Genomic DNA, 57,407 nt, shown 5'->3' with positions numbered 1-57,407 from the left:
TTGACGGATAGGAGAATTAGCAGAGCAATCAGGACCAGGTGTGAACAGGATCTCCCGTGCGCATGTTCTCCACGTAACCGCGGAGCATTCCGGTGAGCGCAGTCGAGCGGTCCGCGCCAGAGCCCTCCGCCCGCGCAACATGCTCTCGTTGCCAGGCGGCACCGGTCTGCCGATTCATGCACCGCCCTTCGATGACGCCGAGGTACCGATCGCGGGCGGCGGCGGACAATCCGAAGTCCGTCAAGCCCTCGTGCGCCAACGGCAGCAACCTTCGCAATATCAACTCGTCGGCACCGACCCAACCGATCTCCGGCCAGTACAGGGTCGCATCCAGTCCGTACTTGGCGCCGATGTGCAGGTTCTCTTCCGCCGCGTGAAAAGACATGTGCGACCACAGTGGCCGCTCCGCGTTCACCAGTGCCCGAACGGTTCCGTAGTAGAAGGCTGCATTGGCCATGATGTCGACGACGGTCGGTCCGGCCGGCAGTACGCGATTCTCGATACGCAAGTGCGGCTTGCCATCCGAGCAGTCGTACACCGGTCGATTCCACCGGTAGACCGTGCCGTTGTGCATCTGAAGCTCGCTCAACTCCGGAACCCCGCCCGCCGCGAGCACTTCCAGTGGATCGGTGTCCGACACATCAGGCAGCAGGGCCGGGAAATACCGCGAGTTCTCCTCGAACAAGTCGAGCACCGAATGGATCCACCGTTCACCGAACCACACCCGCGGACGCACACCTTGATTCTTGAGCTCGAAAGTTCGGGTGTCCGTGGCCTGTTCGAAGATCGGAATGCGTGATTCGTGCCAGAGTGCCTTGCCCGCCAGGAAAGGAGAATTGGCGGCCAACGCCACTTGCACTCCGGCCAGACACTGCGCGGCATTCCAGTGCGCGGCAAATTCTTCCGGCGCCACCCGCAGATGCAACTGCATGGACGTACACGCCGCCTCCGGCACCACCGAATTGGTATCGGCCCGAAGAAGTTCCACGTCGCCGCCAGGTAGCGCGACACCTTCGACGTCGAGTTCGATGTCCTCTCCTCGCGCAGCAAAAATCTGCTCGTTGAGCAATTCGTAGCGCGGGTTGGCGGTGATCCACTCTCGATCGAGATGCTCGAGCTGCAGTGTCGGCAGCATCCCGATCATCACCATCTCGGCGTCGTGCGCATGGATTCGCGCGTCTGCGACGTCGAGGGACGCCCGCAGTTTCTTTTCCAATTCGAAAGTCGCGTCACCGGTGAGCGGGCCGGGTTCGACGTTCATCTCGACGTTGAACTGTCCGAGCTCGGTTTGGAAAACCGCAGCGTCGTCTATGGATTCGAGTACTTCACGATTCGACATCGCAGGAGCCATGTCTCCGTTCACCAGGTTGAATTCGATCTCCATACCCAGCAGCGGCGCCGGCTTGTCGACGGCGTCCCGAAAGTCACCACCGTCGAGCATCTGCTTCATGGCGTCGACGCATGAGCGCACCTTCTTACGAAAGAGCCTGCGGTCGGCTCTGGTGAATTCTCTTGCCGTGACCTCTGCACCCATCGCGCGTTCCCCCTTCGACGATCAACGTCACTGAAGGCTATCCGGCCGGGGTCACCGACAAACGAGAACTGCGGTGGCACCAGGAAGATTTTCCCGGCACCACCGCAGTTCTACAAGAAGCTTTCTTACGAGTTGTCTACCCAGGTGACAGCCACGCCGCGGGCCTGCAGCCACGCTGCGGGATCGACCTTTGCGCCGTTCTCGGCAACCTCGAAGTGGAGGTGCGGGCCGGTGGACTGGCCACGGTTACCCACGGTGGCAATCTGCTGGCCGGCGTTGACACGCTGACCGACGTTCACCTGGTAATCGTTGACGTGACCGTACGTGGTGACGGTGCCGTCGTCGTGCTGGACACGGACCCACAGGCCGAAACCTGACGCCGGTCCGGCGTCGATGACCTGGCCGTCGGCGGCAGCCAGGATCGGCGTACCGATCGGGGCTGCGATGTCGAGGCCGCCGTGGTGTGCTCCCCAGCGCGAACCGAAGGTGGAGGTCAGCGTGCCGGACACCGGCTGCACCGTGCGAGCGGACGTGCCGGGATTGATACCGGCGAGGAACTGCTGTGCCTGCGTGTTGAGGTCAGCTGCAAAATCGGGAAGCTCGGGAATGTCGAGAGCGGGAAGAGCTGCCAATTCAGCCGGAACGACAACGCCCTCGGGAAGCAGACCCTGCGGGAGTTCGAAGCCCGCGATGGTCTGTGTTGCGGGCGCCGCAGCAGCGGTTCCTGCACCCATCTGGCCTGCACCGACGAGGAGTGCACCGGTAGCCGCAGCTACGACGCCTGCCTTGACACCGGCACCAGGGCCAGACGACGCGGTGCGGTGGCGGCCGCTTGCTGCCTCGGGATCGATCTCGAAGACAACATCGTCATTGCCCGTGCGGTGGTGGTTTCCCACAGTGTGTACTCCGTCAGTCGTCGGCGTGCAGCGTCCTTCTGATGAAGCCCGCTCCTCTGTCTGCCGAAGAATGTAACAGTTTGATCAAGGCGGCCGCCACCGTTACCCGATCTTGACCAAAACTATTTTTCGCCGTTCTGTCGACTGGCGTCCAGTTCTGACTTGAATGCGTCGTATCGTGCCCGGTGAGCGGGTCGGCGGCGGATGATCGCCCACGCGATACCCAGAACGACGAACCAGATCGGCGTGACGACAAGTGCCTGCAGGGTGTCGTCCTTGGTTGTCAGCGCCCAGAGGATGAAGACGAAGAACGCGAGCACGACCCAGCACATCACGATGCCGCCGGGCATCTTGAACTTCGACGCCTCGTGCAGGTGCGGACGACGCTTCCGGTACACCATGTAGCTCGCCAGGATGATCGTCCACACGAACATGAACAGCAGCGCCGAGATGGTCGTGACGACGGTGAAGGCCTCGATCACGGAGTCGCCCGAGAACAGCAGGATCAGCGACGCCAGCAGGAAGATGCACGAGAACATCAGGGCGTTCGCGGGAACCTTGCGTGAGTTCAGCTTGCCGAGAGCCCTCGGTGCGTCGCCTTCTTGTGCAAGCCCGAACACCATGCGCGAGGTGGAGTAGATACCCGAGTTCGCCGAAGATGCGGCGGAGGTCAGCACGACGAAGTTGATGACCGATGCAGCGATGCCGAGGCCGGCGAGTGTGAACATGGCGACGAACGGACTCTTGTCTGCGCTGATTTCACGCCACGGAGTCACCGCGATGATCACGGTCAGTGCAACGACGTAGAACAGCAGGACACGAATGGGGATGGAGTTGATGGCCTTCGGCAGGTTCTTCTCCGGGTCCTTCGCCTCGGCTGCCGTCGTACCGACGAGCTCGATACCCACGAAGGCGAACACGGCGATCTGGAAGCCGGCGACGAAGCCCATGAATCCGGTCGGGAACATCCCGCCGTCGTTCCAGAGGTTGTCGATACCGGAGGTGGCACCGTTCGGCGCCGTGAACCCGGAGACGACCATGACGATGCCGACGACGATCAGGCTGACGATGGCGATGATCTTGATCAGCGCGAACCAGAACTCGGTTTCACCGAAGGCGCGAACGGTCGGGAGATTGAGGAGCAGCAGCGCCGCGATCGTCAGCAAAGCAGGAATCCACGCCGCGAGACCCGGCCACCAGTATTTGAAGTAGCCGGAAATCGCGATGACGTCCGCGATGCCGGTGACGATCCAACAGAACCAGTACGTCCAGCCGGTGAAGAATCCCGCCCAGGGGCCCAGCAGGTCAGCGGCGAAGTCCGAGAAAGACTTGTACGCCATGTTCGAGAGCAGCAACTCCCCCATCGCACGCATGACGAAGAAGAGCATGAAGCCGATGATCATGTACACGAAGATCACGGAAGGCCCGGCGAGAGAGATCGTCTTGCCCGATCCCATGAACAGTCCGGTGCCGATGGCCCCACCGATGGCGATCAGCTGGATATGCCGGTTGGACAGCTGACGTGAGAGGTGGGGGTCTTCGCCGGACGGCTTCGTCAAATCTGGTGTGTTCGCGTGGTCGGACACGGAGGATCCCCCTCGTCGTTCGGTTCATCCGGGGCGTCGAAATCACGCCCGTCGGGGGAACCTCGGAAAATGTGCCCTCTCAAAGTACGCGTGCACTGGCTCACATCACGCATCGGAAAGCGGACGCCGATAACCTGTCGAGGTGAACACTGACAGCACGGCCCATCAAGACGGACATATCGCCGCGACGCTGTTCGATTTCTCCGGAACGCTCTTCCGTTTGGAAGAGAGCGACGATTGGAACGAGCACCTCGTCGATCACCAAGGGGATCCGCTCGACGTGCATGCTCAAGCCGAGCTGATGCGCCGGATGACCGCGCCGGTGGGTAGAACCGTCGAGATGGACGAAGCCGGTATCTACGCGTGGGAGAACCGCGACCGGGATCCGAAGCTGCATCGCCAGGCTTACCTCGACGTGTTGAGCAAGTCCGGAGTTCCCGATCCGGTTCGTGCCGAGGCTTTCTACGCTCTGCTGGTCGATCCGGACCAGTGGTCGCCGTACCCGGACACCGGCGAAGTCCTGAAGTCATTGTCGGAGAAGGGCATACGAACCGCAGTCCTGAGCAACATCGCCTTCGACATCCGTCCGGCGTTCGTCGACCGAGGCTGGGACGTCTGGGTCGACGAGTTCGTCCTCTCGTTCGAGGTGGGTGCCGTCAAGCCGGAGCCCGCAATCTTCGAATACGCCCTGGCGCAACTCGATGTGGACGCGGCGCAGACTCTGATGATCGGAGACAGTGATGTCGCCGACGGCGCCGCCCGCGACGTCGGATGCCAGTTCGCACTCGTCGATCCGCTGCCGACGTCCGAACGTCCGCACGCGCTACTCGACGCAGTCCGAAAGTTCGGCCTGCTCTGAGCGATCAGCAGTCGCCGGGCTTGCCGGCAGTCTCGTATTCGCCGATCGCAGCAACCTTCTCGGCCGAGGCACTCCGAGTGTCGAAGTGGTAGCCCAGCCACTCCTTCGCCAGTCGTCTGGCGAGTTCGAGTCCGACCACTCGCTGCCCGAAACACAAAACCTGCGCGTCGTTGCTGAGAACCGATCGCTCCACCGAGAAACTGTCGTGGGCAGTCACCGCGCGGACCCCCGGCACCTTGTTGGCGCTGATGGCGACGCCCAAGCCTGTTCCACACACGAGGAGCGCCCGGTCGGCTTTGCCGTCGGCCACCAACCTGGCGGCGGTGACAGCAACGTGTGGATACGCCGTGTGCTCATCGTTCCCGACGCCGACATCGGTCACCACCTCCACGCGGTCGTCGGCTTCGAGGTCGGCCTTGAGTGCCTGCTTGTACTCCAAGCCGGCGTCGTCGCAACCGACGACGATACGAAGTCGCTCAGCCATGATCGTGCTCCTTGCGTTCAGAGTTCGTGTTCAAGAAATCGGCGACGGTACGGACACACATCGCCATCGACATCGCACCGGCATCCGGGGTGCCGACGCTCCGTTCTGCCAGCGGTCGTGCCCGACCCACCAGCGGGCGTAATTGTGCCGTGGCGTCGGCTGCGGTCTGGGCAACGACGGCGGCTTCGTCCCACGCCTGTGCCGTGAGCACCCCGTTTCCGACTGCGGCACTTAAGGTTTCCACGAAAGGCCACAGGGCGTCGAGCATCGTCTTGTCGCCTGGTTTTGCTCCACCGAGCGCCACTATCGCGTCGTAGCCCGCCCGCACACCGTCAGCGAGGTCATGGGCGCCTGGTTGTCCCTTGTCGCCCAGCCTGGTTCCCATCGCCGTAAGCGCGGCACCCCACAGCACGCCGGAGGTTCCGCCTGCCTTTGCCGCCCAGGCTTCACCCGCTGCAGTCAGAACTCCTTGCGGCCCTGCACCCTGCGCGGCTGCGGCTTGCGCTGCCAGCGTCGCGTACTCGGTTCCCCGAACCATCCCGCGCCCGTGGTCTCCGTCGCCTGCCACCGCATCGATACGGCCCAGATCTTCCTCGTTGTCCGCCATCACCCGAGCGAGAGCCTCGATGACCGTAGCCACAGTTTCTCCGCATCGTCGCCCGTGCTCGTCGCCCGCAGCGCTCACACCAGACGTCTCGTGCACGGAAGCGGCCCTGCGACGCTCCCCCGATCGTGTTGCCACACCGAATGTTCCGCGCCGAAATGCCGGAGTGTCCGCGGCTGCGGTCCAGAACGATTCGAGTTCCTCGTCCAACCACATGAGCGTCAGTGAACAACCGGCCATGTCCAGACTGGTCACCAACTCTCCGACCTCCGGCGAGACGATCGTGTATCCGGCCTCCCGCAACAGCTTCGACGCGGTTCCCCAGACCACGAACAATTCCTCGTACTTGGTACGCCCGAGCCCGTTGAGGATGGCACCGACGCGTGTCCCGGTACCGTCCGGTCGTTCGGCAAGCACGCCGTCGACCAATAGCCGCGCCAGTTCTGCGGCACTTGGCATCTCGTGCGTGGATACACCCGGTTCTCCGTGAATACCGAGCCCCAGATCCATCATTCCGGTTTCCACTGTGAAAAGTGGGTGATCCGCGCCCGGCATGGTGCATCCGTCGAAAGCAACACCGAGTGTTCGTGTGTTGTCGTTCGCCGCGCCGCCCACTCGCTGTACCTCGTCGAGGTTGTACCCCGCTTCCGCAGCAGCCGACGCGATCTTGAACACCGTGAAATCACCGGCGATTCCCCGCCGCTTCGTGATGTCCTCCGCCGATGCACTCGCAATATCGTCGGTGACCGGCAAGTATCGAGCATCAATTCCCTCGTGCGCCAGAGCTTTCACTGCGAGCGAGAAATTCATCACGTCACCCGCATAATTTCCGGTGGTCAGAAGAACCCCGGCACCGCTGTCGACGGCGCGGGCGACGGAGGTCGCCTCCGCGGCGGAGGGAGACGTGAAGATGTTTCCCACCACTGCGCCGTCGGCGAACCCCGGCCCGACAACACCACAGAACGCGGGATAGTGACCGGAGCCGCCACCCACGACAACCGCAACCTTGCCCGGTCGTGTCTCCTGGGCCCGTACTACACCGCCTGGTACACCGACAACATAGTCGGAGTTGGCGTCGAGGAACCCCTCGAGCATGTCTTCCGTAAATGTCGCCGGATCGTTGAATAGCCGAGTCATGACAAAATACCTCTAACGCAGTCGATTTCCGGTTTCGGGGTCGAACAGATAGACACGTTCGGGAAGAGCAGTCGCAGCGCACTCGTCGCCTGCCGCAAACCTCTCGTGGGCCGGCGTCTGAACCATCAGCGTTGATCCCGAGCCAGTCGACTCGGTTCCCGCTGCGTTCACCTGTACCAAACCGAACTCCATCAGGTGCTCGAAATGCTTCACGTGCACGGTGATCTGCCGATTCCCGGCAGGCCCCGGCACCATAGTCATGTCCTGGGGGCGAACCCCGACCCGAACCGACTGACCCTCAACGACATTGCGTGCCGAGACCGGCAAGGTACCAGCCGAGCCTATGGCAACAACCGCAGATCCGTTCTCGAGGCGGACAATTCCGTCGAACATGTTGATCTGAGGTTCGCCCACGAACTCCGCCACGAAGATGTTGGCCGGATCGTCGAACACCTCGTCAGGAGTGCCGTACTGCTGGATGATGCCACCGTCCATCACCGCAAGCCGGTCGGCCAAACTCAGCGCTTCGACCTGGTCGTGGGTGACCACGATTGTGGTGTAGCCGAATTCGCGTTGCAGCATCTTCAGTTCACGCCGAACCCGTTGCCGCGCCGACGCGTCGAGGTGCGAGAGCGGTTCGTCGAGGAGCAGCACCGGCGGATTGCGCACAAGCGCCCGAGCGAGTGCAACCCGCTGCTTCTGCCCGCTCGACAATCCTGCCGGACGCAAGTCGAGTAGGTCCTCCATCTCGAGACGACGGGCGATGGTGGACACCAGTTCGTCTGCGCCCGCGACTTTTCGGGCTTTCAATCCGTACGAGAGGTTGTCGCGCACCGAGAGCGGCGGATACAAAGCGTAGCTCTCGAATCCAACCCCGACGCCTCGTTTCCCGGGCGCCAACTGACTGATCTTCCGGTCACCGATCAAGATCTCCCCACTCGAGACGGTCTCCAGTCCGGCGATCATCCGCAGGGTTGTCGTCTTGCCGCATCCCGAAGGACCTAGCAGGGCGACCAGCTCACCGGGTTCGATGTGCAGGTCGATTCCTTTGACCGCGTGGAATGTTGCCCGCCCGCGTGAAGAGTAGGTCTTCTCCAGGTTGTCCAGGGTGAGTGATTGCGCGACCTTCGTGGCGCGACGGCTATCGGCGGTAGTGGTCATCGCCTGTCCTCCTGTGCTGCATGGGTCGTTACACTGTCGCCGGACCTACCGGCGCCGGCGATCGCGCTGCCGAGTCGTCGACTGTCTGTTCCCTCTGGCGCTCCCTCGAACAGGTGAATGTTCTGGCGCGCCACTTCCACAACGATCTCGGCGCCTTCGACCGCGAGCGAACCACCCGAAGACAGACCGATCATCGTGACCCCGCCGCCGAGATCTATCGAGAGTTCGACATTGCGGCCGAGACGCTCCACCAGTTGGATGCGGCCGCGTACGGCCACCGAACCGGAGTTCCGCGAGAAATCTGCCCGGATCTCGATGTCACACGGTCGGATACCGATTCGAGCGCCAGCCGACGCAGATATCGTGATGTCCGACGGAATCTCGACCTCCAGATCGGTTCCGAGCACCCGGAGCGCTGCGTCGTCGACTACTGCGTCGAACACGTTGACCTCGGGTTGGCCGAGCGAGCGCGCCACGAAGGTGTCAGCGGGCGCATGCCAGATGTTCGCCGGTGTGTCGATCTGGACCAACCGGCCCTCCCGCAGGATCGCAATACGATCACCCAACGCCAGCGCTTCTTGATAATCGTGTGTCACGTATACCGTTGTGGTGTTGGACATCTGACCGAGCTGACGCAATTCGGCACGCATCGCCGCCCGTAGTTTGGCATCGAGATGTGAGAGCGGTTCGTCGAGAAGGTACACGTCGGCCGGCCGTACCAACACTCGCCCGAGAGCAACTCGCTGCCGCTGCCCGTTCGACAATTCCCGTGGAAAGCGCTCGAGAAGGTGGTTGATTCCCAAGGTCTTGGTGACGGTGTCGATCCGGCGCTTCTGCTCGTCCTCCGAGTATTTTCCAGTTCGACCGGACTTCAGTGGTGACGCCAGATTCTCGGACACCGTTTTTTGTGGGTACAACGCGTAACTCTCGAAGGCCATGGCGACGTTGCGGTGGTACGGCTCGACGAGCGTCATGTCCACTCCCCCGATGTCGACCGTGCCGTCGTCGACTTCGACGAGTCCGGCTATCGACTTGAGCGTCGTCGTCTTGCCTGCGCCCGAAGGTCCCAGAATGACGAGGAATTCACCGTCTGCCACGTCGAGGTCGATGCCGTCGATGCCCACGGTCTTTCCGTAGTGTTTGGTCAATGTTTTGACAGTAAGTGCGACCATCAGGATTTCACCGCCCCGAACGACAGTCCGCGCACAAGGTATCGCTGGATCGTCAACGCCAGAATCAGCGGTGGTAGTGCAGCGATCACCGCAGCCGCAGCTGTCAGGTTGTAGTAGGCCTGTCCGCCACCACCGAGGAACTTGGTCACCGCGACGGTGACTGTTCCGGCGTTGCTGTCGGCGAGGATGAGTGGGAATACGTAGTTGTTCCACGCGAATATGAACGAAAGCAGCGCTGCTGCAGCAATTCCCGGACGAACGAGTGGTAGCGCCACCATGACGAAAGCTCGCTTGCGCGTGTACCCGTCGAGGAGGGCCGCCTGTTCGAGGTCTTCAGGCAGATCTTCGAAATACGAGCGCAAGATCCAGACCACCAGGGGCATCGTCACCAGTTGAAGAACCCACACCATCCCGAGTTTGGTGTCGAACAACCCGATCTGGTTGTAGATGACGAACAGAGGCACGATCACCATCAGCTCCGGCGCAAAGCGGAAGGACAGCATGTTGAACATCAAATCGTTGGATCCCTTGTACTTCCAGCGTCCGGCAGCATACGCAGCCGGAATGCCGATAGCCAACGAAACCAGAACAGCACCGCCACAATTGATCAAGCTTGTCAGCAGAGCCGACTTGAAGTCGACACTCGTCAGGTCCGTGCCCTTCTGACTCAGCACGGTTCCGAAGTTCTCGAACGTGGGACTGAACTTGAAGTATGTGGTGGTCTGCTCGGCCGGAGTCTTCAGCGCCAGCAGAAACATCCACAGGATGGGAAAGAGCGAGAAGACGAACCACACGACCAACACGATGTCCGCGGCTACGGCACCCACCGTGAATCTTTTCTGGCCTGGCATCAATTCACTGGCCATGACTTTACGACTCCGCTCCGGCAGCACGACGCTGCGCCTTGCCCAACACGCTCACCAGATAGCGCGCGGTGACGAACACGATGATCCACAGCAAGAACATGTAGGTGCTGCCGCGGGAATAGTCGAGATTGATGATCGAGTCCTCGAACGCGCCGATCTGGAGCGTTCGGGTGGACAGTCCTGGTCCACCCGCAGTCAGGACGTACACCGCGTCGAACACTTTGAGGTTGTCCATGAATCGGAAGATCACGGCGACCAGAATGTATGGCCACAACATGGGCAGCATCAGCCTGCGGAACATGTAGAACCAGCTGGCACCGTCCACCTCGGACGCTTCGAACGGCTCCTTCGGTAGCGAACGCATGCCGGCGAGAACAAGAATTGCCACGAAGGGAGTGAAAATCCACAGGTCCACCAGAATGACGGACCACAGCGCGTTCTGACTGCTCAACCAGTCGAATGTGTTGCCCAGTCCCAGAACGTGATTCAGAATTCCGAACTGCGGGTTGAACATCAGCTTCCAGATCACGCCGGCGATGACCGGTGCGATCATCAACGGAAGGATCAGCACTTTCTCGAAGATCTTCCCGATCAAGCTCGAACGGTTGAGCAGTAGCGCGATGCCGACGCCGATCACCGTCTCGACTGCCGTGGCGACAATCGCGAAGACTCCGGTCACACGCACGCTGGTCCAGAAGCTCGAGTCGCCCAGGACACTCGCGAAGTTCTTGAACCACACGAACTGCGGATCCGGGTTCACTGCCGCGTAATTCAAGAACGAGTAGTACGCGCCGATCACGAACGGATAGAGAATTCCGACAACGATCACCACAGCCGGAATCGAGAGGATGTAGGGGCGCAGCTTGCGTCGCCACATCGGTACTTCGGGAGGTTCGACGTTGCGGGGCGGTGCGCCTGCCGGTTTCGCGGAGTGCGCCTCCGACGGCGGACGGGTGGATTGGGTAGTCACTTTTCCTTACTCCCTTGCTCCGGTGATCCGCCGCGGATCAGAGGTTTACCTTGGATGTGTTGGTCTTGGCGAGCGAGGACAGCGTCGATTTCGCGTCCTTGCCGCCGTAGATGTCCTGCAGCGCGACAGCCCAGTCCTCGGTGGTGTCGAAGAACTTCTTCTGAGGCGTGAACTGGATCTTGGAACTGCCGATCACCGTCTCGAACGTTTCGAGATAGCCCGGCATACCGTCGCCGACTTCCTGTTTGAAAGTTTCGTTGAACACGGACTCGCGCACGGGGTTCGCGAAGATGCCTGATTTGACCGCGTCGTTGAGAGTTCCCTTACTGGTGGCCCACTGCAGGAAAAGCCATGCCGCATGCTTTTTCTCGGAACGCGCATTCATGGCCAACGACCACGTCCACAGGTTGGTCGCGTAACTCCCGTCCGGACCCGCCGGACCCGGGTACCACGCGAGGTTACCCGCTTCGCGACTGGCTCCGGGCTTGTTCTTCGGGTACGTCGCACTGTCCGCGTCGTAGACCATCATTGCCTTGCCGTCACCGAGATCGCCTGTCGCCTGCGGATAGTCGTACGTTGTCCACGAGGTCGGTCCGGCAGCGTGCATCATGTCGATCCACTTCTCGGTGAAGGCGACAGCCTTGTCCGAATCCATGGTCGCCACCAACTCGCCACCCCGGAATTCGTAGTCCTTCGCGCCCTCGCGGGTGAACTGCGTCATGAACCCCGGGTGAATCGTCGCCCAGGACTTCGAGCCTCGCGTGGCGATTCCGTAGACGTTCTCACTTCGATCCGTGAGATCCGTTGCAAGTTGGATCAATCCGTCGAATGTGTCGGGCAGCTTGATGCCCTTGTCGTCGAAGACCCTCTTGTTGTAGGTGACGACGTTGTTCTCGAATCCGAGCGGTAGTGCCCACTGCCCACCGGTTCCGAGTGGAGACCCCAACTCGAAATCCCAGCGGGTGGAGGTACGCAACCCCTCGTAGATGTCCTCGAAGTCGTACTCGTCGCTGGTGGCCGATGTGTTCTCGAGCCAGGGCTGCAGATCCTCGAGCCAGGCCGGCGGCCCGTACTGCCAGATGAAGTACGCGCCGAGCATGAATACGTCGTGCTTGCCGGTACCACCGGCAAGTTCCGTGTTGAGCTTGGTGAAATAGTCGGCCTCCGGCACCAGATCGGCTTTGACTGTAATACCGGTCAATTCGGTGAAATCAGCGAGCAGCGGCTGCAACGCCTGCTGATACGGGTGCGGGGTTTGCAGGATGTTGATGCTCGTACCTTCGAGCGCCCGCCAATTGAATCCGCCCGTCACCTCCGACGCTCCGTTGGTCGGCTTCTCACCGCCACCGACACCACAGGCGGAAAGTATGGGCACGCTCGCGGCAGCCATCCCCGCGATACCGAACGCCCGCAGCATCTCTCGACGCGAGAGCTGTGGACCACCGCTGAATGGGACGCGGGGTGTGAAACGACTCATGTTGATTCTCCGCTGAACTGGATGGGTGGGGATCTCGAACGACCTGCGGCACAGGTCGGGGGTGCGAACCGTCAGGGAATGAGTGAGACCTTCACGGACTCGGTGCCACTGGCCACCAGATCGAGTCCCTGCTGGAAGTCTTCCAACGGAAGCTGATGCGTGCAGATCTTGTCCATCGGCAGCAGGCCTGACTCGATCATCCGGATTGCGGCCGGCCAACAGTCGGGCCCCAGGTGCGCCCCGAGTACGTCAAGTTCCTTGTCGTCGCTGATGATGCTCCAGTCGACGCTGACGTCGTCTTTGAACACCCCGTATTCGACGTAGGTGCCGAGCTTACGCAAGATGTTGAGGCCCTGGGGAACTGCAGACGGATGGCCTGTTCCCTCTAGATAGACATCGGCTCCGTAACCGTCGGTGAGATCCTTGACGATCTGCACGGCATCTTCGTCGGCGATGTTGACGACGATGTCGGCTCCGCACAGTTTGGCGAGCTCGAGCTTTTCCGGTGCCATGTCGAGAGCGATCACGTGCGCCGGGCTTTTTGCCCGCGCACCGGCAACCATCCCCAGCCCGATCGGCCCGCAGCCCGCAACAACGACAACGTCGTCAAAGGTGATTCCAGCCCGCTCCACGGCGTGCAGTGAGCACGACAGCGGCTCTGCAAACGCAGCATGTGCTGCCGGCAGATCCTTGGATACCTTGTGCACCAAAGCTTCCACTGGATAGACCATGAATTCGGCCATCGCGCCGGGAGTGACTCGCTTGAATCCGTACAGGTTGTGCGGCTGGCACATGTGATACTGCCCGCGCTTGCAGTAACGGCATTCCCAGCACGGAACGATCTGTTCGGAGACCACACGATCGCCCACCGCGATCCCCCAGCGCTTCGACCCTTCCGCATCGATCGAGACAACCTCACCGACAAATTCGTGCCCCGGAATGACCTCGGTCTCGGCCCAAGCCGGACGGTTCTCGTCGCCCCAGAATTTTGCTGCACCGTGATAGCACTTCAGGTCGCTCGCACAGATTCCGACTGCTTCGACCCGAACCAGCGCTTCACCGGGGCCCGGAACAGGCTTCGGCACTTCTTCGAGTCGATAGTCGCGCGGACCGTGGCAGATGACCGCCTTCATCGTCTCGGACATCGTTGTCTCCTCTTGGGATCAGGTCTGGATGGGGCGCAAAGCGCTGGTCCAGTGGCTGCACATGAACACAATTTCATGTGTCGGCGGTCACAGTATCGGATCGAATTACATATGTCCAGCACAATTGTTCATCTGAACTAGGTGCGTGAGCATCTGTTCATGCGGTACCTTTCTGTCATGCCGATCAGCAGCTCAGACGCGATGCCACTACCCGCATCCACGCCTGCCGGTTCGGCACCGACCAGCACGAACAGCACCTTCACACGCGCGTTGCTCTACACCGCGGCCAAGCTTTACTACGACGAAGACGCCACTCAAGCCGAAGTGGCAAAAGCCCTCGGCACCAGCCGCGCCACCGTCAGTCGCATGCTCTCCGAGGCGCGAAGGCAGGGCATAGTCCGCATCCAAGTTGTGCCGCCTCAGGAAGAAGCACATGGAAGCCTGGCCGAGCGGTTGCGCGTCAAGCTCGGGCTGCATCGCGTGTACCTCTCAGGTCCCCTACCCACTCCGGCGCAGCAGAAAGGCACGGTCGACGTCATGGGTTCGGTACTCGCCCCGGCGACGGCCGAGGCACTCGCCGGCGCAGGCCTCGTGCCAGGGGACGTACTGCTCGTGTCCTCCGGGCGGACGGTCTACGAAGTCGCGCAATACGATCTGACGCCCATTCCAGGAGTCTTGGTCGCTCCCACTGTCGGTGGCAACGACCAACCGGAAGAGTGGTACCAGACCAACGAGATCACCCGCTTGATCTCGAACAAGATCGGCGGACGTCCGAATTATCTTTTTGCGCCGGCGCTTCCAGGTCCCGATCTGTATCCGACCCTCACCAAGGATCCGGCCATACAGCGAGTTCTCGGCCTGTGGCCACGAGCTCGGGCTATTCTCATGGGCATCGGCGCTCCACCTCTACTGCGCGCCGACATTCCGCAGTTCGTTCCGATAACATCGTCGTCGCTTCGAGAAGCCGTGGGTGACATCTGCTCTCGCTTCTACGATCGCGACGGCAACACCGTCGACTTCCCCGGTAGCGAACGCCTTATTGCGCTCGAACTGTCTGCACTGCAAGATATCCCGGTGGGTATCGCCGTGGCCGTCGGCGCCGATAAAGTCGCTCCCATCATTGCCGGTGCGCGCAGCCGGTACTTCAATCAACTCGTCACCGACCCCACCACCGCACAACAGATACTTGCGGTCGAGTAACTTCGAAAGGCTTTGCCATGCCTACTGCGTCAGCCCGCCTGCTCGACGGAAAACGCGCTCTTGTCACTGGAGCCTCGAAAGGCATCGGCACGCAAATCGCACACGCGTTTGCCCAAGCCGGTGCGGACGTAATCGTCTCCGGTCGTATCCGTTCCGAACTGACGACGCTGGCCGACAGACTCCGCGACAGTTGTGGCGTGCGCGCCGAGATTCTCGTTGCAGACCTCGCATCCCCCGACGCACCGACCCAGGTCGCACAAGAGTCTCTCGCGGTATTCGGCGGACTGGATGTGCTGGTCAACAACGCTGGAATCTCGTATCCCGAATTTGTCACCGACATAACCGAACCCAACTTCGACGCGGTTCTGAACGTCAACCTCCGTGCCCCGGCCTTGCTCGCCGCGAAGATCGGCTCGGCCATGGCCGATGCGGGCGGCGGAGCCATCGTGACGGTTGCTTCAGCAGCAGCCTTGCGCGCGTTGCCCGAGCACTATTCGTACTGCATCGCAAAGGCCGGTTTGGTGATGGCCACCAAAGTGCTTGCCTTGGAGTTGGGTAACCGCGGCGTCCGGGCGAACTCGGTCTGCCCGACGGTTGTACTCACCGAGATGGGCCAGACGGTATGGGGTGAGCACGAGAAGGCCGCACCTATGTTGAATCGTATCCCGAGTGGCCGCTTTGCCGTACCGGACGAGGTGTCCGAGGCCGTCGTCTGGCTGGCGTCGGACGCCGCCGCCATGGTGAACGGAACCGATCTTCCCATCGACGGCGGTTACCTCGTGAGCTGAACGGCCGCAGCCATCAGGCCGTTCAGCCGAATTCGGCGAGGGCGTGGATTTGTTCCTTCGTCGACGGATACAGCGTCAACCACGTTTGATACAAATCCTCGTACATCGCGCTGTTGGCTGCATTCGGCACTACCTCGTGCGACAGCGTCGTCCAATCAGTATCCGGCGCAACAAGTCCGGTTCCGATCGCAGCCAACAACGCGTCGCCGTAGCTGGCGCCGATGGTCTGAGCGGGAACCAACTGTGTGTGTCCCGTGATGTCGCTGATCGCCTGCGTCCAGACCCGACTCTTGACCCCACCTCCCACCGCGATCGTGCGTCGGACGGGTTCATCTGTGTCACCGAACATCTCGAGTATCTGACGGATTCCGAAGGCTATGCCCTCATAGGCTGCTCGAAACAGATGACCGCGGCCATGGCGCAACGAGAGTCCTGCGACCACGCCTCTGGATTTGGGGTCGAACACTGGGGTACGTTCGCCGGCAAAGTACGGCAGGATCAACAACCCTTCGGCGCCTGCCGGTACTGCCTCAGCTTCGGCGAGCAACTGTTCGAATGGTGCATCACCGGTGAGCTTTTGAAGCCAGCCGGTCAAGCTTCCGGCGGTGGATGTGCCGGCCGCAAGTGCCAGAGTATTCTTCTGAACGCCTGCGGTTGTCCACAATGCCGGGTTGCTGTGAAACTTGTCGAGCACCTGCACAAGGAACATCGTCGACCCGTACATGAGCATGAGATCCCCGGGATGACGGGCACCCACACTGAACCCCTCGGAAAAGGCGTCGACGGTACCCGCGACAACAGGAGTTCCGACCGGTAGTCCGGTCTGCTCGGCCGCATCACCGTGCACAAGTCCGACAACATCACTCGGCCACACCAAACGTGGGCATTCCAGATGTCCCAGAATGCGATCGAGCCACTCGGATTTCCAGCTGAAGTCTCGAACCGAATAGAGCGGATCACACTGACTGGCCGTGTGATGATCTTGAATGTACTCGCCGGTCAGCTTTGCGGCGATGTACGAATTCGAGCCGTACCACCGCGTCGCCGCGGCAAAAACATCCGGTTCGTGGATGCGCACCCATTCGATCTTCGGTCCGACGGCCTGACTCGACAGGAGTTTGCCACCACAATCGAGTATTGCCTCCTCGCTGAACAATTCGGTCAGCGAGGCCACCTCCGCTGACGCTCGACTGTCGATTCCGTAAAGGATAGCCGGACGAACAGGACGAAGTTCACTGTCGCACAACACCAATGCCGGGCCGACACCACTGACACATACGCCGGCCACCTTGGCATTCGTGGGAACTTGCGCCACAAGACGTTTCGAGATCGCACACACCTCGGACCACCACATCTTCTCGGCGTCCACCTCGGCCCACCCTGGCCGGGGCATCGAGATCTGGTGATCGATCTGCTCGGTTGCCAGGACCACACCGTCAGGGGTCACCAGAACCCCTTTGCTGCTGCCCGTCCCCATGTCTATCCCTACCAACAAGTCCACGGAGTCACCCTAACCGAGCGAACGGTGTCAGGCTCTGTGGTTACACGCCTTCGGTGAGTTCGCGCAGCGACGCGTAACGCTCACGCACGTGGGGAGCTGGTTCGGCGTCGAATCGCCGCTCTTCCGGTTTCGGCCACACCGGCGGCTGCACGTCTTTGGACAGAGCCCATGCTGCTTGCCGGCAGGCTCCCTCGGCGACGTACTCACCCGGAGCAGGGATCACGACCGGCACCCCGAGAATTGCCGGCGCTATCTCACAGAGTGCACGAGACTTCGCTCCGCCTCCCACAAGGAGAACTCGCTTCACCTCGACACCCTGACGAACCAGATCGTCGACGCCATCGGCCAAGCCGCACAGGAGACCTTCGACGGCGGCTCGTGCAAAGTGCGCAGGCGTCGAGTTCTGCATACGGAAACCGTGCATGGCTCCCGTGGCGTCGGGCCGATTGGGCGTCCGCTCACCCTCAAAGTACGGGATCATGACCAACCCGTCGTTTCCGAGGGGCGCGGTCAGCGCCAACCTGGACAGTTCGGCGTGATCGACGCCGAGAATGGATGCCGTCGCATCAAGAATGCGAGCGCCGTTGAGAGTGCATACCAGCGGCAGGTGCAGTCCGGTCGCGTCCGCGAATCCTGCCACGTTTCCACTGGGATCGTGTGTGGGCGTGACTGATACAGCCGATACTACGCCGGAAGTTCCGATCGAGATGATCACGTCACCGGGGACTGCACCCAAACCAAGTGCGGCTGCGGCATTGTCACCCGTGCCCGGTCCGATGATTCCCCCGGAGTGAGTGCTTCCGATCTTCTCGTTCGGCGCTGCAACTCGGGGAACCTGTGGGGTTCGATCGCGAAATGCCAACGCCAACAGATCGGTACGGTATTCGCGCGTCGAGGCAGCGTAATAGCCGGTTCCACTGGCGTCGCCCGCGTCGGTGGCAAGTTCCTTCAACGACCCTGACCCGCCCAATTTCCAGGACAGCCAGTCGTGCGGAAGACACACCGCGGCAGTGCGATCGGCGTTGGCCGGCTCGTGATCTGCCAGCCATCGAAGCTTGCTTGCCGTGACTGCAGCGACCGGGACGACTCCGACGGCGTCGGCCCATTCGTTCGATCCGCCGAGTTCTTCTACCAGATCGGACGCAGCCTTGGCCGAACGAGTGTCGTTCCACAGCAGCGCCGGCCTGACGACCTCGCCGCCGTTGTCCAGACACACCATGCCGTGCTGTTGAGCTCCGACGGAAACTGCCGCAACGTCGTCCAGCCCACCCGCCGCGGCAATTGCACTGTCCATAGCCTCGAGCCAGCAGGCCGGATCTATCTCTGTACCGACTGGATGAGCCGCTCGTCCTTCTCGTACCAGTTCGCCTGAATCGGCGTCACGGACAATGACTTTGCACGACTGAGTAGACGAATCGATACCGGCAACGAGCGTCACGCTGGAGTCCTTTCCGAAGGGACCTTCAGCTCGCGTTGGCGACCGCGGGCATCCGGTTGCTGCGCTTACGCAGCGATCGCACATATTCTGCGCGCTCGGTCTCCGTCATTCCACCCCAGATGCCGTACGGCTCGTGGACGGACAGTGCATGTTCGCGGCACTGCTGGAGTACAGGGCACGTCCCGCAGACCTTCTTGGCGTTGCGTTCACGGTTCTCGCGAGCATGTCCACGCTCGCCGTCCGGGTGGAAGTACACGGCGGAGTCGTGCCCACGGCATGCTCCCTGCAACTGCCAATCCCACACTTCGGCGGTCGGGTACGGCATCGGAAGGTGCTTGTGCATGATGGCGACCTCAATTCCTTACTCGGGTGAAACGGATTCGGGTGACTCGGAGCTACGCTGCGGACTTACCGGCGCCCGGCCGATTCGTCGATCGGCCGAGTCGATGCGCACAGACCGAAGCGAGTTCGCCGGCGACGGGCGGAGTCAGCGCTGCGACGCCGTCGTCGAGAATCGCCTGCAGCCTGCGGAAATACTCGTCCGGGGCGAGGCCGAAAGTTACGAAGATCTCTTCGTCGGGTCCACCGTCGAACTGCTGCCACTTACGTGCGAACTCGACGATCTCTTGTGTATCGGTGCGGCTCATCAGGTTCTCCCCTGTTTGTGCGCCCTGCTTCACAGAAACTGCGACTCGTCTCCCCGGACGCCCGTGGCAGTGAGTCAAGACACACACTATGCCTACTTCTGCTTTCGCACAAGACCTACTTAAGTCTTTTTGTGAACAAAGTAGGGCAACTTTCGCACGCTGAAGTTGCCGACAAGGAATGCTTGAATAGGACAATGACCCGACCGTCCACAACTCCGGCTACCGCAGGAGAGGTATTCACGCTGATACGCAGCGGTTCAGCGACCACTCGCAGCGAGATCGGGAAGCTCACCGGCCTGTCCAGGACAGCAGTATCGGCCAGGGTTGCGGCACTTCAATCGCTTGGATTGATCGCCGATGACGACGAGGGACCGTCGACGGGCGGACGGCCGCCGTCCACTCTCACGTTCGCAAAGGCGTCCGGCGTGGTTCTCGTCGTGGCGATCGGTCGATCGCGGGCACAACTTGCCGTCACCGACCTGGCGGGCACGATCCTCGCAGCGGAAGACATCGACAAGTCGGTCGGAGTCGGCCCGGACGAACTGATGCCCGAAATTGCCGAGCATCTCTCGTCACTCCTGGCCCGGGTCCAGCGCAAGTCCACCGAAGTCATCGGAGTAGGACTGAGCATTCCCGGAACCGTCGACGTCGCTGCAGGAGCCAGCCTCGATTCCCCGATGATGGCGGGATGGGACGGAGTTGCTCTTGCCCCCTACCTGGCATCGGTGACGACGGCACCGCTGTTCGCCGACAACGATGCCAACGTGATGGCTCTGGCCGAATTGAGCGAACGACGCGAGAGCGCGCCCAACCTCCTGATGATCAAGGCATCGACCGGCCTGGGCGCGGGAATCGTCCTGGGTGGAGTCCTCCAACGCGGTTCACTCGGAGCATCCGGCGAGATCGGGCACACGAAAACCGCTGCGGCGCGGGGCATGAAATGTCGGTGCGGCGACGTCGGCTGCGTCGAAACCGTCGCCAGCGGTTGGGCTCTCGTGCACGCCCTTCGAGATCAAGGTCGGAGCGTCGGGCATGTGCGTGACGTTGTCCGCCTCGCCCTGGACGGTGACAGCGAAGCCCGCCGGCTCATCAGAAGCAGCGGTCGACTGATCGGCGACGTCATTTCGGGCGCGGTCAACCTCCTCAATCCCGAGGTCCTGATCATCGGCGGCGACATGGCCGAGGCCGACGAACTCTTCCTCGCCGGGCTTCGAGAGTCCGTGTACGGCAATGCAACGGCGCTTGCCACCCGAAAGCTGCAGATCGCATCGGTCAGCCACGGCGCACAGTCCGGCATTCTCGGCTGCGCGGTTCTTGTCCTCGACCACCTACTCAGCGCTCGGGAAATCGACCTGCGCATTGCCGCGTCGCCCCAAAACTGAGCGCCCGATTTCTCGCACACTCCGCACCGGATAGTCAGACCTTTCCGACATCTCTTGTGCTGACGCTCACACTTCTGCATAATTCATTACCTACCGATCATTCGGTTGCCGATATCGACAATGGGATCGCGCAGGAACGCTCCGAATCAGCCAAAAGCATGCATCGAGCACACCGGCAACGTCGCAGATCGAACAGTATTTCTCCCCTGTTCCGACTTCGCAGTTCACCTCCTCGGTGGAACACGTGAATGGCAGAAAGTAGCTCGATGACCACAACCAGAACTGGCACCAAACCCGCCGCGAAGGAGTACGACCGCGCCGCGATGGCGTCGATGGTCGGCACCACCGTCGAGTGGTACGACTTCTTCATCTACGCCCAAGCCGCAGCGCTGATCTTTGCCGACCTGTTCTTCAAGCCGATGGGCTCGGCAGGCCAGATCGTCTCCTACGTCACGGTCGGCATCAGCTTCGTCTTCCGTCCACTCGGCGCCATCGTCGCCGGCTATCTCGGTGATCGACTCGGCCGAAAGCGCGTGCTGGTGGCAACTCTGGCAATGATGGGCGCCGCGACGGTCCTGATCGGCGTGCTGCCGACGTATGCCTCCATCGGAATCTGGGCGCCGATCCTGCTGATACTTCTCCGAATCGTGCAGGGATTCTCGACGGGCGGCGAATGGGGCGGGGCCGCTCTACTTGCCGTCGAACACGCACCCACCAAACGCCGAGGATTCTTCGGAGCATTCGTCCAGATGGGTGTACCGCTCGGAATGTTGCTCGCCACCGGTGTTTTGGCACTGTGCACGTTCACCCTCACGGAAGAACAGTTCACCACCTGGGGATGGCGAGTGCCGTTCCTGCTCAGCGTCGTGTTGATCGGCGTCGGCTTCTACATCCGAAGCCGGGTCAGCGAGTCACCCGTATTCGCCGAACTCAAGGAACGCCGCTCCGAGAGCAATACGCCTATCCGCACGCTGTTCAAGAAGCACCCGAAGCAGGTCGTACTCGCAGCCCTGTCCTTCATCGGCACAAACGGCAACGGCTACATGGTGATCGGTGGATTCATCGTCGCGTACGCAACCAAGACGTACGGTCTGGGTAAGACGGAACTACTGATTGCCACGCTCGCCAGTGCCGTCACATGGGGTGTGTTCACCATGATCGGCGCCTACTGGTCGGACCGACGCGGCCGCACCACGGTAATGAACGTGGGCAACCTCGCGATGGTCCTGTTCGCGGTGCCGTTCTTCCTCCTCATCGACACCGGAAATCTCGGCTGGATCTATGTGGCGATGATTCTCTTCTCGGTTGGACTCGGGCTTTCGTACGGACCCCAACCGGCGTTGTTCGCCGAGCTGTTCCCGGCCTCGATCCGCTACAGCGGCGCGTCGATCTCCTACGCCGTCGGAACCATCTTCGGCGGCGCCTTCGCACCCACCGTCGCGCAGTGGCTCCTCGGCAAGACCGGTGGCACTCTGGCCATCTCGATCTACCTCGCTTTGCTGGCAGCGGTGTCATTCGTCGCCACGACGCTCATCAAAGACCGATCGGGACGAGATTTGATGCTGTGATCGACCTCGACGTGGACGCCGCACGGCGCCGCGATGCCGGAGTTCGTCAGCCGAACTTTCGAATGGCGAACTCCGGCAACTTCTTCACACCGTTCGCGGTGCGCACGATCTTGTGATTTTTACCCCTCATCAAAGCCAGTTGGATCCGTGATTCGATCCAAAATGCCCAGCGAGGCGATCGGTTCCAGGTCCTGTGCAACAACGTCTTCGTTGCTGCGACGGCGTCCGGCGAGCGAGTCATGATCTGCGACAGCAGTTCCTGCGCCGGCTTGATCGGGTTGTCGCTGACTCCGCTCACGAAACCCCACTCGAGAGCTTGATTTCCATCGAACAGTTCCGCCGTCATGGCGAGGCGTTTCACGACATCCATTGCCGCGAGTTCGCGCGTCGTGACCGTCCCGGTCATGTCTGGAATCAATCCCCACTTCGCCTCCATTACCGAGAACGTGCAATCAGGGGTGGCGAATCGAAAGTCTGCGGCGAGCGCCAATTGCAGTCCCCCGCCGAAACAGTGGCCGTGAACGATCGCGATGACCGGCACGGGCAATTCGCGCCATACCCAGCACGCGCGTTGAAACAAGTTGGTCTTCTGACCTGGAAACTTCGCAAAGGCCCTTGCCATCCGCCTCGGTTGCTTGCCGGCAGAAGCAAAATCCAATCCGGCAGAGAATGCGTCACCCGCGCCTTGCAGAACTACGCCCCGAATCGAACGATCGCTCTCGATCGTTCGAGCGGCATTCACCAGCGCGTCGAGCATGTCCAGATCGAGACCGTTGAGTTTCTCCGGTCGGTTCAACGTCACGTACGCCACCGACTGCACTATCTCGACACGAACACGATTACTCACGGCAACTCCTCCGATTCGACATATCCCCGACGAACTTACCTGAGAGTAAGTTCTTCGGGGATTCGTCATGCCATCTCGGCGAGAAGTTCCATGGTCACTTGCCCGGCCGGGTCCGAATCAGTGGATGACGGCACGGCCACAACGGTGTCCACGCCCGCCGCTCGGTACGCCTCGAGTTGCGCGCGAGCGTCGGCCGCTGTTCCCACTATTCCCACCGTCGCCACCATGGCGTCGGAGACCTGACTCAAGAGCTCTCGCGGTGCGGCTCCGGCCCTCGCTGCCTCGATCACGTCCGCGAAGCCGGCACGGACGAACATGTCCGAGTACCCGGGGGCAGCGAGATACGGCACAAGCCCACGTCTGAGTTGATCGATCGACACCTGCGACGGTCCATGCTCGGCGACAGCAGCCGGTGCCCACACCGACACGACGGGCATGCCCGTTTTCAACTCGGCCGCGATCTCCTTGCATCGCGCGATCAGACGACCGGCCTGCTCCGCGCTCACCAGATTGAGCACCAGTTCGTCACCCAACTCCACGGCGGCCCGAAGCGCCTTGTCTCCGAATGCCGCAACGATCAACCGGCCGCCCGGCGGCTGAAGTCGCAGTCGGTATCCACTGGTGCGCACCACAGTGCCGGCGACTTCGCCGCGCTCGCCGTTCATCAGCGCTCGCACACCGCGGGTGGACTCCGCGAGCGCACGTGCTGCCCCGGATCTACTTCGCCCATGCCATTTTTCGACCACGACAGTGCTGGACGTTCCCAACGCGATCGACACGTGACGCCCGGTCAAGTCCGCTACCGACGCCGCCCCGATCGCGATCATCGCCGGATCACGAACCGTCACTGCCAGCGGACCGACCACCAACTCGGAGTGCTCGAAGCCGGTGCCAACCGACGTAGCCAGCGCAAATGCGTCGTACGTCGCCATCTCTCCCACCCACACTCGGCCGAACCCCAGTTTGTCGGCAAGACGCGCAGTGGCGGTCACCTCGCGCGGCGGACGGTCCTGCCACAACCCCAGGGAGATGTCGACAGTGGGCAATCGTTTCTTCGAAATCCCGCTACTCGAAATCGGAGACAAGACCCATTCCCTTCAACAGCGTCGGACGGTCGTAGTATTCGAGCCACTCGGTGATCCGCCCGTCTGCCATGGTGAGGATTCCGACAACAGGCACGACGCCGTGGGTACCGTCGAAGTGGAAGTCGTCGACTCTCTGCACGAAAACCCTGCCGCCGATCACGCCGAGCGACTCGATCTTCAGGGTGATCCGTTCACACTTGCTTGCCAGCAATGCAATTCGGCCCGCGACGGCCTCTTTGCCGACAAGCGGTTCCTGCATCACGCTGTGGAGCACACCGTCCTCGGCAAACAGGTCGACGACGCGTGTCCAATCCATGACGTCCCAGGCCTGGAACATCTCACGCGCCAGCGCAAGTTTTTCACTGTCGTTCATCACACTCATGCCACACTCTTCTGTCGAAGTTCACGCTTGAGGATCTTTCCGGTCGAATTGCGCGGCAATTCTTTCCGAATCTCCAGCCGTTCGGGAAGCTTGTACGACGCGATGCGCTTGTCCTTCAGGAACGCGACCAGAGCGTCCAGTTCGAGTTCCGTCTCGGGCCGCAGCGTGACCACTGCCGCCACACGCTCACCGAGCACTTCGTCGGGGTCGCCGATGACGGCCACATCCGCAACTGCCGGGTGCTCGGCGATCAATCCCTCCAGTTCGGCTGGGGCGATGTTCATTCCGCCGCGGATCACGAGATCCTTGCCTCGATCCAGGTAGCGGAGGAACTGCCCTTGATCACCGGCGATCTCGAAGATATCTCCGGTGCAGAGGAATCCGCGTTCGTCGAACGGCGACGGTCGATCGCCGAGGTAGCCGGCGAAGACAGTCGGTCCACTGATTCGCAACTCACCCGGGTGCCCGACTTCGGTGATGTCCTCGCCGGTGACCACGTCGACCAAGCGCACGTCCATCCAGTCCGAGATCCTGGTGCTCCAACGGAAGTTTTCGACACCGAAGCGGGGGAAGTACCGTGCGCGGTCGTCCGGATCCGGCATGTCCGCAGGCGAGGAGAGCAGACTGATGCCTTCGTTTGATCCGAAAAAGTTGATGACTCCGATTCCGTATCGCTCCTGCCATCCCCGCACCATCGGAGGTTGTAGTGGCACCGAACCCGAACCGATCCGAGTCAAGCTCGACAGGTCGACCGCCGCGAGCATCGACTCGTCGGCGAGCAGCATCCACAACAGCGCAGGCGGCGCTACCGTGTACGTCACTCGCTCGGCCTCGATCTGCCCGAGGAACACTCGAAGGTCGAACGGGTGGTGCTGTACCAGTACACATCCCGTGCGGAGCCACGGCAGGAACATTCCGTTGATTCCGGCCATGTTGACCATCGGGAACGGGTTCAACAAGACGTCGCCGACGACGATGTCGGGAGCGTCGATCGTGGCCCAGCAGATGGCCAGCCACTCGTAGTGCGAACGTGGGACCCCCTTCGGTTCGCTTTCGGTCCCGGAGGTCCAACAGATCGTCATCGCATCGTTGGGGTCGTTGGGATCTTCGGTGTTTCGTTCCTCCAGTTCACTGCGCTGTGCTTCGGTGGCAGTCCGAGGACTCAGTCCCACGACGCCGGCGGGAAGCTGAGCCGCAAGCTCGGACGCGGGAGCGTAGGCGAACACCGATCTCAGAGAAGGAATCCGGGATCTGATTGCAGCGATCTCCGTAGCGGGGAGTCTGTCACCGAAACTGGGTACGGTGACAAATGCTGCAAACGCCGCCTGGTTTGCCATTCCTTCCACTTCACGTTCGCGGTACTGCATCGGCAAAGGTGAGACCACGATCCCCAGCGACCACGCTGCAAGATAAACCTCGACCAGTTCGACGGTGTTCGGCATCTGCACGCCCAGAACATCTCCCCGGCCCAAACCCACCTCGGAGAAGCGGGCAGCGAGCGCGATGACTTCGCTCTCCAGTTGATTCCAACTGAGGCGTCGTGGATCTCCGCCGGACAACTCGCTCCGGTTCGCCGGATCAACTACCGCGAGTTCGTCGCCGCGCACCCGCACCTGCGCCCGGAACACCTGATCGATCGTCTCGTCGGACCACCACCCCTTCGAGGTGTATTCGTCCACCTTGCCACGAGGATGCAATCCCCTGTGTGTCTTGTTCATGCGCGCACTCGCTTCAGTTCTCGTAACGGCCGGAAATATCGATCACGTCGCCCTGCTTCTCGAACGCCTGGGTAGCGGCATTCCACTCGAACGGCTGGAATGCCAGGATTCCCAGCGCATGATCGGCGGTCATGGTGAACTTGATTCCGTCGATGAACATCGGCGGGTGGTAGTCCTGCGTACGCGCGGCACTCATGATGGTGGCGCGAGAGAGTCCGTCTGAAGACTCAGCCGCCCGAGTGAAGTTGTCCACCAACAGGTCACCGATGGCCCAGCCGTTCACGGTGTAGCTGTTGGTCGGGGAATCGGCACCGTGAGCAGCTGCACCCGCTAGGTAGTCACGTACCGCCGCGTCGTCCTTGTAGAGAGCGTTATTGGGATCCTTGAGCCACACCATCACCTGCTGCCCGTCTGCAGCATCACCGGCGGGCGCGTACAGCGTCGCACCGTCGACGCAGTTCGACGGCTGAATCACGGTGTCGGGCTTCCATCCGACACGTCCGATCGCCTGAGTGATCGCGAGGCAGTCAGTGGTGACACCAGCTACCACCAACACCTCGGCGCCACTGGCCTTGAGGGTGGATGCCGCCGTCTTGGGGTCGGTCAACGCCTCCTCGGCAGCGATCTCGAAGTTGGTTCCTTCGATCGCCGACTTGAAGCCGTTGGCGATTCCCTGTCCAGACTCGGTCTGGTTCGTAGCCAATGCGACCTTGGCGCCGTCCGGATACTTCTTCTTCAGGCTCTCGACGACTACTTCCATCTCGATGCCCGGATCCGGGAGATACTCCGTTGTCCACGGGAAGTCTTCGATGACCCGGAACTCCGGCATCCCTGCCTGCGCAAACAGCAGTGGCACACAGGCAGTGGTCTGATCGTCCGCGATGGCGTTCAACTGGCCGGCTCCGAACGTGCCCAGAACGTCGACCTTGTCCTTCTGAATGAACTCTCCGACATTGGCTTTGGCCCGTTCCGGAGAGAAGGCATCGTCCTTGACCACCACGTCGAGTTTGACACCGCCGACACCGCCGGCCGCGTTCGCCACCTCGAACCGTGCTCGCATTCCTTCGATCACGTTGCCGACGGCGTCGGCGAGCGGGCCGGACGTCGGCCCACTCCATCCCACCGTCAGTTTGTCGGTGATCGGCGCTGCGGCACCGCTGGGATCGCTGCAGTCGTCGACTGAGACTGCACCGGCTGATGTCGACGTGTTGCTCTCTGCATCGGAGCTACCTCCGCAGGCCGTAAGGAGTAGTGCCGCAGCGGCGATGACTGCGGGAATCGTGGTCTGCCTTTTCATGTCGTCCAGTTCCTTGCTGTGAGTTGAGAGAAACGAGAGTGGGCGAGGGAGATGTTGTTCAGGTGCGAGGCTCGCCTTCGCGATACTTGGGATGATCTGCGGGAACCACGAGGACGAATCGTCGTAGGACGCTGTTGATCCGGCCGACGATTCCGTCCGGCATCAAGAACACGATCGCGATCAGCACCGCGCCGAACACCACTCCCGACACGGGGCCGTCGGTGACGCTTCCGGTGTAGTACGGCAGGAACACCACTGCCGTTGCTCCCACGATCGGGCCGAATTGGGTTGCGATTCCGCCCAATACCAGCCCGGTGATGAATTCGATCGACTTCATCAGCGAGAAGGATTCCGGCGAGAGCGCGCCGATGTACATCGTGAACAGCGAACCTCCCAGGCCGGTGATCGCGCCGGAAAGCCCGAAAGCGAGAATCTTGACCCGCGCGACGTTGATGCCGTTTGCGCTCGCCGCAATCTCGTTGTCGCGCACCGCGACCATCGCCAGACCGAATCGACTCTTGACGAGATTGCGAATCAGGAGCATGACAATTGCCAGCGTCACGACCGACACCCAGAAGATCCACAGATATGTGTCCGCGCGAGTCAAACCAGTCCATTTCGGCGGGACCAGCAAATTTGCACGAACCACCATTCCGGCAGCACCACCGGTCAGATCGCCGGTCTTGCGGATCACTTCGGGAAACGCCACAGCGACAGCGAGTGTCACGAGAGCCAGATACAGCCCCTTGATCCGCAACGACGGAAGACCGACGAGAAGCCCTAGTACGAAACATAATACGACTGCCATCGGGATCGTGGTCAACGGCGAGTATCCGCGATCGACGATCAGCACGCCGGTCGTGTACGCGCCGAGGCCGAAGAAGGCAGAATGGCCGATCGACAGCAGTCCCGTGTATCCGCTGACGATATTCAGTCCCGCAATGGCAATCGCGATGATGAAGACGCTCGTGAACTGCCCTACGCGAAACGGCGCACTTTGTGAAGCGAGAAGCAAAGCACAGACGGCTGCCACCAACAGACCAATTTGGAGTAACCGGTACGACGTCGATCCGACGACCACCACACGCGGCTGCCTGACCGCCTTTTCGGCGACGGCGGGTTCATTTCTCTCGGCAAGCGTCGTCATACCCGCTCCAGTTTCTTGGTACCGAACAGTCCATTGGGTCTGACGAAGAGGATCACCACGATGATCAGCAGAGCGGATGTCTGCTGAAGCGAACCGCCGATGGCCGAAATGTAGCCGCTGAGCATCGATTCCAGGACACCGATCGTCAACCCACCGACCACGGCACCGACAAGACTGTCGAGTCCTCCGAACAGTGCGGCCGCAGATGCTGCGATGAAGATCGGAAACATGGTCGTGAGACCGAGTTGTTGCGGCGAGAGCGGAGTGACCAGGACACCGGCCAGTGCGCCGATCGCTGCCGCAACACCCCAACCGATTGCGAGTATCCGGCTGGTCGGAACTCCGGCCAGGGTTGCCGATTCGGCGTTGTCCGCGACAGCGCGCATGTGCAGACCAACCCTGGTCTTGCGAAAGAGCAAGGACATCAACACAAGTAGGACAACCAGCGCCACGAGTACACCCAGCGCGTCGCCGTACACACGCGCACCGCCCACCGAGATGTAATCGGTCGGACCGTTGGGGAACGGACTCGGCATGATCTTCGTATCGCTCCCCCACAGCATTCCGGCCAACGAGTTGAGCCCGGTGAACAATCCCAGTGCCACGATCAGTACGGCCATGTCGCTTCTCCGCTGAACCGGCCGGATCAGCAGGCGCTCCATCAATGCACCGAGCAGGAAGCCGAGAGTGAGAGCCGCTCCGATCGCGCCCCAGATCGGCCAGGACATCGTCGTGAGCCACCACGCCACGAAGGTCGTGAACAGGGCCAACTCGCCCTGAGCGAAGTTGATCGTGCCGGTGGCGCGGAACACCACGACCAGTGCGAGGGCAAGAATTGCGTAGATGGACCCGTTGGTCAATCCGGAGATGAGTCGTTCGAGAAAGAGTGTCACCGTTTACTCCTGGTACCCGAGGTAAGCGCTGCGCACGACGTCGTCGGAACGAAATTCCTCGGGCGTTCCGGCAGCGACGATGGTGCCTACGTCGAGCAGGAAGACCTTCGACGCGAGTTTCATTGCGAGGTCGGCATTCTGTTCCACGATCAGCAGTGCAGTTCCGTCGCTGCGGTTGATCGCACCGAGCGTGTCGAACAATTCGGCGATGACGATGGGTGCCAGCCCCAGGCTGGGTTCGTCGCACAGAAGCAGTGTGGGACGGCTCATCAATGCGCGTGCGACCGCGAGCATCTGCTGTTCGCCGCCCGAGAGTGAGCCCGCCAGTTGCGTCGAGCGACGACCGAGTACCGGAAACGTCTCGCACCACCGCTCGATGTCGGCTGCGATCTCCGCCTTGTCCTTACGCAACGCAGCGCCGACGAGCAGGTTGTCGCGGACGGACAGTTGACCGAGAGTTCCGCGGCCTTGCGGGACGAGGCTCACGCCGGCAGCCACGGCGCGTTCCGGTTTGGACCCCAACGGCGAACCGTTGAAGGTGATCGTTCCCTGATGCGGAATCAACCCGGCCAGCGCACGCATCATGGTGGTCTTTCCGGCGCCGTTCGCACCGAGAACAACAGCGACCCCACCAGGCTCCACGTCGAGCGAAACCCCGTGCAGTACATTGCCTCGCCCGTAGCCGGCATGCAGATCGTCGACCTTCAACAGCGTCATGCGGCACGTCCCAGGTACGCGTTGATCACGGCGTCATCCTGCTGGATCTGCGCCGGAGTGCCCTCGGCAATCTTGTGACCGAAGTTCAGGGCGACAACGTGATCGGAGATCCCGAGCACCAATCCCATGTGGTGTTCGACCAGAAGCGCACCGAAGCCGAAATCGTCGCGGAGGGAGACGATCAGTTCTCCCAGTTCCTTGACTTCACTGTGCGTGAGCCCACCGGCAGGTTCGTCCAGCAGGAGTAGCGACGGCTCGGACATCAATGCTCGCGCCAGTTCGACGCGCTTGAGTGTTCCGAACGGAAGGCCTGCCGCAGGTGCGTTCGCGACGTCGACGAGTTCGAGGCGTTCGAGCAGATACCAGGCCTTTTCTCGCAGTTCTCGGACTCGAGCGCGCGCTGGAGGCCAGCCGAGAAGCCCGCTCGCCAGTCCGAAGCGACCCCGAGACGACCCGCCGACCATGGTGTTGTCGAAGACGCTCATGCCGCTGAACAGTGCGAGATTCTGGAAGGTTCGAGCGATCCCGGCCGAGGCGAGCGCATAGGGGCGCAGCCCGAGTAGATCGGTTCCCTGCCAGGTGATGACGCCCCGGCTCGGCTCGTAAATCCTTGTGATGCAGTTGAACAGCGTAGTCTTACCAGCGCCGTTGGGTCCGATGAGCCCGCAGATCTGTCCGGCGCGGACGTCGAAGCCGACGTCGTCGAGAGCGGTGACACCGCCGAATTCGATCGATACGCCGGAAAGCGTGAGCACGACCGGGTCATTCGCGGGTTGTGCGGGTGGTGTGGTTCCAAGCATTGGTTCACCTCCTCGTGACACTTCAATTAACAGTGTGATAGAGATTACTACAGTAAGCAGAGGCACTCCGTCAACGTGCGGCTCCGCTCCGGGGCCGAGAAGGGACATCATCGTGAGGTCCAACGACATTCGCGCAGTCGATACCGGCGGGGGCCCGGGCACTCGGGAGTACAGCCCGATCGAAGCCCTCGTCGCCAAGCAGGAAATCTACGAAGTTCTGGCGCGTTTCCTCCGAGCCGCAGATCGCGGCGACGTCGAGGACGCCCGGCAGTGCTACCTACCCGGCGCAACCGAAGACCACGGCGGGGTCTTCACCGGCACTGCCGACGAGTACGTCGACCACATCGCCGGGGCCATAACGCACCCGCGGTCGCTGACGACCCACGCCCTGACCAACGTCTTGATCGAACTCGACGGGGACACCGCACGGGTCGAGTCCTACGTGCTCGCATTCGCACGAATCAAGCACTCGGACGGCATAGCCGACACACTCACCTCGGCGCGCTTGATCGACCGCTTCGGCTTCGAGGACGGCAGGTGGGGAATCCGCCACCGCGCACTGCGGTGGGACTGGAACCACGACATGGCCACTACCGAAGGTTGGATCTTCGGGTTGCTCGCACCCGAATCGTCATTGAAGAAGAGCAAGAAATTTCCCGACGACCTCATCTACACCCGACAAGCCGCCGACACCCCACAGGCACAGGAGCACTCATGACTACGTTTCGCGGAACTCCGATAGCGGGCGCTACCGTCCTCGTCACCGGGGCCAATCGGGGACTCGGGCTCGCCTTCGTCCAACAGTCGAGATCGATGGGTGCAACCAAAATCTATGCGGGGGTGAGAAATCCCGACGAGGCACCGGCCGAGCTGCGAGCCACCGGAGCGCACATCGTCGAACTCGACGTGACCGATCCAGGGCTCGTCGACACAGCGGCCAGGGCCTGCGGTGACACCACTGTGGTCGTCAACAATGCCGGACTGTTCACCGGAAATCGGTTGATCGAGGCCGACGATCAAGCGGCTGCGCGAGCCGAGATGGAGGTCAACTACTTCGGGCCTCTGACGATGATCCGAGCCTTCGCGCCGGTGCTCGCCGCCCGTGGCGGAGGATCGATAGTCAACGTCCTGTCGGTGGCCGCAATCGCTCCGACCGCTTTCATGGGTGGCTATTCACCGGCCAAGGCGGCTGCTCTGTCGCTCGGCGGAATCGCTCGCGCCGAACTCGAACCGCACGGCATCACCGTCACGTCGTTGATCGTCGGCAGCGTCGACACCCGCATGGCGTCACATGTGCAGGGCCACAAGGAAAACCCCCTCGACATCGCGGCAACCGGACTCGCCGCCATGCAACGCGGCGAGTGGACGTGCGACACCGATTTCATGGCAATCGACGCACGTGCGCGCCTGGCCCGCGACCCGATTCGGTACGAACGCGGACTGGGCAAGCTCCTCTTAGCCGGCGAACTGACCACCCGATCATGAGCGATCCGATTCGTGTTGCCCAGTGGGCGACCGGCGCCATCGGCAAGACGGCGCTGCGCGGAATCATCGATCGTCCCGACCTCGAGTTGGTCGGCCTGTACGTCTACAGCGACGCCAAGGCAGGTCGAGACGCCGGTGACATCGCCAGACGCGCACCGACGGGTGTGATCGCTACACGTGACGTGGACGAGATCATCCGCTCGCGCCCACAGGTTCTCATCCACAGTCCGCGGTTGCAGATTCCGTACGAACGCCACGACGACGATCTGTGCCGTCTGCTTCGAGCCGGGATCAACGTGATCACGACGGCCGGGCAGCACTTCCCCCGCGCACACGGCACCGAGCGCGAGCACATGTTCGCCCAAGCATGTAAGGAAGGCGATTCGACGCTCTACGGGGTTGGTGTGAGCCCAGGTGTCATCGGCGAGCGATTGGCGTTGGCTCTGACGGGAACATCGATCGAACTCGACCGAATCACGATCGACGAGGTGCTCGACGCTCGCGGCATGCCCGACCCCGACTTCGCGTTCACCGTCATGGGAATGGGCTCGCCCCCGGAGGAACTGGACGGAACCGGGCCGTTGCCCTCTCTGTACGCGTCGCTGTACCTCGAGACCATCGCGTTCATGTGCGAGCGCTTGGGCGTCACCTACGACGAGGTCGTCTCCGATCACAAGGCACTTCCCGCGCGTACGGATCTCGACGTCGCGGCCGGACGCATTGCGGCCGGAACCGTCGGAACCACCGAATGGCGCTGGCACGCAATGGTCGACGGAAAGCAGTTCCTCACCCTCGCCATCATCTGGACCATGGAACCCGATCGCGAGGAATACGCGGAACGGGACCAATGGGAAGTCCACCTATTCGGCAAACCCGAGATCGTGATGACCGTCAATCTGGTCGAACCGCAAGATCCGAACAGTCGAACCACGGCCGGTCAATTCATCACCGCAGGCCCGGCACTACGCGCCGTCGAGCATGTACTCGCCGCTCCCGCCGGCATTTTCGAACCCCCTGTCTTTGCCCCCTTCAGATTGGAGCATTCAGCATGACAACTCAGCCGACGGCCGTAGTTTCGACTGCCACCCGTGAAACTTCCGCCCCTGAACCTTCCGTGAACGCGCTCCTGCCCGACGGACGTCCCGTACAGAATCTGGAAGACCTACTCCGCAGCCGGGCCATTGCGACCCCGGACAGCACCGCCGTCATCTCCGATGACGGTCGAACCAGTTTTCGCGAGCTGGACGTCGAAGCCAATCGAGTGGCGAATGCACTTCTGCGCGATGGTGTTCGACCCGGCGACCGGGTGGCGTACATCGGCGCCAACGCACCGTCCTTCCTCTCCACCTTGTACGGATCTTCGAAGATGGGCTCGATTCTGACGGCCGTCAACAATCGGCTGGCACCGGGTGAGGTCGACTACATCCTGAGCAACAGCGAGCCGACCGTCGTCGTCATCGGAGCAGGCGATGAGGGCCTCTCCGACGTCGCGGCGGCGGTCGGTAGCGTCCGAACCGTCGTCACAGTCGACGGCGCCGGAAACTCGGTCTCGTGGAACGACTGGCTGTCCGGTGCCGGGGACGAAGATCCAGGGTCGTCGCGCCGTCCCGACGACACAGCGCTGATCTTCTACTCGTCGGGAACCACCGGTCACCCCAAGGGAATCGAGCTCACCGGCGCCAACCTCGGCCGAGCCCTCGCCACCATGTATCACCTGCTCGATCTCGACACCGACTCCGTGGCTATGTGCCCGGTTCCGTTCTTCCACGTTGCGGGGCTCGGTCTTGCCCTCGTCACGACGCTCAGCGGTGGCGCTCTACTTCTCAAGACCATCGCCGGACCTCTCGAACTCGTCGCGCTGATGCAGGAGTACAAGGTCACGCATGCGGTCGCCGTTCCCGCGGTGATCAGCGTCCTGACCTCCCTACCTGCTGTGCGCGAGGCAGATTGGAGTGCCCTGCAGTTCCTGGTCTACGGAGCCGCGCCGATGCCACTGCCCCTGTTGCAAGATGCGACCAAGGTATTCGGATGTAGTTTCCTGCAGGCATACGGACTCACCGAGTCAACCGGCGGCGTCACCATGTTGACGCCCGACGACCATCGGGCGACCGACGAATCGACCGCGCATCGGTTGAAGTCCGTCGGGCAGCCGATGTTCGGCGTACCCATCCGCATCGTCGATCCCGTGACGCTCGAGGACGTCCCGGTCGGTAGCCGCGGCGAGGTCGTCATCGGCGGCGCTCACGTCATGAAGCGCTACTGGCGCAACGAGGCAGCGACGGCGGCCACCATGTTGGACGGAGACTGGCTCCGAACTGGAGACGGAGGATCGTTCGACGAGGACGGTTACCTCTACCTCCACGACCGTCTCAAGGACATGATCGTCTCCGGCGGTGAGAACGTCTATCCCGCCGAGGTGGAGAGCGTTCTCTCGGGGCACCCTGGAATCCGGGAAGTCGCTGTGGTCGGCGTTCACTCCGATCGCTGGGGTGAGACTCCCATTGCGGTGGTCGTTCGAGCCGGCGATTCTGGTGCCACCGAAGCTGAGATCATCGAGTGGTCACGCGAGCGGCTGGCTCACTTCAAGTGCCCCAGTGCAGTTCGGTTCGTCGAGGAGCTGCCACGCAACGCGAGTGGAAAGCTTCTCAAGACTCGCTTGCGGCAGGACTTCGCCTGAGTCCATGACAAGAAATCGGGGCCGATCGCTTCGAGCGATCGGCCCCGATTTCTGTCGTTCGATGTGAGGCAAGCTCAGCGTGGGTGAATCCGGAACTCGACGCCGCCGAGACTCAGACCGGGCTCGACGGCAGACGCGCCGCTCGACGCCGCCAGATCGATTGCACTGAGCATCGACCGCTCCCCCGGAACGAACGACACGACGCGCGATCCCAGCGTGATCGAGAGTGTTTGCGTCGAAACCGGTTTCTTTCCGAACACCTCGGCCCACAGTGCCGCCGTCTTGGCCGGATCGGGGGAGGACACGTCGACGCCGAGGATGTCGTCGACCCATGGATCGACCGATACCTCCTTCTCCGTCTCATCCCAGAACCACTCGTCGGCGTCGGGAATCTCGTCGAGTTCTACGAGCAGTCCGAGGTCACCGGGATGGAGCTGGACGATCCGGTGACCGTAGGCCTCGAGATCGGCCACTGTCCGAACATCGGCCGCAACTGCACGTTCCAGATAGGGCTCGATGTTCGATACCTGGATCGAGAGTGCATAACCGCCCTCGCCTCCGCCCTTTCGGATCCATCTCGCCAGCGAGACAGTCTCGTCGAGCGGTGCGACGATCTCCAGCAAGGCTTGCGGCCCGACGGCCAGGGTCTCGTCGGCCAATCCGATGTCTTCGAGCAGCGGATCCGCGAATCCGGCAGCGAGATTCAGCGCTTCACGTAGTTGCCGACCGGTCTTGTCCAGGTCTCGTGCGCCGATCACCACCTGCCGCAAGATCTCCCAGGAGCCCGAGTCGGGCGTGGCCGTCACAATCCGACCGCTTCGGCTGCGGTGTCGGCACTCTGCCAGCGTCGGAGCTCGGCCCCCGGAGCCCACGTCGAGTGCGTACCACTCGAAATCCTTTCGGGAAGGCGAAGTTTGCACAGAGGACCGTCTCCGACGCGGGCGGCGTCGAAGATCAGGCAGAAGGACGCATCCTCGTTCATGTCGGTGGTCAACGTGATGAGATAGCCGTCGTCTTCAGCGGTACCACCCACGCGCGGCGCCATCGAAGTCTCGCTGCCGTACACACCGTCACCGAAGGAGAATCGTTCCTCGTTGCCCGTCAGCAGGTCGTGTTTGACCAATCCGTCGAAAAGGAACCACGACGGCTTACCCGAAGCTGCGTATGCGTATCGGTATTTCTCGCCCGCGAAATTCCCGTTCATCATGCCGAATTCGGTGATCGAGTCACTGAGCTGCTCTTCACGCGTAGCTCCGGTGACCAGATTCAATCGCCAGCGGTGCAGCCGGGTCTGCATGCGATCGAGAGCGAGGAAGCGGAAGGCGCGTTCCCATTGATTGCCCATGCCGTTGTCCGACGGCTCCGGATCACCTTGGTAGAAACCGTCGAGAACTATTTCGTCACCCTCTTCGTAGGCGTTCACGAAGTGCAGGACGTAGGTCGGATCGGCCTCGAACCACTTGATGTCAGCGGTGTTTCCGCGGCGTGGGATGACTCCGAGACGCAGCGGGATTTCGGGATGGAAATTCGCGACGTGCGCGCCCTTCTCGAGCAGAACCGGATCCCAGAACAGGGGGCAATCGTTGAGGATCGCGTAGTTCTCCGTGAAGGCCATGTCGTGCGGCAAGCGCGGACCGGGAAGTGGGACATCGACGTAGTGGACCAACTCGTTGGCCGAGTCCACGACGCCGTAATGCATGTACGGCGCTTCCTTGCTGTAGTTGAAGAACAGCATTTCTCCGGTTTTGTCGTCCACCTTCGGGTGCGCGGACACACCCCATTCGAAGGGGAACTTGCCGTTCCAGCTTTCCTTTCCGAGTGTCTCCGCCGACATCGGATCGAGGCGATACAGATCCCCACACTGGTAGAAGCTGGTGAGAGCGGTTCCCCGGTGAACAACGACGTCGGTGCTGGACGCGTCCTTCATCCGGGTGCGTGCACCTTTGCCTCCCTCGGGGCGACTGAGCTTGGGAGACTCGGCGAGCCCTGCCCACAACGCAGCGCCGGCATCCTGCTCGGCTGCCAAGCCGTCCGTACGCACGAATCGGTTGCGGTAGAAAGACTCTCCGTCGCGGAAGCCCACGATGTGAATCATGCCGTCGCCGTCGAAGGGGTGATACGCCTTCATCGAGGGATGAAGCGGATTCTCGGTATTTCGCAGGTAGACACCGTCGAGGTCTTTCGGAACCTCTCCGAACACAACTTCGAGGTTGTCCGCTTTGAACTCGGTGGTCTGCGGTTGCCACGGACCGGTGCGATACGGGTGATCGTCATCGGCGGGAAGGGTGGACAACAACTTGCCTACGATTTCGACGTCCATGGATTTCTCTTTTCGACTGATGGGGAAAGACTTGGCTGCAATTCAGGAAACGGCGTCGACGACAAAACTGACGGTGGTGGCCGTACTTCCGCCGAAGTTGAGCGTCGCAAACCGGTGTGCGCCCTCGACTTGGAAGCCGCCGGCCGTTCCTGTCACCTGATGGGCCGCATCGAGAAGCATGCGGACACCGCTGGCACCCACCGGATGACCGCCGCCGATCAGACCACCGCTCGGGTTGATCGGCAGCTTGCCGCCCATGGCGATGTCTCCACTCTCGATGGCTTTCCAGGACTCACCAGGCGCCGTCAGACCGATGTGGTCGATCGCGAGATACTCACTCGCGGTGAAACAATCATGTGTTTCGATCCCGTCTATCCCGGTCAGATCGACTCCGGCCCGGGAGAAGGCGTCCATCACCGCATCCCGAACGTGTGGCATCACGTAGGGATTCTCCGCGTCACGCGCCAGTTTCTGTTCGAGGCCTAAACCGACGGTGCGGTGGCCCCAGCCCGCGATCTGAGCCAGAGGGGTCGCCGCGGCACCAGGGTGCTCACGAAGGTACTTGTCCGTCACCAGCACCACCCCGGCACCACCGTCGGTCACCTGACTGCAATCGAATCGTCGAACACCACCTTCCACAACAGGATTGGTGGTGTCGTCACCACCCGCATTTCCGAGCAGATCGGGCACCGACCAACCGCGTGTCTGTGCGTTGGGGTTGTTCTTCGCGTTCGAGAAGTTGATCTGCGAGATCGCGCGAAGGTGAGATTCGTCGATCCCGTAACGGCGCCCGTACTCCTTCGACACACGATCGAACATGTACGGCCACATGAATTTTGCTTCCCGACCTTCATGTCCTACCCAGGCTGCGGCACCAAGGTGACCCGCTGCGTCGTCACCCGGAACTGTCTTCTCCAGCTCGATACCCATCACTAGAGCGGCGTCGTAATTGCCGGCACGCAGGTCTGCCATTGCGGCGAGGACCGCGATACTGCCCGATGCGCATGCCGCCTCATGTCTGGACGAGGGCACACCCCAGAGTTCCGGATGGACGGTGGCGGGCATCGCACCCAGCTGACCTTGGCCGGCAAACAACTGGCCGAAGGCATTACCGACGTGAATCACCTCGATGTCGGTGGCAGGAACCTTCGCCGCGGCCAGCGTGTGGTTCACCACCTCTTCGGCAAGGTTCGCGAAATCGAGTTCTTCACGGGTGAAGTTTCGTGCGAAGTCGGATTGGTACCCGCCGAGAATCCAAATGTTCGAAACAGTCATGACCTCTCCCCTTGCCGATCCGGCCTCGGTGACGTCACCGAGATACCCGTGTATCGGCGGTTGTAATTTCATCGCAACCGTACTACAACTAGCAGAGTAACTCTACTAATTGAAGGGTTGAAAATGACTGATGCTTTTGTCCTCGACTATGTGCGCACGCCGCGCGGTCGAGCATCGGCGCGAGGCGCCCTCCACGAACACAGCCCCGTGGATCTTGTGGTCCACCTGGCCAAGGCTCTGCAGGGTCGAACAAACCTCGCCGCAGAACAGATCGACGACGTAGTTCTCGGTTGCGCATCGCAGGTGGACGAGCAGGGCGCGAACATCGCGAGAACTGCCGCACTGCTGGCAGGTTGGGGCGACTCCGTTCCCGGCGCGACTATCAACCGATTCTGCGCATCCGGTGTCGACGCAGTCGGCCAGAGCGCAGCCCGTATCCGAAGTGACGACGTTTCCCTCGTCGTGGCAGGCGGTGTCGAAAGCGTCTCCCGCACCCCGATGTTCAGTGATCGCGGGCCGCTGTGGACCGACCCGGCGACTATCGCGCAGATCGGCTCCATTCATATGGGTGTTGCCGCCGACTTGAATGCCACGATCGAGGGATACTCCCGCGACGAGTTGGATGCCTACGGCGTCGAAACCCAGCACAAGGCTGCCGAAGCGTGGCGCAACGGCGCGTTCGAGCGGTCGGTTGTGCCTGTTCCCGGAAGAAACGGTGATGCGGGAATCGCGCACGACGAACTGGTCAGGGCAGACACGAGCGCAGAGGGACTCGCCGCACTTCCGGCCGCATTCGAAGGACTCGGCGCCGGAGGTCAGGACGCTCTCGCGCTCGCCGCCTACCCAGAGGTCGAAAAGATCGAGCACCTGCACACCGTCGGATCCTCTCCCGCCATGGCCGACGGAGCGGCACTCCTACTCCTCGGGTCCGAGAAAGCCGCTGCCCGAGCCGGTTTGACACCTCGCGCACGGATCATCGGGTCCGCGTCGACATCGGTGAATCCGGTTCTCATGCTCACGGCAGGTCAGAGCGCCGTGGAGGCCGTCATCGCGCGAGCCGGACTGCGTCCGCTGGACATCGACGTGTTCGAGTTCGCGGAAGCCTTCTCCGCGCTCTGCCTGCGATTCCGTCGCGACCTCGACGCCGGGCCGGACCGGATGAACCCCAACGGCGGAACGATGGCGATGGGCCATGCATTCGGCGCTACCGGAGCAATTCTCGTGGGCGCGTGCGTCGACGAACTTGTCCGAAGCGACGGGCGATACGGCGTGGCCGCGGTCAGTGGCGCTGCAGGCGTCGGAGTTGCCGTGCTCGTCGAACGGATCGCCTCATGACCGCCGGTGCACTCTCCGGTCGCGTTGCCGTCGTCACCGGAGGTGGCAAGGGCCTCGGCCGTGCCGTCGCGCTTCATCTGGCAAGCCGGCGCGTCACGGTTATCGTCAACAATCGAAATCGCACACTCGATGCGAGCGGCCGAGGCCCCGCAGATCAGGTTGTCGACGAAATCCTCGAAGCCGGTGGACAGGCCGTCGCCAACCACGACGACGTCACCGACCCCGACGTCGGTCGAAAGTTGGTGGACGACGCTCTCACTCGGTTCGGACGACTCGATTTCTGCATCACCAGCGCCGCGGTCAGCGGTCCGCAGATGCTCCACCGCACCACTGCCGAGAACCTCAGTACCGTCATCACGACAAACGTCGTCGGTACCGCACTGGTTGCAGCCGAAGCCTCCCGCGTGATGCGCGAAGCCGGGTTCGGACGCATCGTGATGATTGCCTCCACCGCAGGACTGCACGGTGAGCCCACCGTATCTGCTTACGCCGCAAGCAAGGGAGCCGTGATCGCCCTGGGCCGCACCGCAGCGGCAGAAGGTGCGAACCGCAACGTCTTCACCAATGTCCTTCTTCCCTATGCCACTACGCAGATGACCGAATCCGGAATGAACCCCGAATTCATCGACATCATGGGAGCCGACTTGGTCGCACCGGTAGTCACCGCCCTTGTCGATCCCGAGTCCACCACCAACGGTCAGGTGATAGTCACGGCAGGCAACGGCGTGCGTTCGGCCGACGCCGTCGAGGGCTCGACCGAATTCTTGCCTACCACCACCGAACTCGATGCCACGGCGCTCGATTCACTGCTCGTAGCCAGTCGACTCGGCACACCTCACACCTATTCGAGCGCACAGGAAGCCTTCGCGGACTTCGCTTCCGAACTGCTCGACCACCACAATCGGAAGGCGCACGCATGACCGGCATCCCACTGGGCGATCTAGCGCTGAACTTCGGAGTGAGTGCACTCGCCGTACTCCTCTTCATCGCCGCAGTGATGGCCGTCGCCATCCGAATGAACAATCACTCGATCATCGATATCTGTTGGGGGCCAGGCTTCGCCGTCGTCGCCGTCGTCTCGTACCTGACGTCGATCGGATCGGAAGGAAACGATCTGCGTCGCCTCGTTGTCCTTGCGCTGACCGTGGTGTGGGGGATGCGACTGGGGTTGTACATCGGCTTCCGAAACCGCGGGCACGGGCAGGACAAGCGCTACACTGCCCTACTCAAACATCAACAGGGACCGCTGGTTCCGTTCCTGATTCGCAAAATCTACGGCCTCCAGGGCGTCCTCATTCTCGTGGTGTCGCTGCCCGTCCAGTTCGCGATGTACGAGTTTCGCGCCCTCGGAGTCCTCGGCGCGATCGGCATCGCTGTCTGGACCGTCGGCTTCGTCTTCGAATCGGTTGGCGACTACCAACTTTCCCGCTTCAAGGCTGATCCTGCCAATACCGGAAAGGTGATGGATCGTGGATTGTGGGCCTGGACTCGGCACCCCAACTACTTCGGCGATGCGTGCGTCTGGGTCGGATTGTTCCTCCTCGCACTCGGTGATCCACTGGCGCTGATCACGATCATCTCGCCGATCGTGATGATTAAACTGCTTGTGAGCTACAGCGGTAAGGCCTTGCTCGAACGAGGCATGCGCAAGAGCAAGGGACAGGCTTACGACGACTACGTCGCCCGGACCAGCGGATTCTTTCCCCGTCCGCCCCGCCCGGCACGAAACCACGCGTCGTGACCGCCCCCACGAGTGGCCTCGCCGACGTCTTCGACCTGGAATCGACCGGCCCGGACCGGTGGCAAGGGTCGAACGACGGTGTTCGGCTTCCTCAGTTGTTCGGCGGCCAACTGGTCGCGCAGTCGATTCTCGCGGCCGGACACACGGTCACCGACGGCAAAGCGATCAGTTCCGTCCATACGCACTTCCTGCGCCCCGGATCGACGAAGTGCGCGACCGAGTTCTCGGTGGATCGTCTTCGCGACGGAAAGCGCCTGTCCACCAGAGGCGTCGACGTCCACCAGGGCGGACGACTGGTCTGCCGTTCGACGGTCTCGGCCTCCTCGATCGACGAGGGCATCACTCACAGTCGAGCCGTCCCCGCAGCACTCCCACCCGAAGAGTGCGTGACCTTGCAAGAGTTGGCCGAGGCGGACGGCGGGTTGGGAGAAGTGTGGGAGGAGTTCTCCGCCATCGAGATTCGTGTGTCCCCACTCGATTCGCAGTCCCCCACGACACATTCGGCGGCGCCTCCGCGCAACATCTGGATGCGTTCGGCGCAGCGACTGAGCGAAGATCCACTGATTCACGTCGCTGCTCTTGCTTATGCCAGTGATTTGATGCTGATGGCCACCGCTTTGACTCCGCATGGATACGACATCGGGCAGGAGCACTCGCTCGACACGGATTGGACGGGAGTGTCCCTCGATCACACGATGTGGTTTCAGCGCCCCGTGCGAGCGGACGAGTGGCTGCTCTTCGAGCATTCGACCCCCACAGCTCATGCCGGCAGAGCGGTCGTAAATGCCGCGGTCTTCGATCCATCCGGACTCCAGATCTGCCAGATCACTCAGGAAGCGTTACTCATTGCCCGTACCGAGTGATTCCCGACTCTTTCTGCAGACCACTCGGTACGCTCTCGCGGTGCGGCTGGGTTCACGGCCTATGATTTCGGGGTGGTACGAGTGAATGCAACCGACTCTTCGACACCCACCGCGTCGGCGGGCGTCACCGAGTTGCCCGCAGGCGGACCCAACGCACTGGCCGTCACGCTCGGGCTGTTGGGGGACGAGTGGAACCTCTGGATTCTGCGGTTCGCCCTGTTGGGGTCGCGGCGCTACAACGACTGGCTGGCACTGGGGGGAATCTCCAACTCCGTGTTGTCAGCACGGTTGGCGATCCTGACGGCAGGCGGAATGCTCGAGCGTCGTGAGTATCAGCAGAACCCGCCACGGCACGAGTACTCGGTCACTCGCAAAGGGCAGTCGATCTGGCCCGTCCTCATCACCATGTGGTCGTGGGAGAAGCAGTGGGCGCCCAATGAAACCGCGCCGCTACCACCACTTCGGCACAGCACATGCGGAAACGACTTCACCCCGATCCTGCGTTGCAAGGAGTGCGGCGAGGACGTGGACGTGCGGTCTCTGGACTCCGAAATGGGACCGAGCGGCGACTTCTCACGCAGTGTCCCCGAAGCAACATCGCGGCGACGGTCCACCAAGTCCGAACGCCGACCGGAAATTCTGGCTCACACGATGGAACTCGTCGGCAATCGCTGGTCAGCGGCGATCATCGGTGCGGCTTTCCGAGGCGCGCGCCGGTACGGAGAGTTCGCCGAGATCACCGGCGCGCCACCGGCGATAGTCGCGGATCGTTTGAAGCACCTCACCGAGATCGGTGTGATGGAAACGCGACCGCTTCCGGATCGTCCCCAGTGGTCGGAGTATCGACTCACTGCCAAGGGGACGGCCTACTTCCCTGTCGTGATGTGCATGATCTCCTGGGGTCAGCGTTGGTTCAGATCCGCGGACGGCCCGGACATCGTTCTCCATCACAAAGCTTGCGGTAAGCGATTCGAAGCAAGGCTCGGGTGCAGTGTGTGCGGTGAGGAATTGAGGTCTTCGGACATCGAGGCGATCGACCTCACCACCTCGGTCCACGTACCCGGGTCCGGCTGGTCCTGAAGTCCCCGCTCAGCCGGCAGTGCGGATCCGGTCGAAGCTCCGGCCTCGGTGTTCGAGCGGCAGCCTGTCCCCTCGCCCGAACAGTTTGTTGCGCAGCGTTCCCTCGTCGTAGTCGCTCTGGTAGGCACCTCGTTTGGTCAGCTCCGGAATCACATGCTCCACAATGTCTTCGAAGGTTCCAGGAGTCACCGCGTACGCGAGATTGAAACCGTCGACGTCGGTCTCGGACACCCACTCCTGCAACTCGTCCGCGACCTCCGCACCGGAACCGACGACGATCGGTCCCAGCCCGCCGATACCCGCCCACTCCGCGATGTCCCCCACCGTCCATTCACGGCCCTTCTCGTCGGCCTGACGAAACGATGCGACCGCGGATTGAATGGCATTGCTTTCGACATTTCCGATCGGCTCGTCGGCTCGGTATCCGGACAGGTCGATCCCCATCCACCCCGAGGTGAAAACGAGTGCACCTTCACTACTCGCGTAACTGCGGTAGTCCTCGAGCTTCGCCTGGGCCAACTCGGGGGTTCGGTCGGTGACGATCGTCAACAGTGTGTAGATGCGGGCCGAGTACGGATCGCGGCCCACCCTGGTCAGCTCGTTTCGGATTCGGGCAACGGTGTCTTTGAGAATCGCCTTGGTCGGCGCACCGACAAAAATCGCTTCGGCATTCTCGGCGGCGAAGCGAACCCCGCGAGGCGACGCGCCGGCCTGGAAGATGACCGGCGTCCGCTGCGGAGAAGGTTCGGAGATGTGGATGCCCGGAACCGTGAAGTGCTTGCCTTCGTGCTCGATCGGATGAACCTTGGAAGGGTCCGTGTAGACCCCGGTGCTTCTGTCCCGCACCACCGCATCGTCTTCCCACGACGTTTCCCACAACTTGTAGAGAACCTCGAGGTACTCGTCCGCGTGGTCGTAGCGATCGTCGTGCTGGAGTTGGTCGTCCTCGCCCATGTTCCGTGCGGCCGACGGGAGGTATCCGGTGACCACGTTCCACCCGATTCGCCCGTTCGTCAGGTGATCGAGGGTGCTCAAACGCCGAGCGAACGGGTACGGATGCTCGAACGCTGTACCGGCGGTGATCCCGAAGCCCAAGTGCTCGGTCACGGCAGCCATTGCCGACGCCAGTAGCAGTGGGTCCGAGACCGGTACCTGCGCGCCCTGCCGCAACGCTTCGTCGTGGTTCCCGCCATAGACGTCGTAGGTTCCCAGGACATCTGCCAGGAAGAGTCCGTCGAATCGTCCACGCTCGAGGAGTTTCGCCAATTCCGTCCAGTACCTCAGATCCGTGTACCTGGACGACTGGTCCTCGGGGTGGCGCCACAGACCTGGCGATTGGTGGGCGACGCAGTTCATGGCAAAGGCGTTGAAGCGGATTCTGCGGGTCATTCCCGCACCATGCCGCGCCTGCTCGGCGGTGACCACCATTGCGATCAGTGCGATCGGTTCGGCCGGCACCTTGCACGCGATAACACCGTCGACTTCGCCACCGCGTCGGTGGGCCGCTACACTGACTAGCGCAGCTGTGACGTCTGGGGCTTCGTGCCGACAGGTCGAGCAGATGCAACGGCAGTATCGGGAAGCGAAAACCCCCGCAGCACAGGGTTTTCAGTGCTTGTCGGTATGCTCCCCGCCCTCGTAGCTCAGGGGATAGAGCATTCCTCTCCTAAAGGAAGGGTCGCAGGTTCGAATCCTGCCGAGGGCACCAGGTGGGACTCTCCCCACACCGGCGCGACCAACGTGCCATTCTTGAATTCATGACGATGCCTCACTCCACGACTACTCCCCCGAAGAACATGTCGTTGATCCCGGGTGGAATGTACTGGATGGGCTCCGAAGACTTCTATCCCGAAGAACGCCCAGTTCACCAGGTCACAGTCGACGGATTCTGGATGGACACGACGGCGGTGACTGTCGCCGAGTTCCGACGCTTCGTGAAGGCAACCGGCCACGTCACCACTGCGGAAATCGCCCCCGATCCCGCCGACTATCCTGACGCCGATCCAGCCCTCCTCGTTCCGGGATCGTTGGTCTTCAATTCACCACCCGGCCCGGTTCCACTCGACGACTACACCCAATGGTGGTCGTTCACTCCCGGCGCCGACTGGCGCCATCCCGAGGGCGCCGACAGCAATATCGGGGGACGTGAACGGCACCCCGTCACCCACGTGTCGTACTTCGACGCCCAGGCCTACGCCGCGTGGGCCGGCAAGGAACTCCCGACCGAGGCCGAGTGGGAGTTTGCCGCCCGCGGCGGACTCGATCGCCAGGCCTACGTGTGGGGCGATCACGACTCACCGGGAGGGCGGCCCGGCGGGAATGTCTGGCAGGGCCAGTTCCCCTGGGAGAACCTGCTCGAGGACGGGTACGAGCGCACCGCGCCGGTCGGAAAGTTCCGGCCCAACGGCTACGGGCTGCTCGACATGGCCGGGAACGTGTGGGAATGGACGGCGGATCATTACACGTCCGACCACGCCCACGGTTCGAAGAATGTCGCGCCTGCCTCTTCGTGCTGCATTCCGCGCAATCCCCGCGCGGAGTTCGCCACCGAGGTCTTGGCTGGCGAACCCTACGCACGACGGGTGATCAAGGGTGGCTCACATCTGTGTGCGCCGAACTACTGCTTGCGGTACCGCCCTGCCGCGCGGCAGGGCGAGTCCGAAGAGTCCTCGACCTGCCACGTCGGCTTTCGGTGCATCATCCGCATTCCGCAGACGTAGATCAGAAGGGCACGTCTCCGAGGATTGCCACCCGCTCCATCACGCGGCGATGAGGGAAGTAGTCGCTCGCCGCATAGTGCTGTGTCGCCCGGTTGTCCCAGAATGCAATGGAATTCGGCGCCCACTTGAAACGGCACTGGAAGTCCGGGACCTTGACCTGCGCGAACAACAGGTTGAGCAGATCGTTGCCTTCGGCAGGATCCATGTCCGGAATGTGGGTGGTGAAGAGGCTGTTGACGAACAGCGTCTTACGCCCGGTTTCCGGATGCTTACGGACCATCGGATGCAGAACCGGTGGGTACTGCTCCTTCATCTGCTCCAACTTCTCCGGGCTCATACCGCGTCCGAAGGACGGCACGAAATCGTGGATGGCGTCCTTGCCCTCGATCAAGTCCTTGATCTCGTCCGGGAGGCAGTCGAAAGCATTTCCCATATCTGCCCACAACGTGTCACCGCCGGCCGGCGGCACGTCGATCGCTCGAAGGACCGAACCGAGCGGCGGTGCCTTGGTCCAGGTGACGTCGACGTGCCAGATGTTCTCGGTGCCTGGACTGTCTTCTCCGCGTTCGAATCTGACGACGGCCGGGACCTCTCCCTGCGGGAGAAGCGGATGAATCTCGAGTTCGCCCCAATGGGCGGCGAAGTCACGATGATTCAGACTCGAAATCGGCTGGTCGCGGAAGAAGACCACCTTCCATTCGAGTAGGGCCCGACGTAGATCCTCGATCTGATCCTCCGATGGATCACGTAAGTCGATATCGCTGATCTCGGCACCGATGAACGGTGTGACGGGAGTCAGAGTGAACCGCTCGTACGGGTTCGATTCAACGCCTTCCGGATTTCGCCGCATTCCGCGTGGCCCGAATTCGATTGTGTGATTGCCGATTTGAACTGTGCGTGATGATGTAAGGGTCGCCATCATATGACTCCGTCCTGTCGTGTCCTGAAGTGTCACACGTCAGTCGACGCGTGCACCCGTTGTGCTCGTGTGCGCTTGTGTGTGCTTTGGGGTGCAGTCAGGGCTCCCACCGCGAGATCGACCAGATGGTCCACCGTCGTATCGAAATCCGCCTGCACAACCGGATTTTCGTCTTCGCGGCGCTGCTCGAATATGGCCAGCGCGGACACACTCATGTTGAACGACAGGTCGATCCGTTCGACCGCGACGCGGCGGGGCAGATGCGGCAAGGCCCTCGTCAGTCTGCCGACAACTTCGTTGATCCCCTCGCTGACCTCTCGAAACTCGGCGCTCTGTGTATCCACCGACGGAGAGATTCTGGCAATGAACCTCGCATAGTTGGAACCGTCGACCGTCGCCATGAAATCGGCCAGCGGATACAGAAAAGCTTCGACCAACGCGCGGACCAGGTCAGTCCGCCCATTGGCGTCGATGTCGTCGAGATACGTCAGTCGCGCTGCATTGATCTGATCCATCCGATGGCGGAATACTGCCAACACCAAACCGTCTCGCCCACCGAAGTGATATTGAACCGCAGAGTTGTTTCGCTGCCCGGCCGCAGTCGCCACGTCCCTCATGGACACTTCGTGAATACCGTGCTCGGCAAACATCCGTTCAGCGACGGCGATCATGGCGTTCTTGGCGTCCAGCGAGGCGGGCATGCACCGACCATATAAGTCACTGTCTTAATTCCGCAAGACCCAACCCCCGTGCGCGGTTAGGAAGTGCAGGGACTCCTTAACCACTCACGGGGGTGATTGTCCCAGTCAGCGAGACCTACGGCGTCAACGGAATCCGGACCGATACGCTTCAGATTAAGACGACTGCTTAATCGACCCGGTTATGCACACGCCAAGGAGCCTGCTGGTGAATCGCCATTCCATCCCGATCATCCCCGAGACGCCCAACGTCGCGGCCGCCGTGTACTACCCCGATCAGAATCCCCCGTACACCCGCCCGGAACCGCTTCGCCCACCCGCCGGGGCACCGAACGTGCTGCTGATCATGATCGACGACGTCGGATTCGGGGCGCCCTCTGCGTTCGGCGGTCCGTGCCGCACACCCACCGCCGAGCGTTTGTCCGAGACCGGCGTGAAGTACAGCCGATTCCATACGACCGCTCTGTGCTCACCGACGCGCGCTGCCACGTTGACCGGGCGCAATCACCACAGCGTCGGTATGGGAGTCATCTCCGAAATGGCGAACGCTGCACCGGGATACAACGGGACCAGGCCCGCTTCCGCAGCGACAGTTGCCCGCGTCTTGCAGGGAAACGGCTATGCGACGGGCGCTTTCGGCAAGATGCACCAGACCCCGACTTGGGAGACTACCGCCGCCGGGCCGTTCGATCGTTGGCCGGTCCGTGAGGGTTTCGACAAGTTCTACGGTTTCCTCGGCGCCGAGTCCGACCAGTTCACGCCAGTGCTCTACGAGGACTTCACCATGGTGGACTTGCCGAAGACACCTCAGGAGGGATACCACCTGTCCGAGGACCTGGTCGACCACGCGATCGAATGGGTCGAGGGCATCAACACGATGGACCCCGACAAGCCGTGGTTCTGCTATCTCCCCTTCGGCGCTTGCCATGCCCCACTTCAGGTTCCGGACAGCTACCTGGACAAGTACGTCGGCGAATTCGATCACGGATGGGATCGCCAACGCGAGATCACCCTCGAAAAGCAGAAGGAACTGGGCGTCGTCGCTCCTGATACCGAGTTGGCCCCGTGGGCTCCGGGGCTCCCGCACTGGGACGAACTCGACGACGACCAGAAGAAGGTTTCGGCCCGTCTGATGGAGTTGTACGCGGCGTTCCTCGAGCACACCGACGACGAGGTCGGCAGGCTCGTCGACCGGTTGCAGGATATGGGCGTCCTCGACAACACCCTGGTGCTCTACATGATGGGTGACAACGGCGCTTCCGCGGAGGGCGGAATGGAGGGCTCGTTCAACTACCTCGCCGGCCTCAACGGTTACAAGAGTGCGACATCCGACGTGCTGGCGCGCTACGACGAATTGGGGACCGAAACCAGCTACCCACACTATCCGGCGTCGTGGGCTCTGGCCCTCGACACCCCGTACCAGTGGGCCAAGCAGGTCGCGTCCCACTACGGCGGTACCCGAAACGGCCTGATCGCCCACTGGCCCAAGGGGATCGACAAGCCTGGAATCAGGGAACAGTGGCATCACTGCGTCGATATCACACCGACAATTCTGCAAGCTGCCGGAATTCCAGCGCCGACCAGCGTCGACGGCGTCGCCCAGAAACCGATGGAGGGTGTGGCGATGAACTACACCTTCGCCGAGCCCGACGCCGAAGAGCGCCACACCACACAGTATTTCGAGATCTTCGGCAATCGCGGAATCTATGATCACGGCTGGACCGCGGTCACCGCGCACCGCGCACCCTGGCTGATGGCGACTCACGGCCTCGAGCTCACCCCGATGAGCGAAGACCGTTGGGAGCTGTACGACACATCGGTCGACTGGTCGCAGGCCCGCGATCTTGCAGACGAGCATCCCGAGATCCTTGCCAGGCTCAAGGACAAGTTCCTCGTCGAGGCCGCCAAATATCAAGTACTGCCGCTGGACGACAGAACGGTCGGCCGTCACGCCACCGCGGAATCACGACCACCACATCCGATGATGGGCCGCAAGACCCTCACGCTGTACCCACACATGAACGGTCTGGTCGAGAAGGCCGCGCCGACGTTCTTCAACCGCTCGTACACGCTGACCGCCAGTCTGGGTAGCGTCGCCGACGGCATGCTGGTCAGCCTCGGTGGCCGGTTCGGCGGATTCGCTTTGTACATACTCGATTCCGTCCCCGTCTACTGCTACAACTTCAGCGGTGGAGGCCGAACCTACGTTCGCGGACCGGGTCAGCTGAGTGCCGACGCCAGCGAGGTGTCCATTCACTTCGAGTACGACGGCGGCGGAATCGGCAAGGGCGGAATCGCCACCCTGAGCGTTGACGGCGAGGTGGTCTCCGAGGGACGGATCGAGAAGACCACGCGGGCGATCTTCAGCATGAACGAACAGCTCGACGTCGGCATCAACCGGGGAAGCCCGGTCTCGGAGGAGTTCGCCGAGCACGGCACCTTCCGTTACGGCGGCGCGTTGCACAGCGTGACCATCGACTTGCGCTCCACCCGCGACGTCGTGTCCGCGGCGGAACGGGAGAAGATCTCACTCGCCGTGCATTGATCGACCCGGCGGCGCTCGCCGATTGTGCAGCCGCGCGCTATATCTGCCGCGCGGCTGCACAATCGCTCTGCGTCTATCCGACCGTGTACATCTGCAGGCATGGCCCCACTGGGCGAGTCTCCACGATGTCGCGGGCCTTCTCACGCGCCGCGTTGAACTCCCAGGGCGCACTGGTACCAGGCACTCCGAATCGATACCGACTCAACGCACACGAGCGCTGCGGTTCCGGTAGACGATCCAAGGCAGGCACCGCGTCGACGGAGAGCCCGTGCAGGTAGGAGACGTCGATGCTCTTACCGCCCTCGAACCGCTCCACGTTCTTCTGCGCGATGTACGCGTCGGGGTTGAAGACCGCGAATGCCAGCAGAGCAAGGGCGGAAGTGGCGAGAACAGCTGTGGGTAGCCACTTCCCGGACATCCGAATGCCTGCGATGAGCAACAGCACGAACACGAATCCCAGAAGCAACTCTGTCGCGAAAACGCTGACGCGCAGCACCGTGAAACCGTACTGATTCTCGTACAACCACATCCGGTGCACAGCGGATGCCACGATTACCAGGCTGAAGAGGCACAGTGCACCCAACAGACCGCGGGCCAGACGCCGAGATCCAGCGTCGCGACGGTCGATGAACCGCACCGCGACCGCGATGACGAGCAGCGTCAGCACGGTTACCGCCATGAGCTGCCAGAAACCCTCACGTGCGTAGTCCGCATAGGTCAGTCCGTCGGTCACCTGAACGTGCTCGTCTCCCCCGAACAGCGTCTTCGTCTGTACTGCAACAAAACCGAGGAACAGGACGTTGAGCACGCCGAGCGGGACCGCCCATTCCCACATCGGTAACGGCGCCGCCGGCGCAGGTGCAAACGCGTCCACCGTCGGCGTTCTACGACGCAGATACACCGCAACCAGTGTGCCGAACGCCATCACGACGCCGGCGAAGACCCGTGCGACCGGGTTCGACACCGAGATGGCCGGAGCGAAGCCGCCGAAGATCTTCGCGAACTCCGGATCCGCACTCACGAACAGAGATCCGAAGATCAGCAGGAGGACAACCGACACTGCGCTCACGACGATTACTCGCGCCGCCGGCACCCGTGAAGCAGAGCGGGTAGCGAGTTTTCGACGACGAACGAAGTTCACCGTCCGGTGGGGCGCCCGCCAGGGCGCCAACGTTCCCAGGAGTATCCCGGTCCACGTCCGCCCGCCGATCAGAGTCCACGTGAACAGAACCCATGCAGCTACGACGCAGATGAACACCAACCACTCTGCACCGCGAACGGCGGCAACGCCCAGTAATGCAAGCATCCCGATGGCGGCGACCCACTGCGTCACGGTCATCCGCGGCGGCGTCAGAATCCCGAAGACGAACACCACACCGACACCCACGATCACGTACGCGATACTCACGAACCACGGGTCAAGGATCAGGGCGGCAAGCACCCCTACTGCGGCCGCGCCGACGAGCATCGAACGGGTGGCCATCGACGTTCGATCGGGGCGCCAGAACCGGCTGGGACGCTTGGGTTTTGCGGCCGGCATCGGCGGCTTCGGTGGAATTACTATCGGAGCGCTCATGTGATCTCCTATGTTTCGGGTTCAAATTTTCGGGTTCGGAAGTACAGACGAATGCCGATGAAGGCATGCGTCATCGCGAGATCTCTCGATCTCGTCAGGGACTTTGATTCAGTTCTGCGGCAGCACTACTCGAATGCAGCATCCCGACGGGGCATCGACGACGGCGATCCTGCCGTCATGTAATTCGACTGCCCACTTCGCGATCGCGAGACCGAGCCCGGTGCCCCCGTCTGTGGATCCGCCGCGGATGAAGCGGTCGAACACTCGCTCTCGGGCTTGTGGTTCGATGCCGGGGCCGTCGTCGTGGACGTCGAGCACCAACTCCCCCGCGCTGCCGGTACGTACTCGGATCACGACTTTGGTGTCGACGTTCCCGTGCTGAACCGCGTTGTCCACCAAGTTGGTCACCACCTGGTGGAGGCGATCCGGATCGGCGACCACGGACAATTGCGGAGGCTTCACGTCTATCTCGATGTCGCCCGCACTCACACTCGACAGCTCGCGTAGGAATGGCTCGACCTCGAAACGGCGGCGCTTCAACGGCATTGCGCCGCCTTCGAGTTTCGAGAGGTCGAGAAGGTCGGCCACCAACGCGCCCAGTCGTTCCGTCTGCCGCAGCGCCGACTTCATCATCGCCGGATCCGGTTCTTCGACACCGTCGACGACGTTTTCGAGCATGGCCTGCAAAGCGGTGATGGGCGTGCGTAATTCGTGGGAGACGTTGCCGATCAGCTCGCGGCGGTACCGGTCGTCGGCCCCGAGGTCCTCGGCCATCCGATTGAACGCATGGGCGAGTTCGCCTACTTCGTCGCGGGAAGTCGCTCGCACACGCCGCGAATAGTCGCCGCGCGCCATCGCCTTCGCCGCGGCCGTCATCTCGCGAAGCGGCGACGTCATTCCGTGTGCGAGCACCTGTGTTACTCCGAGAGCGACAACCAACGCGGTCAGCAGGGCGAAACGAAACGGTTGTTGCGACGTCAGCCAGAACCCACCGGAGGCGAACAACAATGCTGCGACAACCAAGAGCCCGACCTTCACCTTGAAGGATCGCATCGGGTCCAGCGGCCGCGGCCACCGCGCAAAGAGTCTGTCGACGCCGCTCATCGCGGCACGTCCCAGGCGTACCCGACGCCGTGAACGGTCCGGATCACGGAAGGCCCGAGCTTGCGTCGTAGCGCCTTGACGTGGCTGTCGACGGTCCGACTACCCGCTCCTTCGCCCCAGCCCCAGATCTCCTCGAGCAGCGACTCCCGCGGGATCGCGGCTCGCGGCCGTTCCGCCAGGTAGGCGATGAGATCGAATTCGGTGCGGGTCAGGTGGACTTCTTGGGCATCACGGCGCACTCGACGCTCGGTCAGGTCGATCACGACGTCACCGAATTCGAGGAGGTCGGTCGCCGGACGAGCGGCATGCTCCGCACGATCAGCGCGCCGAAGCAACGCCTGCACCCGGGCGACGAGGACACGCATGCTGAACGGCTTGCTCAGGTAGTCGTCGGCCCCCACACCGAGACCGATCAGCATGTCGGTTTCATCGGCGCGAGCGGTCAGCATCAGCACGGGCACCGGGCGCACGGCCTGGATGCGGCGGCACACTTCGAGGCCGTCGAACCCCGGCATCATCACGTCGAGCACCACCAGGTCTGCATCCATCTGCTCGCAGCGGGTCACCGCGCTGGGACCGTCGAACGCCAGCTCGACGTCGTAGCCCTCGGCGCGCAGCCTCGCCGCGATGGACTCGCAGATGCTGACCTCGTCGTCGACCACGAGCACTCTTCGCTGACTCATGGAACTGACTGTATTCGGCCGTCGTGGATGAACCTGGGAGGACTTGTGAAGGTTCTGTGCAGGTTCTAGAACCTGCGGATGTTGTTGATCGGCAGATCCGTGAGGGGTGTCAGTCCGGTCGGAACACCAACACCGTAGGCGTTGAACACCATTCCGAACCCAGCGTAGATGCCGACATGCGTCGCTCCGGGATAGAACGTGATGACGTCGCCGGGAGCGAGGGCCCACCGCGGAACCGGCTGTCCGACGTTGGCCTGCTGCTGACTGGTCCGTGGCAGATTCACCCCGGCCTGCCGAAACGCCCATTGCACCAGCCCGGAGCAGTCCCACGAGTTCGGCCCGACGCCGCCCCACTGGTAGGGCTTTCCGGTCTGAGTGCTCGCCGCTGCCAGCGCGATCAGCCCTGCCGGACTCGGAATCGGAAGGGCGGCTGATCCGCTGCTGATGCTGCCCGTGCTTCCCAAGCTTCCGGAACTCCCGCTACTGCCACCGCTACCAAGGCTTCCCGGGTCGGCCGAGGCAGGGGCAGCGGACAGCAACAGAACACTTCCGGTCAGCAAAGCCGCGACCGTTCCCGTGCGGAGTGTCGACTTCTTCATGCATCCGTCCTTCGTGGGAGTCGTTTCGGCGCGCGGCAGCGCACCTCGATAGCCGTGAACTGGTAAGACACGTGAAAACAAACACTTCGTTCGGATGTTAACGGCGTGGACGTGGTGTTCGGACAGGAATGATTGATCCGATTTGTCGGTTTTGAACAAACAGGCCTTACGTCCCGGCCCGGCAGAAGATCAGGGAATGATGGGGGATTTCCTGGATCCCGCGGCACGACAAGGTCCATAGATTCGACTCATGCGCCCATACCTGCTCGTCGCCGCGGTCATCATCGGAGCCACCACGGCACTCGTCGGTTGCTCGACGCTCCAGCGCGCAGTGGAGATTCAATCGGATCTCGACGGACTCACCCGCTCGGGCGTCGTCGGGTCGATCGCAACACTCGACGACGGCACCACGACGGCTGTCATGACCAGCGGCGTGCCCAACCGGACCAACGGTGATTCGATCGGCAAGAATGATCGCGTCCGGATCGGAAGTGTGACAAAAACATTCACGGCTTCGCTCGTTCTGCAGTTGGTCGCCGAGGGCAAGGTCGACCTCGACGCACCGATCGAGCAGTACCTTCCGGGGCAAGTGCATGGGAGCGGGACAGACGGCAGCGCGATCACCGTGCGGCAGCTGCTGCAACACCGCAGCGGCCTTCCCGAGTTCGCCGGTGAACCCGGAGCCGACGAATGGATTGCCGCAAACGAGGACCGGACGCTGACGCCTTCCGCTGCGCTCGCCATCGCCCTCGGCAAACCGGCCCAATTCGTTCCCGGAACGTCGTTCGTCTACACCAACACCAACTACATCGTTCTCGGAATGCTCGTCGAATCCGTGACCGGCCGCAGCTACGCCGATGAACTTCAGTCTCGGATACTCGACCCGCTGCATCTGGGAGACACGTACCTCCCGCCGGCCGGCGAACGCGACATCAGGGGCGATCACCTGACGGGCTATCAGGATCTGGGCGGGGGCCTGACAGATGTTTCCCGGACCGAACCGTCGATCCCCTGGTCTGCCGGAGCGATGGTGTCGACGGGCACGGACCTGAACGTCTTCTGGCGGGCACTACTCGACGGGCAGGTGGTGCCGGCCGCGCAGCTTGCCGCGATGACCACTGGGCAAGTCGCCGCCACCGAAGCCGAGGGGCTCGGGTACGGGATGGGCGTCAGCGTCACCGAACTTCCTTGCGGCGTCACCTATAACGGCCACAGTGGCGGGATCTACGGGTACTACACCTTGTCCGGTGCGACGCCGGATCGCGCGTTCACTGTGACGCTGACGTCGACGCCGAAGGACCAGCCGGACACCGTCGCGATACTCTCGCACGCTCTCTGCCCCTGAAACGGCTATCAGTACTGACGACTACCAGTACTGATGACGCTGCCCATCGGTATCGGCGACGAAAATGACCGCGTCGGCGCCGTCCAACTCCGACGGTTTCAGCGGCAGATGGCCTGGCAGGATCGCCTCGCCCGCGGCGATCGACGGGTCGAGCGCGGCTCGCAGGGCCGGAGTCGGGAACAGGGCACGCCGAGTGGTCGCATCGGCCAACACACCCTGCAGAGTGCCCAGATCACTGCCGGGGTTGGCGTCGGTTGCCACGAATACGTAACGCTCTCCGAGGGCAAGTCCGACGAGTGAACCGGCGCTCCCCCAACTGACCACATCATCGCTGACCGGCATCTCGGACTGCACTCGCAGGAGATGAGCGTTGTGGGCGAACAGCAGGCTCGGCCCGCGTCGCTGCTCCTGAGCAACGACGGCCAGCAGGTTCTCCGCCATCATCTCGGCACGGAGACTGAGCAGAGTGCCGATGCGATCAGGAGCGGAACTCGCCATCGCGGCGTGGTATCGCAGAAGACCTACAGCGGTGCGTGCGTGTGCGAGGGCCAGGTCGTACCCGTCCGGGTCGGCGGGTCGCAGCACAGGCGCAGCGCGCCGAAGGATGCTGCCGAGGTCGTCCGCAATGATGCGCAGGAGGCGAGCATGATCGGAGTCACCGATGGACGCAGCCGGATCGAACATCGCCGCCGGGTTGGTCCAGTCGGCGTCCTGCCCGAGCAGAAGGTCGATGTCGTCGAACGAATGCGGCCGCATCTCAGCGGGCAGGATGTCACCTGCCGCAGACAGTGCGCGGCGCGGGCTCGGTGCACCGGAATACTCCACCGGAGCGTCGAAGCCGTAGAAGCGAACTCGGTCGGCCGGAGCGCGGCCGTGGTTGTACTCGCGTAGCCATTCGACGAGTTCGCGGTTTCCCGGTACTGCGCCGAATCCGTGGCTGAAGCCTGTGGCGAGCACTTTCTCGATGTCCGCCTCTCCCCCGCTCACGTAGTCGTCGACAAGGAATGCCGCAAAGACATCTGTTTCGAGCACAATCGACCGATACCCTCGTTCGACCAGCTGGCCGAGAAGTTCGTTGCGCAGCAACGGAAAAGCCTTGATCCCGTGAGTCGGCTCACCGAGGGCGAACAGAGACGGCGCC

General features: G+C 62.2%; 52 protein-coding genes and 1 tRNA gene. 18 read left to right on the top strand and 35 right to left on the bottom strand.

Going from position 1 to position 57,407, the window contains the following annotated elements; genetic code table 11:
* Positions 1-28: 28 nt before the first annotated feature.
* From ACFQ6H_RS21780 to cycA, 3 genes are all read right to left on the bottom strand, one after another.
* The gene (locus ACFQ6H_RS21780) at positions 29-1,534 is read right to left on the bottom strand and encodes a glutamate-cysteine ligase family protein (protein ID WP_378648536.1); all 1,506 of its coding nucleotides are present in this window, start codon (positions 1,532-1,534) and stop codon (positions 29-31) included.
* A gap of 125 nt (positions 1,535-1,659) precedes the next feature.
* On the bottom strand, positions 1,660-2,430 hold the full coding sequence (locus ACFQ6H_RS21775; protein WP_378446373.1) for a M23 family metallopeptidase: 771 nt from the start codon (positions 2,428-2,430) through the stop codon (positions 1,660-1,662).
* A gap of 122 nt (positions 2,431-2,552) precedes the next feature.
* A complete protein-coding gene (cycA, locus tag ACFQ6H_RS21770; RefSeq protein WP_378648534.1) occupies positions 2,553-4,016 on the bottom strand; it encodes a D-serine/D-alanine/glycine transporter in 1,464 nt (487 codons plus the stop codon).
* Positions 4,017-4,158: 142 nt separating this feature from the next.
* Between cycA and ACFQ6H_RS21765 the strand changes: the two genes are divergently transcribed.
* Positions 4,159-4,875: an HAD family hydrolase gene (locus ACFQ6H_RS21765; RefSeq protein WP_378648532.1), complete on the top strand. Its 717-nt coding sequence runs from the start codon at positions 4,159-4,161 to the stop codon at positions 4,873-4,875.
* 4 nt (positions 4,876-4,879) lie between these two features.
* Here ACFQ6H_RS21765 and ACFQ6H_RS21760 read toward each other — a convergent pair whose 3' ends face one another.
* The 8 genes from ACFQ6H_RS21760 to eltD all read right to left on the bottom strand — a co-directional run bounded on the left by ACFQ6H_RS21760 (position 4,880) and on the right by eltD (position 13,891).
* A complete protein-coding gene (locus ACFQ6H_RS21760; protein WP_378648530.1) occupies positions 4,880-5,359 on the bottom strand; it encodes a ribose-5-phosphate isomerase in 480 nt (159 codons plus the stop codon).
* Entirely contained in the window at positions 5,352-7,100 is a 1,749-nt protein-coding gene (locus ACFQ6H_RS21755; protein ID WP_378648528.1) for a dihydroxyacetone kinase family protein, read from the bottom strand. The genes ACFQ6H_RS21760 and ACFQ6H_RS21755 overlap by 8 nt, the downstream gene beginning before the upstream one ends.
* Before the next feature lie 12 nt (positions 7,101-7,112).
* Positions 7,113-8,261 carry an ABC transporter ATP-binding protein gene (locus tag ACFQ6H_RS21750; protein ID WP_378648526.1) on the bottom strand — a complete coding sequence of 383 codons (1,149 nt, stop codon included), beginning with the start codon at positions 8,259-8,261 and terminating at the stop codon, positions 7,113-7,115.
* On the bottom strand, positions 8,258-9,433 hold the full coding sequence (locus ACFQ6H_RS21745; protein WP_378648524.1) for an ABC transporter ATP-binding protein: 1,176 nt from the start codon (positions 9,431-9,433) through the stop codon (positions 8,258-8,260). The genes ACFQ6H_RS21750 and ACFQ6H_RS21745 overlap by 4 nt, the downstream gene beginning before the upstream one ends.
* Positions 9,433-10,299: a carbohydrate ABC transporter permease gene (locus ACFQ6H_RS21740; RefSeq protein ID WP_021345201.1), complete on the bottom strand. Its 867-nt coding sequence runs from the start codon at positions 10,297-10,299 to the stop codon at positions 9,433-9,435. Before ACFQ6H_RS21740 ends, ACFQ6H_RS21745 begins: the two co-directional genes overlap by 1 nt.
* Positions 10,300-10,303: 4 nt before the next feature.
* Positions 10,304-11,269, bottom strand: a complete 966-nt coding sequence (locus ACFQ6H_RS21735) for a carbohydrate ABC transporter permease (RefSeq protein ID WP_166809424.1) — start codon at positions 11,267-11,269, stop codon at positions 10,304-10,306.
* Positions 11,270-11,306: 37 nt separating this feature from the next.
* Positions 11,307-12,686, bottom strand: a complete 1,380-nt coding sequence (locus ACFQ6H_RS21730) for an ABC transporter substrate-binding protein (RefSeq protein ID WP_378532781.1) — start codon at positions 12,684-12,686, stop codon at positions 11,307-11,309.
* A gap of 131 nt (positions 12,687-12,817) precedes the next feature.
* A complete protein-coding gene (gene eltD, locus ACFQ6H_RS21725) occupies positions 12,818-13,891 on the bottom strand; it encodes an erythritol/L-threitol dehyrogenase (protein WP_378543426.1) in 1,074 nt (357 codons plus the stop codon).
* A gap of 177 nt (positions 13,892-14,068) precedes the next feature.
* Between eltD and ACFQ6H_RS21720 the strand changes: the two genes are divergently transcribed.
* Together ACFQ6H_RS21720 and ACFQ6H_RS21715 are read left to right on the top strand one after the other, a co-directional pair.
* Positions 14,069-15,091 (top strand): sugar-binding transcriptional regulator, encoded by a 1,023-nt coding sequence (locus ACFQ6H_RS21720; RefSeq protein ID WP_378631908.1) that lies wholly within the window; start codon positions 14,069-14,071, stop codon positions 15,089-15,091.
* A 17-nt stretch (positions 15,092-15,108) separates the two neighbouring features.
* Entirely contained in the window at positions 15,109-15,879 is a 771-nt protein-coding gene (locus ACFQ6H_RS21715) for an SDR family NAD(P)-dependent oxidoreductase (protein ID WP_378648521.1), read from the top strand.
* Between the two features lie 22 nt (positions 15,880-15,901).
* Here ACFQ6H_RS21715 and ACFQ6H_RS21710 read toward each other — a convergent pair whose 3' ends face one another.
* Genes ACFQ6H_RS21710 through ACFQ6H_RS21695 form a run of 4 tightly spaced genes read right to left on the bottom strand, consistent with a single transcriptional unit; the run spans position 15,902 to position 19,465 of the window.
* The gene (locus ACFQ6H_RS21710) at positions 15,902-17,380 is read right to left on the bottom strand and encodes an FGGY-family carbohydrate kinase (RefSeq protein WP_378648519.1); all 1,479 of its coding nucleotides are present in this window, start codon (positions 17,378-17,380) and stop codon (positions 15,902-15,904) included.
* Between the two features lie 40 nt (positions 17,381-17,420).
* Positions 17,421-18,818, bottom strand: a complete 1,398-nt coding sequence (gene xylB / locus ACFQ6H_RS21705) for a xylulokinase (protein ID WP_378648517.1) — start codon at positions 18,816-18,818, stop codon at positions 17,421-17,423.
* A gap of 25 nt (positions 18,819-18,843) precedes the next feature.
* Complete coding sequence (locus tag ACFQ6H_RS21700; protein ID WP_230814392.1) at positions 18,844-19,161, bottom strand: WhiB family transcriptional regulator; 318 nt, start codon at positions 19,159-19,161, stop codon at positions 18,844-18,846.
* A 52-nt stretch (positions 19,162-19,213) separates the two neighbouring features.
* Positions 19,214-19,465, bottom strand: coding sequence for a DUF3263 domain-containing protein (locus ACFQ6H_RS21695; protein ID WP_378543414.1), 252 nt, complete (start codon positions 19,463-19,465; stop codon positions 19,214-19,216).
* Positions 19,466-19,659: 194 nt separating this feature from the next.
* Here ACFQ6H_RS21695 and ACFQ6H_RS21690 point away from each other — a divergent pair, with 194 nt between their 5' ends.
* Both ACFQ6H_RS21690 and ACFQ6H_RS21685 read left to right on the top strand, forming a co-directional pair.
* The gene (locus ACFQ6H_RS21690; protein WP_378543411.1) at positions 19,660-20,847 is read left to right on the top strand and encodes an ROK family protein; all 1,188 of its coding nucleotides are present in this window, start codon (positions 19,660-19,662) and stop codon (positions 20,845-20,847) included.
* Between the two features lie 266 nt (positions 20,848-21,113).
* Positions 21,114-22,415, top strand: coding sequence for an MFS transporter (locus ACFQ6H_RS21685; RefSeq protein WP_378532501.1), 1,302 nt, complete (start codon positions 21,114-21,116; stop codon positions 22,413-22,415).
* Positions 22,416-22,461: 46 nt separating this feature from the next.
* Here the strand turns inward: ACFQ6H_RS21685 and ACFQ6H_RS21680 are convergent, their stop codons facing one another.
* The 9 genes from ACFQ6H_RS21680 to ACFQ6H_RS21640 all read right to left on the bottom strand — a co-directional run bounded on the left by ACFQ6H_RS21680 (position 22,462) and on the right by ACFQ6H_RS21640 (position 31,301).
* On the bottom strand, positions 22,462-23,262 hold the full coding sequence (locus ACFQ6H_RS21680) for a crotonase/enoyl-CoA hydratase family protein (RefSeq protein ID WP_378648515.1): 801 nt from the start codon (positions 23,260-23,262) through the stop codon (positions 22,462-22,464).
* A gap of 65 nt (positions 23,263-23,327) precedes the next feature.
* Positions 23,328-24,347, bottom strand: coding sequence for an LLM class F420-dependent oxidoreductase (locus ACFQ6H_RS21675; RefSeq protein ID WP_378648513.1), 1,020 nt, complete (start codon positions 24,345-24,347; stop codon positions 23,328-23,330).
* Entirely contained in the window at positions 24,328-24,729 is a 402-nt protein-coding gene (locus tag ACFQ6H_RS21670; protein WP_378648511.1) for a nuclear transport factor 2 family protein, read from the bottom strand. Before ACFQ6H_RS21670 ends, ACFQ6H_RS21675 begins: the two co-directional genes overlap by 20 nt.
* Positions 24,726-26,447, bottom strand: coding sequence for a class I adenylate-forming enzyme family protein (locus ACFQ6H_RS21665; protein WP_378648510.1), 1,722 nt, complete (start codon positions 26,445-26,447; stop codon positions 24,726-24,728). Before ACFQ6H_RS21665 ends, ACFQ6H_RS21670 begins: the two co-directional genes overlap by 4 nt.
* A 13-nt stretch (positions 26,448-26,460) precedes the next feature.
* Positions 26,461-27,744: an ABC transporter substrate-binding protein gene (locus ACFQ6H_RS21660; protein WP_378543395.1), complete on the bottom strand. Its 1,284-nt coding sequence runs from the start codon at positions 27,742-27,744 to the stop codon at positions 26,461-26,463.
* 58 nt (positions 27,745-27,802) lie between these two features.
* Positions 27,803-28,891, bottom strand: coding sequence for a branched-chain amino acid ABC transporter permease (locus ACFQ6H_RS21655; protein WP_378648508.1), 1,089 nt, complete (start codon positions 28,889-28,891; stop codon positions 27,803-27,805).
* On the bottom strand, positions 28,888-29,784 hold the full coding sequence (locus ACFQ6H_RS21650) for a branched-chain amino acid ABC transporter permease (protein ID WP_378648506.1): 897 nt from the start codon (positions 29,782-29,784) through the stop codon (positions 28,888-28,890). The genes ACFQ6H_RS21655 and ACFQ6H_RS21650 overlap by 4 nt, the downstream gene beginning before the upstream one ends.
* A 3-nt stretch (positions 29,785-29,787) precedes the next feature.
* Positions 29,788-30,501, bottom strand: coding sequence for an ABC transporter ATP-binding protein (locus tag ACFQ6H_RS21645; protein WP_378446353.1), 714 nt, complete (start codon positions 30,499-30,501; stop codon positions 29,788-29,790).
* Complete coding sequence (locus ACFQ6H_RS21640; RefSeq protein WP_378532487.1) at positions 30,498-31,301, bottom strand: ABC transporter ATP-binding protein; 804 nt, start codon at positions 31,299-31,301, stop codon at positions 30,498-30,500. Before ACFQ6H_RS21640 ends, ACFQ6H_RS21645 begins: the two co-directional genes overlap by 4 nt.
* Before the next feature lie 112 nt (positions 31,302-31,413).
* Between ACFQ6H_RS21640 and ACFQ6H_RS21635 the strand changes: the two genes are divergently transcribed.
* From ACFQ6H_RS21635 to ACFQ6H_RS21620, 4 genes are read left to right on the top strand one after another with little or no spacing between them, the layout of a single operon-like run.
* Positions 31,414-32,019: a nuclear transport factor 2 family protein gene (locus tag ACFQ6H_RS21635; RefSeq protein ID WP_378648504.1), complete on the top strand. Its 606-nt coding sequence runs from the start codon at positions 31,414-31,416 to the stop codon at positions 32,017-32,019.
* Positions 32,016-32,786, top strand: coding sequence for an SDR family oxidoreductase (locus tag ACFQ6H_RS21630; protein WP_378648502.1), 771 nt, complete (start codon positions 32,016-32,018; stop codon positions 32,784-32,786). The genes ACFQ6H_RS21635 and ACFQ6H_RS21630 overlap by 4 nt, the downstream gene beginning before the upstream one ends.
* The gene (locus ACFQ6H_RS21625; RefSeq protein WP_378446350.1) at positions 32,783-33,838 is read left to right on the top strand and encodes a dihydrodipicolinate reductase; all 1,056 of its coding nucleotides are present in this window, start codon (positions 32,783-32,785) and stop codon (positions 33,836-33,838) included. Before ACFQ6H_RS21630 ends, ACFQ6H_RS21625 begins: the two co-directional genes overlap by 4 nt.
* Positions 33,835-35,463: a long-chain-fatty-acid--CoA ligase gene (locus tag ACFQ6H_RS21620; RefSeq protein ID WP_378648500.1), complete on the top strand. Its 1,629-nt coding sequence runs from the start codon at positions 33,835-33,837 to the stop codon at positions 35,461-35,463. The genes ACFQ6H_RS21625 and ACFQ6H_RS21620 overlap by 4 nt, the downstream gene beginning before the upstream one ends.
* A gap of 74 nt (positions 35,464-35,537) precedes the next feature.
* On the opposite strand, the gene ACFQ6H_RS21615 is transcribed toward ACFQ6H_RS21620, so the two are convergent.
* Genes ACFQ6H_RS21615 through ACFQ6H_RS21605 form a run of 3 tightly spaced genes read right to left on the bottom strand, consistent with a single transcriptional unit; the run spans position 35,538 to position 39,058 of the window.
* The gene (locus ACFQ6H_RS21615; RefSeq protein ID WP_378648498.1) at positions 35,538-36,269 is read right to left on the bottom strand and encodes a hypothetical protein; all 732 of its coding nucleotides are present in this window, start codon (positions 36,267-36,269) and stop codon (positions 35,538-35,540) included.
* A complete protein-coding gene (locus tag ACFQ6H_RS21610; protein WP_378532475.1) occupies positions 36,266-37,783 on the bottom strand; it encodes a carotenoid oxygenase family protein in 1,518 nt (505 codons plus the stop codon). The genes ACFQ6H_RS21615 and ACFQ6H_RS21610 overlap by 4 nt, the downstream gene beginning before the upstream one ends.
* A gap of 42 nt (positions 37,784-37,825) precedes the next feature.
* The gene (locus ACFQ6H_RS21605; protein ID WP_378648496.1) at positions 37,826-39,058 is read right to left on the bottom strand and encodes an acetyl-CoA acetyltransferase; all 1,233 of its coding nucleotides are present in this window, start codon (positions 39,056-39,058) and stop codon (positions 37,826-37,828) included.
* Positions 39,059-39,181: 123 nt separating this feature from the next.
* Here ACFQ6H_RS21605 and ACFQ6H_RS21600 point away from each other — a divergent pair, with 123 nt between their 5' ends.
* The 5 genes from ACFQ6H_RS21600 to ACFQ6H_RS21580 all read left to right on the top strand — a co-directional run bounded on the left by ACFQ6H_RS21600 (position 39,182) and on the right by ACFQ6H_RS21580 (position 44,077).
* Positions 39,182-40,393 (top strand): acetyl-CoA C-acyltransferase, encoded by a 1,212-nt coding sequence (locus ACFQ6H_RS21600; RefSeq protein WP_378648494.1) that lies wholly within the window; start codon positions 39,182-39,184, stop codon positions 40,391-40,393.
* Positions 40,390-41,313 (top strand): SDR family NAD(P)-dependent oxidoreductase, encoded by a 924-nt coding sequence (locus ACFQ6H_RS21595; RefSeq protein ID WP_378648492.1) that lies wholly within the window; start codon positions 40,390-40,392, stop codon positions 41,311-41,313. The genes ACFQ6H_RS21600 and ACFQ6H_RS21595 overlap by 4 nt, the downstream gene beginning before the upstream one ends.
* On the top strand, positions 41,310-42,134 hold the full coding sequence (locus ACFQ6H_RS21590) for a DUF1295 domain-containing protein (protein WP_378648490.1): 825 nt from the start codon (positions 41,310-41,312) through the stop codon (positions 42,132-42,134). Before ACFQ6H_RS21595 ends, ACFQ6H_RS21590 begins: the two co-directional genes overlap by 4 nt.
* Complete coding sequence (locus tag ACFQ6H_RS21585; protein WP_378648488.1) at positions 42,131-42,997, top strand: acyl-CoA thioesterase; 867 nt, start codon at positions 42,131-42,133, stop codon at positions 42,995-42,997. Before ACFQ6H_RS21590 ends, ACFQ6H_RS21585 begins: the two co-directional genes overlap by 4 nt.
* 81 nt (positions 42,998-43,078) lie before the next feature.
* The gene (locus tag ACFQ6H_RS21580) at positions 43,079-44,077 is read left to right on the top strand and encodes a winged helix-turn-helix transcriptional regulator (RefSeq protein WP_378543367.1); all 999 of its coding nucleotides are present in this window, start codon (positions 43,079-43,081) and stop codon (positions 44,075-44,077) included.
* A 9-nt stretch (positions 44,078-44,086) separates the two neighbouring features.
* Here the strand turns inward: ACFQ6H_RS21580 and ACFQ6H_RS21575 are convergent, their stop codons facing one another.
* On the bottom strand, positions 44,087-45,466 hold the full coding sequence (locus ACFQ6H_RS21575) for an LLM class flavin-dependent oxidoreductase (protein ID WP_378648548.1): 1,380 nt from the start codon (positions 45,464-45,466) through the stop codon (positions 44,087-44,089).
* Between the two features lie 243 nt (positions 45,467-45,709).
* Here ACFQ6H_RS21575 and ACFQ6H_RS21570 point away from each other — a divergent pair.
* Positions 45,710-45,785 (top strand) — tRNA-Arg (locus ACFQ6H_RS21570).
* A gap of 49 nt (positions 45,786-45,834) precedes the next feature.
* Positions 45,835-46,797 carry a formylglycine-generating enzyme family protein gene (locus tag ACFQ6H_RS21565; RefSeq protein ID WP_378648486.1) on the top strand — a complete coding sequence of 321 codons (963 nt, stop codon included), beginning with the start codon at positions 45,835-45,837 and terminating at the stop codon, positions 46,795-46,797.
* A 1-nt stretch (position 46,798) separates the two neighbouring features.
* On the opposite strand, the gene ACFQ6H_RS21560 is transcribed toward ACFQ6H_RS21565, so the two are convergent.
* Positions 46,799-47,716 carry a TauD/TfdA dioxygenase family protein gene (locus ACFQ6H_RS21560; RefSeq protein WP_378648546.1) on the bottom strand — a complete coding sequence of 306 codons (918 nt, stop codon included), beginning with the start codon at positions 47,714-47,716 and terminating at the stop codon, positions 46,799-46,801.
* Between the two features lie 32 nt (positions 47,717-47,748).
* Positions 47,749-48,417, bottom strand: a complete 669-nt coding sequence (locus tag ACFQ6H_RS21555; protein WP_378543363.1) for a TetR family transcriptional regulator — start codon at positions 48,415-48,417, stop codon at positions 47,749-47,751.
* Between the two features lie 205 nt (positions 48,418-48,622).
* Between ACFQ6H_RS21555 and ACFQ6H_RS21550 the strand changes: the two genes are divergently transcribed.
* Positions 48,623-50,959 carry an arylsulfatase gene (locus ACFQ6H_RS21550; RefSeq protein WP_378648484.1) on the top strand — a complete coding sequence of 779 codons (2,337 nt, stop codon included), beginning with the start codon at positions 48,623-48,625 and terminating at the stop codon, positions 50,957-50,959.
* Positions 50,960-51,032: 73 nt separating this feature from the next.
* Here the strand turns inward: ACFQ6H_RS21550 and ACFQ6H_RS21545 are convergent, their stop codons facing one another.
* From ACFQ6H_RS21545 to ACFQ6H_RS21530, 4 genes are all read right to left on the bottom strand, one after another.
* A complete protein-coding gene (locus tag ACFQ6H_RS21545; protein WP_378648482.1) occupies positions 51,033-52,535 on the bottom strand; it encodes a DUF4153 domain-containing protein in 1,503 nt (500 codons plus the stop codon).
* A 108-nt stretch (positions 52,536-52,643) separates the two neighbouring features.
* Entirely contained in the window at positions 52,644-53,639 is a 996-nt protein-coding gene (locus tag ACFQ6H_RS21540; protein WP_378648480.1) for an ATP-binding protein, read from the bottom strand.
* Positions 53,636-54,322: a response regulator transcription factor gene (locus ACFQ6H_RS21535; protein ID WP_378648478.1), complete on the bottom strand. Its 687-nt coding sequence runs from the start codon at positions 54,320-54,322 to the stop codon at positions 53,636-53,638. Before ACFQ6H_RS21535 ends, ACFQ6H_RS21540 begins: the two co-directional genes overlap by 4 nt.
* 65 nt (positions 54,323-54,387) lie before the next feature.
* Positions 54,388-54,921: an NlpC/P60 family protein gene (locus ACFQ6H_RS21530; RefSeq protein ID WP_378543357.1), complete on the bottom strand. Its 534-nt coding sequence runs from the start codon at positions 54,919-54,921 to the stop codon at positions 54,388-54,390.
* Positions 54,922-55,171: 250 nt separating this feature from the next.
* Between ACFQ6H_RS21530 and ACFQ6H_RS21525 the strand changes: the two genes are divergently transcribed.
* Positions 55,172-56,266 carry a serine hydrolase domain-containing protein gene (locus ACFQ6H_RS21525; RefSeq protein ID WP_378648476.1) on the top strand — a complete coding sequence of 365 codons (1,095 nt, stop codon included), beginning with the start codon at positions 55,172-55,174 and terminating at the stop codon, positions 56,264-56,266.
* Positions 56,267-56,287: 21 nt separating this feature from the next.
* Here the strand turns inward: ACFQ6H_RS21525 and ACFQ6H_RS21520 are convergent.
* A partial coding sequence (locus ACFQ6H_RS21520; RefSeq protein WP_378648475.1) for an erythromycin esterase family protein occupies positions 56,288-57,407 on the bottom strand: 1,120 nt, incomplete at its 5' end.

The organism is Rhodococcus sp. NPDC056506, from assembly GCF_042794945.1.
Classification (GTDB): domain Bacteria; phylum Actinomycetota; class Actinomycetes; order Mycobacteriales; family Mycobacteriaceae; genus Rhodococcus_F.
This window is presented reverse-complemented; position numbering and strand designations above follow the sequence as displayed.

Coding starts and splice junctions, on each gene's coding strand:
- ACFQ6H_RS21780 (WP_378648536.1), bottom strand. CDS start 1,534: ATGGGTGCAGAGGTCACGGCAAGAGAATTCACCAGAGCCGACCGCAGG.
- ACFQ6H_RS21645 (WP_378446353.1), bottom strand. CDS start 30,501: ATGACGCTGTTGAAGGTCGACGATCTGCATGCCGGCTACGGGCGAGGC.
- ACFQ6H_RS21535 (WP_378648478.1), bottom strand. CDS start 54,322: ATGAGTCAGCGAAGAGTGCTCGTGGTCGACGACGAGGTCAGCATCTGC.
- ACFQ6H_RS21750 (WP_378648526.1), bottom strand. CDS start 8,261: ATGACCACTACCGCCGATAGCCGTCGCGCCACGAAGGTCGCGCAATCA.
- ACFQ6H_RS21610 (WP_378532475.1), bottom strand. CDS start 37,783: ATGGACGTCGAAATCGTAGGCAAGTTGTTGTCCACCCTTCCCGCCGAT.
- ACFQ6H_RS21625 (WP_378446350.1), top strand. CDS start 32,783: ATGAGCGATCCGATTCGTGTTGCCCAGTGGGCGACCGGCGCCATCGGC.
- ACFQ6H_RS21565 (WP_378648486.1), top strand. CDS start 45,835: ATGACGATGCCTCACTCCACGACTACTCCCCCGAAGAACATGTCGTTG.
- eltD (WP_378543426.1), bottom strand. CDS start 13,891: ATGTCCGAGACGATGAAGGCGGTCATCTGCCACGGTCCGCGCGACTAT.
- ACFQ6H_RS21540 (WP_378648480.1), bottom strand. CDS start 53,639: ATGAGCGGCGTCGACAGACTCTTTGCGCGGTGGCCGCGGCCGCTGGAC.
- ACFQ6H_RS21685 (WP_378532501.1), top strand. CDS start 21,114: ATGACCACAACCAGAACTGGCACCAAACCCGCCGCGAAGGAGTACGAC.
- ACFQ6H_RS21600 (WP_378648494.1), top strand. CDS start 39,182: ATGACTGATGCTTTTGTCCTCGACTATGTGCGCACGCCGCGCGGTCGA.
- ACFQ6H_RS21745 (WP_378648524.1), bottom strand. CDS start 9,433: ATGGTCGCACTTACTGTCAAAACATTGACCAAACACTACGGAAAGACC.
- ACFQ6H_RS21665 (WP_378648510.1), bottom strand. CDS start 26,447: ATGAACAAGACACACAGGGGATTGCATCCTCGTGGCAAGGTGGACGAA.
- ACFQ6H_RS21690 (WP_378543411.1), top strand. CDS start 19,660: ATGACCCGACCGTCCACAACTCCGGCTACCGCAGGAGAGGTATTCACG.
- ACFQ6H_RS21670 (WP_378648511.1), bottom strand. CDS start 24,729: ATGAGTGTGATGAACGACAGTGAAAAACTTGCGCTGGCGCGTGAGATG.
- ACFQ6H_RS21640 (WP_378532487.1), bottom strand. CDS start 31,301: ATGCTTGGAACCACACCACCCGCACAACCCGCGAATGACCCGGTCGTG.
- ACFQ6H_RS21525 (WP_378648476.1), top strand. CDS start 55,172: ATGCGCCCATACCTGCTCGTCGCCGCGGTCATCATCGGAGCCACCACG.
- ACFQ6H_RS21720 (WP_378631908.1), top strand. CDS start 14,069: ATGCCGATCAGCAGCTCAGACGCGATGCCACTACCCGCATCCACGCCT.
- ACFQ6H_RS21760 (WP_378648530.1), bottom strand. CDS start 5,359: ATGGCTGAGCGACTTCGTATCGTCGTCGGTTGCGACGACGCCGGCTTG.
- ACFQ6H_RS21595 (WP_378648492.1), top strand. CDS start 40,390: ATGACCGCCGGTGCACTCTCCGGTCGCGTTGCCGTCGTCACCGGAGGT.
- ACFQ6H_RS21695 (WP_378543414.1), bottom strand. CDS start 19,465: ATGAGCCGCACCGATACACAAGAGATCGTCGAGTTCGCACGTAAGTGG.
- ACFQ6H_RS21620 (WP_378648500.1), top strand. CDS start 33,835: ATGACAACTCAGCCGACGGCCGTAGTTTCGACTGCCACCCGTGAAACT.
- ACFQ6H_RS21755 (WP_378648528.1), bottom strand. CDS start 7,100: ATGACTCGGCTATTCAACGATCCGGCGACATTTACGGAAGACATGCTC.
- ACFQ6H_RS21630 (WP_378648502.1), top strand. CDS start 32,016: ATGACTACGTTTCGCGGAACTCCGATAGCGGGCGCTACCGTCCTCGTC.
- ACFQ6H_RS21530 (WP_378543357.1), bottom strand. CDS start 54,921: ATGAAGAAGTCGACACTCCGCACGGGAACGGTCGCGGCTTTGCTGACC.
- ACFQ6H_RS21555 (WP_378543363.1), bottom strand. CDS start 48,417: ATGCCCGCCTCGCTGGACGCCAAGAACGCCATGATCGCCGTCGCTGAA.
- ACFQ6H_RS21700 (WP_230814392.1), bottom strand. CDS start 19,161: ATGCACAAGCACCTTCCGATGCCGTACCCGACCGCCGAAGTGTGGGAT.
- ACFQ6H_RS21715 (WP_378648521.1), top strand. CDS start 15,109: ATGCCTACTGCGTCAGCCCGCCTGCTCGACGGAAAACGCGCTCTTGTC.
- ACFQ6H_RS21740 (WP_021345201.1), bottom strand. CDS start 10,299: ATGGCCAGTGAATTGATGCCAGGCCAGAAAAGATTCACGGTGGGTGCC.
- ACFQ6H_RS21660 (WP_378543395.1), bottom strand. CDS start 27,744: ATGAAAAGGCAGACCACGATTCCCGCAGTCATCGCCGCTGCGGCACTA.
- ACFQ6H_RS21590 (WP_378648490.1), top strand. CDS start 41,310: ATGACCGGCATCCCACTGGGCGATCTAGCGCTGAACTTCGGAGTGAGT.
- ACFQ6H_RS21575 (WP_378648548.1), bottom strand. CDS start 45,466: ATGACCCGCAGAATCCGCTTCAACGCCTTTGCCATGAACTGCGTCGCC.
- ACFQ6H_RS21605 (WP_378648496.1), bottom strand. CDS start 39,058: ATGACTGTTTCGAACATTTGGATTCTCGGCGGGTACCAATCCGACTTC.
- ACFQ6H_RS21560 (WP_378648546.1), bottom strand. CDS start 47,716: ATGGCGACCCTTACATCATCACGCACAGTTCAAATCGGCAATCACACA.
- ACFQ6H_RS21655 (WP_378648508.1), bottom strand. CDS start 28,891: ATGACGACGCTTGCCGAGAGAAATGAACCCGCCGTCGCCGAAAAGGCG.
- ACFQ6H_RS21545 (WP_378648482.1), bottom strand. CDS start 52,535: ATGAGCGCTCCGATAGTAATTCCACCGAAGCCGCCGATGCCGGCCGCA.
- ACFQ6H_RS21730 (WP_378532781.1), bottom strand. CDS start 12,686: ATGCTGCGGGCGTTCGGTATCGCGGGGATGGCTGCCGCGAGCGTGCCC.